Raw genomic sequence first — 51,313 nt, 5'->3', positions numbered from 1 at the left:
TTGTTGACTTATACTGCGATGATTTTTATTTTTTGATTTTTGTTGACTTATACTGCGATGATTTTTATTTTTTGATTTTTGTTGACTTATACTGCGATGATTTTTATAATAATGTTAAATATCTCTAAAAACAATATATTACCATGAATTTCATGAATGACGGTGCAAACATCAAACAGTTTGGGATGATTAACTATGTAAATGAAAAATCAAATGACGACCATGTGATATCAAAGATTTCAATCGTGCTTCGAAGTGACAAGATAGAGGCTCCATACTACATGGATACCAAGATAAGGATGTCCTCATGCATTGACATGCCGGAAAACGGAATAATTCATGCGATGGACATAGTCAACCACCACAGGATGTACAACCTCACAGAGGAAAAATACAATATAATCAAATCACTGATTTTAGATATCCGTGAAGATGAACAGGTTAAAATATTTAAAAAGGAAGACAGGATAAAGGCAGTTTTCACATCCAAAAATGCTGATGAGATGGAAAGCCTTTTTAAAAGTTACGGGGAACTTTTCGGTGCGATAGACGGTCTCGTCAGTTAGGATTTCGTTTTTTTTTTCATTTTGGATAAATTATGGATTTTGAGTAATTTATTCGTAATTTTCACCGATCCATCCCTGATTGTTCGGCCATCCGCAGAAGTAGCAGTAATCAGAATCTTCAAGCTCTTCTCCGCATTCGGGACAGTATTCCACCATTTTATCTTCAGGGGATGTTTCTTCAAATTCTCCGTTATGACAGGATTCACATTCCCACAGGTCTCCTGCATAATCAAATAGTGTTCCGCAGTTTTCACAGGTGTAGAAACCTTCGCCCATGTCACTTTCGCCGCAGTACGGGCAGTTAAATTCCACATCATCTTCGTCAACTTTTTCTCCACAGTCAGGACATTCATACATAACAATCACCCAAATAATTTTGCATATCCATATAAAAACTTTTTTAATTCATCCAATATAAATAAGTAACAATGGTAAAACGCTTTATTGACTGCCATGTAAAGAACTTTGAAGTGATATCATGATAAGCGATGATGAAAAGCAGAAAATCAAAGAGGAAATAGTGGAAAAGATCAACTCCGTTCTCGAGAAAAACGGCGAATCATTCAGGCTTGACCAGGTCAATGTTTTAAAGAAAAGCGATTCAATCAAGTTCATGGGAAACTACAGGGTTTATGACCGAAAAAACTACCATGCTGTTTCAGGTGAAATCAACACATTTCTGAAGCAGTACGGAAATGTTGAAATCAAATCCAAAAAAATCAGGGACAGCGGAATGAAATTCACAGCGGTAAGCTTCAATTTCGAACTCTAAACTATGACTAAAACATTAAAAACAGGTTAGTTGCTTAACGCAAAAGTATATTTAATATGTTAATAATATATACTTAACATGAAACCTAAAATGAATGATGAGGACTTGAAGAAGTTTTCATATGTTGAAGTAAGCGACTACAGAAAAAGGACAGTCAATGTCCTGAAAAACGGGGAGGTTGAAACACCGACAAGGATTGCAGAGGAATCCGGAATAAGAAGAAACCATATCTCCAAGGTATTGGGTGAGCTTAAAAAGGCAGGAATTGCAGAATGCATCAATGAGGAATACCGAAAAGGTCGTCTTTACAGGCTTACAAATCTGGGAGAGGAAATAGCTAAAAATCTGGAAGAATCCGACAGGTGATTTTCCAGGTATTTTCAGATACAACCATCACAAAACCTGTCCGGATTATTTTTAGATTAAAGAGTTTTGATTTAATCTGGTTGGGGTTATCTTACATTAACATTAACGTTTTAAAAATCATGCCCAATATTTAATTTGGCATATATATCAGCTGCTTTTTAAGAGGTGTTTAAACATGAAAATCAAAGACGGAATAGTGGGTTTGACAGTAGGAGATGCGCTGGGAGTGCCGGTTGAGTTCAAATCAAGGGAATACCTGATGGAAAATCCCGTAACTGAAATGATGGGACACGGAACATACAACCAGCCAAAGGGAACATGGTCCGATGACACATCAATGACCCTTGCAACAATGCAGAGCATAGTAAACAGAAATGACATTGACCTGACAGACATAATGATGGAGTTTGACCTATATGTCAGCGAGTCAAAATACTGCCAGTATGAGGTATTCGACTTTGGAAACACAACAATCCAGTCAATCATAAGATTTGACGACGGATTGAACGTTTTTGAATGTGGCGGAAGAGATGACAGGGACAACGGAAACGGATCACTAATGAGAATACTGCCAATGGCATTCATTCCAGACGCAACATATGCGGATGTGGAAAACGTATCCGCCCTGACACATGCACATCCGAAATCAAAAATAGCCTGCGTGCTGTACACTGAAATCGCCAGGTCAATGCTTGAATGCGACCTTGAAATCGCCGAACACATTCAAAGGTCATGTGAAAAAATCAAAAAATACTATGAGGGCAATGAGTATCTGGATGATTTTGAGGCCATATTTGAAATGGACTTTGACGTTAAGGAAGGCCGCAGCTATGTAATTAAAACCCTTGAAGCAGTTCTGTGGTGTCTTCTTGAGACATCAGACTATAAAAGCGCAGTTTTAAAGGCAGTCAATCTCGGCCGTGACACTGACACAGTTGCAGCTATTACAGGAGGTCTTGCAGGAATATACTACGGATATGAAGACATACCTGAAGAATGGATTCATGACATTCCCCAGATTGAATTTGTCCTTGACCTCTGTGATGATTTTGAAAAGTTCTGCTGTCAGGTTTAATTGTGCTGAATTGTTTTGTCTTAACGACTATGGTCAGTTAATGTAAAATACTCTAAAAGCACCAAATCATTATAATATGGATTCAATATAATATTTATATGGTGATAATATGGTAAAATATTGTAGAAATTGTGGTTCTGAAATTTCAGAAGGTTCTGTTTTTTGCGATGAATGCGGATCTAAAATCGGAGGGCGCTCATCTTTCGCTGAAAATCTGTTCAGGTCATACAATATCGACATGATGGATGAGGAATTTGTCATAAGACAGTCACAGATACATGAAGGATGTTTGATACTTCCGTCTATAATATTCGGTCTTGGGCTTTTAATAGGACTTATTATTTTCATTAATTCATTGAATATTTATAACGGTTTTATTTTAGGATTTTTTGGCTTTTTCAACATATTCACAATCGTCGGATTCATATGGCTTGTAATCAGATATATCGGATACAGGACCAACGATTTGATTTTGACAAACAAAAGGGTATTCGGTAAGATAGGACTGATTTCAACCACTCAAATGCAAAGTCCGCTGAACAAAATTGATTCTGTTTCATACAGCAACGGACTGATGGGCAAGCTTATAGGCTACGGCACAGTTAAAATAGCCACAACATCATCCAACTTCAAGTTCCGCTTCATCCGTGAAGGCGAAACATTCTACAATGACATTTTCAATCAGATTGAAGAAAGTGAAGTGGAAAGCAGAAATGAAAATGCAAAAGCTATTGTTGATGCGATGGCTGAAAAGTTAAGTTAAACAGTTATTTAAAGAGGATGTTTAAATGAAATGTCCGTTTTGCGGAAAAAATCTCATTGAAGGGTATCTGGTATGTCAAAGCTGCAGGAGCCTGGTCATAGATTTCGATTATATGAAAAATTTGGAAAAGATGGAGAAAAAGTATTCAAAATCTTCACTTGCGGATTTGTCAAAAGAAAAACTGACTTTTGAAGAAATCATAACAATATACACATTCATTGAAAGGGCAAACCATCACTACGGTGACGATGAGCTTTCAAGAAAGTGCGAAAAGGACGGTACATTCTCCAATCTCTCAAGGCAGTTAAAGGAAATGAAAAACAAAAAATAAATTCTTTGTGGTTATTATGAGGAGATATTGCACATGTTCCAGAGGAGTTGGGGGAAAAATCACCAATCGCACAGGTTTGGTCCATAACTATATATTGGGAGTTGATATCTGCAGTCACTGCGGGGGCATAGTACCCAAAGAGAGTGACGATGACAACAATATTCGCAGATACGATCAATTTAAAAGCCAGGCGATGATGTTGTCACAAAATGGCGATTATCTCTCCGCAATAGAATTTTTTAAGCGGGCTCATGATGCGGCATGGAATTACAATGAAAACTGTATAATGCTGTCAGCTATTGCAGGCGAATATGAAATGCTTGGAGACTACGCATCTGCAGAAAATTACTGGAACACATGCCGTGAAGTTGCTTTTGAAGGAGGTGTTGATTTTGTTTACAGATACATTGCAGATAAAGGCGATTTCCTATATAGGATAGGCCGCTACAGCGAAGCTATTGAAGAATATGAACGGGCTTTAAAGATGCTTGATGACCTGGAGGAAAACCTCAATATTTCATGTTATTCAAGAACAACCCATTTCCTCATAGATTCATATGAAAAGCTTGGAAATAATGAGGAGGGGGAAAAATATCACCGTGAACTGAAACATGCTATCAGCAGGTTTATTCGCTCTGGAAGAAATGATGATATGGAAGTTAAAGGGAATGTCTTATCATCAATTGCCTGGAAGATATATGAAAATGACAGGATGTTCGACGAGGCGCTGATTTTAATCGATTCAGCCATTGAAATCAAATCAAAAAATCTTGCATTTGACTACATGAGAAAGGCCAAAATACTTCAGGGAGGCTTTCGCTATGAAGAGGCCCTTAAAAATTATGACATTGCACTGACCAAAGGCAATTTTGAAAAAGAAATTTTAAAAAGCAGGGCTGAATGCGAAGCCGAATGCATCAAATCCAAACTGGAAATCAGGGTAATTATGCAGGACGTAACGCCCGAGCATCTGAAGCTTGTCAACAGGGCATTGAAAGTACTTCCCGATACCTGCGACAACGGGCCGTATCTAAACCTCAAAGCAGATATTTTATGCCAGCTTGGAGACCCTGTTAAAGGACGGATCTGCCGTGCCATTGCAGCCGGAAACTATGATAAGGTTAGCAAGGCGGAAAGTAAGCTTAAAAAATTAAAGCCCGGCAAAAGATACATCAACATCACCGGAATCTACAACTATCAGGGTTTAGCACCATTTAGTGAGGGAACAGTTGTTGATTTGATAAAGGAACCTGACAATCCATATGACAGGTATGCAATACGCATTGATATCAATGGCGAAACTGTAGGTTATGTTGCAAACAGCAAATATACATTAATCAAGGAAGTTGCCAGTGCAGAAGAAATTAAAAATACCTCATCAACGCAGGCGGAAGTTCAGTTCATCCTGTTTAATGAATGGGTTGTTGCAAAACTGATTTGATTGCGGGTTACATGGATTGTCTGTTGTGGGTAAAATCGATATAACATCACTTAACTAACATTTTTTTACCAACCTTTATATATAACTTCATATTAACATTATATTAACAATATTAATTCAACTATTACCTAACATATGTGGTTTTCAGATGAATTGTCGAAAAAAATCCATTTCGGTGATAATATGCAGCTTGGAGATTATAGAGTTTTTACGGAAAACAGACGTGATGAAAACAGGCTAATCGATTTTTTAAAGTTAAACAATTTCAAATACTGCAAATACTTCGAAAACAATCCCTTAAATAATGAGTTTGTCATTGTAGTCAATACCATTCATAGGACCTATTTTGAAATAGACAAATATTACCTGTTCGGTAACTGGCTTTCGGTGGGGGAGTTTCTGGAAAACATCAATTATTATGAAAACGGACATGTCATCCGCAAGAAGCTGTTTTCAGATAAAAAACTAATATATGATGGATACACTGTAGATGATAAGCCATATGGGCTTGGAACACTCTATTTTGATGACGGAAACAAGTACAAGGAAGGGGTCTTTGATGTAAAAGGTCTGGCAGAGGGAAAGGAATTCTATCCCAACGGTCAGGTGAAGTTTGAAGGTGTCTGGAGTGTCACTACAGGATACGGACCAAACGCTCCCCGCAGGGGCAGCCTTTTCAGTGAAAATGGGGATTTGATATTTTCAGGTGAATTTGAAATAGTCAGATGTGGTGTTGGGGCGCCGATGATCAGATATCCGAGATACGGCCGTGACCCGGAAAACCGTCCTAAAATAGAGAATATCCATATAAGCGATTTAAAGAAATACGGCATGAAAAGCAAATTTGAAAAAGTAAACGAGTGGCATTTGAAGTGAATTTTTGCTGTTTAAATTAAATAATACAACGGAGCAAAAATTATGGGAAAAAAATATCCAATGACCTATGAAGAATACGAAAAAAGAGTAACAGAATTATTCCTAAAATTATATCCGAAAGACAAACAAGAAGTTGGAAAAGAAAGACTAAACACTCTACTAAATGCCGAACCAGAATTTATAGAAGGGTTATATGCAGAAACCTGCTTCAGATATGACCATCCAGAAATATATAGTGAAACATGTAAAAAAGTATTCGAAGACTATCATCTAAACTCCACACCAGTGAACACATTAAACATGTTACTTGGAGGTAAAATAGATTAATAATGGTATATAAAGAAGATATAATTAAAATAATCGATTTAACACTGAAAAACTACAATTTAAAAAATCATCGCGATAGATTCACATCATATACTTGTGAAACTGTAAAGGTGAAAAAGTAAACATGTGGCATTTGAAGTGAATTTTTGCTGTTTAAATTAAAATGATTTTGACTAAAAAGAGGCGTAAACAATGTTTTGGATTAAAATAACATTAAATATAGTACTGCTTATAATTTTGATATATCTGACATATACAAATGATAATTTAAAACAGAATAAGCTTTTCTGGATTTTAATACTGATTCAGATTGTTCTTCTGATATTTAACATAACTACTGAGGTTTTTAAATGAATTGGCATTTGGATTAGAGGTTTTATTGTTGGTATTATTGTGAAATGTGTTGAAAATTTATAAGATTAAAAAAGAGCTGTGTTTTTGTGAATTAAAAAATTTAATAAAAATGTGGCATTAATGTTTATTTTGGATATAAAATAAATAAAAATAAGGAGGATTATAAAAGGTTACTTATATAGATATTAAACATAGGAACTCAACATGAAAAAATGAAAATAAATCACAATATGGCGTTTTAAACAATGGCAAAAGGGGTTTATGGAAAGACATCCTGAATATAAAATAGATTATTAAAGATTATGGTTAAAAAGGAAGACAAAATAGGATGATTTAAATGAAAATAGCTAATGATAATTCCAGGTTGGAAGAATTGATAAAAGAAAAAAACAATCCTCAAGTAAAACAGGAAATTCTGGAGATCTTGCATGATTCAAGACTGTTTTTGCCGGTTATATTTAGAAAAAACAGGAATTCAGATGACTTTGCCGGACAATTTGGCTTTGACATAGTTGATGTTCCTGACGGATTTGGAGGCAATACTGTGCCACTCTTTACAAGTTCGCAGATTGCAGAGTCAAATACTCTCAAATTCACATCAATTGCAGTAACCATGGGGGATTTGGCCGAAATGCTCAAGCAGACTGATAAATATGCCTCAGTTACAATTAATATATTCACCAAATCTTTCTTTGAGTTGCCTTTGGATGATTTTTTAGATATCTTCGGAATTGTTGCAAATCACAGAATCAAGGACATTAAAAATGAGAAATTAAGGCAGCTGCTTCAAAGTGATTTCACTGAAGATGAACTTTACACTGAACTTATGGATTTGCCTCTGATTACACCATGGGTTGATAAGGAGCTGGGTCCGGCTAATGAGTTTACATTTGATGAAAATGACAATATCTATGTTCCGCTCTTCAGTGATTTTGATGAGTTTAAAAAGGTATTCGGCAATGTTCATGAAGTATATTCTCAATCTTACACATTTTCAAGGTCATTGGAATTTTTTAAAGATGATCTGGTGATAAATCCTGCAACGGAATCAGTGTTTTTAATCCAGAAAATATAGATGTGTGTGCCGTATGAGTATTTAAGAAAATTTTTATATTCTGTATATCTAAAAATAATGTTATAGGTGAATAGTTTGAATATATTTGATATGAATGAAGGCAATCATGGAATCTTATGGATAGGACTACAGTTTCTCATAGTTCTGGATATTTTTCTGATATCCCTGATGCTTTTGTTAAATCTCCCTGCAGGCGTCGTATCATTCATTCAAACTTTTGATTTGATAATATGTATATTTCTTTTAACCGAATGGACTGTAAGCTTTTTATCAGCAGACTCCAAAAATGAGTTTTTATCAAAAAAGGGCAACTGGCTGGATTTGATTGCTTCAATTCCTTTTGATGCAATACTGCCTGTGATCATGCCTCATGTAAGTCTTTTGAGATATTTCAGACTGCTTAAGATTTTAAGAATAATCGTTCTTTTCAACAGTCTCATAACCAGCCTTGAGAATTTCATACGTAAAACCAATATCGATAAGGTGCTTTTGGGAGTATTTGTCACAATAGTGATATTTACACTGGTGCTGTGGAGCTGGGGAACCTTAAGTTTTACCGATTCACTTTATTTCGTCATAGAAACAATCACTTCAGTAGGTTACGGGGATATAACTCCGCAGACATTAAATGAAAAGGCAATAACCATTGTGCTGATTTTTGTGGGAGTGTTTGTATTTTCCACAATCACGGCGGTATTCTCATCATTTTTCACAGACAGACTGATAGATGATGAAAAAATTGAAGAGGACCTTCGTGACGTTAAGCAGGATTTGGCTTTGATGAAGACTCAAAATGATGAGTTAAAGCGTGATTTGAGTGTTTTAAAAACCCAGAATGATGATTTGATGTCTGAGATTAATGAACTGAAAGAACTGGTTAAAAAATGATTTTAACCAAATATTTATTTTTTTATCCTATTTTTTTTAATAAATTAATATATTTTGTGGAAGTAATTATCTCAATTTGTATAATATTCCCTATTTTCATATGAATTTTAATGTATTCATTGGCATTAAATACGTTTATTTACTGTAAACGTTATAATGGATGTTTTAATGACTACAATTTTTCAAAGTGGCTTCAACAAGCTTTAAATATGATTTAAACCATACATTTTTAGTAAAGACCTCAATTCGATTAGGAAGGAGGTGAATAAACATGAACTTAGTATTTTTAAGTATTGTTTATTTCTTATCAGTTCGGCCTTTTCCCATTTGCTGCATTGGTGTTCTTTCCGTGTCTCTAGGAGGTGAAAACGATGGAGTCAGTTATCTTCATAATTGGAACCTATTGGTTTAATATTATATCAATTATTAAATCATTGATTGGTGTCGCAAATAAAAGAAGATAATCGCTCATTTTTTTCACCTCATTAACTGGTAGTTAAATATTAACAAGTCAATGACGAGCTTGAAAACTAAGTTTTCGTGAGGTCTTTTCTCTGAGACGGCTACTGTTTAATTACCTTTTTAAGAAATAGTTAAGTTTATATAATGTCATGCAAATATGATTATACAAGAGTGTTTCTTTTAAAGTAAACCTCGTAGAGACACAAATCGAATTATTTTTAATGTCTAAATGGGATATTGTAGAGAGTTATTCTCTGCAATAAGACATTAATCTGACTTTTTTTATCAAATTTTTCAATGATTTCCTATTTTCTTATAAATAATATGTTAATACATTTTCTCCCCCTTTCGACAAAAAATAGGTAGTTTTTTAAATTACAGTTTATATGACGTTGAGTCATAATCATCAACGCTATTTTTCATATGCACTTCTAATCCCTGGAAAAACTATATGATTCATGTTTTGAGAATTTTGATTTGTTGGCATGTCCTAAAAGTCAGGAAAAATAGATAATGTTGTGAATCTTGGGATTTTCTAGTGATGCAGACAATTAAAAAAATAATTGTGATAAAAAAAAGAAGAATAACTCAATTGGAGAGTTATTCCACGCTGCTTATTTTATTGGTCATGTCTTCTGTGAAATTCATTTTTGCAAATGAGTCATCACTTGGAAGTATCATGTTGAATTCATGGATTTCATCAATCTGGCCTGATCCTTTGAAATCAGTGAAATTTAAAACATGTCCTCCTTTTGTCTTATCGTCGGACAGGAAATGAAGATGCCAGCCGTGCATGTTTAATTCATTCATGTATTCCGGGAAGTATACCGCTACAACTGTTCCGGTCTGGTCAGTGTGGTTGAATACTTTCTGGTCAACTGCAGCAACTTCTGTGAATTCATTGTATGGTTTTTCCTGTTTTTCAACACTTCTGACTGTAATGTTTGAAAAATCGCCCTTGAGTTTGATTACATACATGTTGTTTGTGCTGTTTTTGCCGATTTCCTTGTTTAACTGACCTGTTAAATCGTCAAAGTCCTTGGCGCTTATATCGTCTATTTTTCCGTCTTCATCAAAGTTGGTGATTGTGGCGAACGGTACGGTTTCGTTATCCTGCATGACATTAATGCTTCCGTCGGCGGCTGCCTGATAAACTACTCCGTCAAGAATTATCATCTCACCGTTTACTCCTTCGAATGTTCCAAGACCAGTGTCACCATGTGTTTTCAAATCTTCTACTGTAATTACTCCGTCAAATTCTCCATGCATGAAAGCCTGCATCAAAGAGACCTGATACATTGAATCATCATTATTTCCGTTCAGGAATAATGAATTCTGGGCGCTGACTGCTGAAACAGCAAGCAGGCCCACTATAATTAATGCAAATGCTATTTTCCTATTCATCAAATATTCCTCCCATTTTGGTTAATTAGGTATATGTTGGAATTTGATAATAAGTTTTGATGTTTGAATATGTAAAACCCTGTCTGGAAAAATTGGAGGGGATTTTACAAAATGGTGAAAACCATGTTTTCGAATCCGGGGTGATGTGCAATTCGAATTACAAAGGAGCAGTTTGACCATGTATGCCGCAGGGAAAACGACGGGCGCAAACCTCAGGAAGGCTACGGCTGGTATGAGGACATCATTGATTTAGGCGAGATGGACGGCTTTGAAATGAAAACCGTCACAAACAGGAACCTGCGCACTTCCAACGACCCGAGCATGGCATACTTGATACACTGTATAAGGGAATAAGACAGAACTGGCCTCACATGTCTGATGGGCAAATCGAGGATTATCTTGAAGGATGCATTAATAGGTAGTTACATTATTGGAAAATCCATTTTTCCAATCAATATTTTCTTTTTTAACAAATGTGTGACGGTTTTTAAAAAAAATAAAAAAAAGTTTAATCGGATTCAAGCTCGCTTCGATGGGCGTGCCTCAATCCAATCAGAACCATTATCAGAAGATAACACACCAGCAGATTCGCATACAGATACCGGTAGTCCTGAATAGGTGTTGAAACAAATATCATGATGATGTTCAGCAGATTCGGCACATACATCAGATAAATTTCTCTCGGGGCATTGAACATGACATGCATCACTATCAGAATTGCTATTGACAGGTACATGTACAGTGCGGGACTGTTGAATACGGTATCAAGCAGTGAGCCTTCGATTCCAAGTGCCATCAGATTCAGGGTGTCGAATGCAGGTGTTCCCCAGTTTGCATATGAAAGGTTTTCATAGGGTGTTGTCGGGGTATAGTTGTGCTTGCCGTAGTATGAATTGAAATCTGACTGCAGCCTGTCATGGTTTCCGTCAAGATAATATGGCCGTCCGACCCAGTGGTCCCTTACGATGTTCCACACCATAGGGGATGAACCTAAAAGGTATTCCATGCAGTGGAGAGGATCTTTAAGCGAGTACTTTATGGCCAGTCCGATATAAGTGCCCTTGTTGTCTTTATAATGGTGCAGATCGGCTATGACAAGTGTCGGATCCGTTCCTGTAGGCATGTAGTAGTCCTTGACCTTGTCGGCCTGTATCAGCTCATGAATCTTTGCCCTGTCGGCATCTTCCATTTCAAGATTCAAATCATAGTCGGCCAGCATGTGGATGACCTTGGCCATGACGGCATCCTTTTCATTGTCCTCAACTTCGTATGCAATGTTCAGTGATGAAATAAGAAGAATTGATGCAACGGTCAAAATCACCAGAAGCATGCTCATTTTCCTGTTCCTTTTCAAAAATAGATAAACTGCATACACGCAAAGCGCTATTGCTACAACATACATTCCGTTTCCTCTGATTTCAGCTATTATCGCCATGACGATTGAAATGACTATGATGAACTTATAGTCCACATCCCCATTCTTGTCTATCATTACCATGGCCAGGAAACACAGAAACATCATAAGGTAACTGAAAAGCACGTCCTTCCACAATGTGACGGAATACAGTGCATTTATAGGGATTAAACACATTATTGCGGTAAATGCAATCTGAATCCTGAAAAGTTCATTGCTTTCATTATCCTTTCGCACGTACCTGCAGATTACAGTCCACATTGTTGAGAAAACCAGAATCTGGAGGACGGCTATTGAAATGGTGCTTGGATATACCTTAAGGCACAGCATTTCAATGAAAGTGTGGAAAAACGGATGCCAGTTGGTGAAATGGCCTGATGCAATCTGGTGCAGCTGATTAAAGGAATCGATTGTTGCGATACCCGGATTGAAGATTGCAAGATAAACTGAAAATATGATGACAGGTATTAGAAATATAATAAGGTCATTGCGGTTCAGTTTCTTTATTTGTGAAAAATTCGCCTTGTCTACAAATTCCATATTTAAAATATGGGCAAACCTACAATATAACTATTTAGATGAAATCCCTGCCGTAAAACATAACCCTTCTTGCAAGGAAATTCCAGAAAAGAACAATCACTGCGGCTATGATTTTGGATATGAGATAATACATGCCCATGATGTCCGTAAAAAACCATAAGAGGATTTCTGTGAAAACCAGACCTATTGTGCTGATTAATAAAAACATGTTGAATTCCATGAACCTGTTGTTGGAGCCGTCCTGGTTGAATACCCATTGTGTGCTCATCCAGTAGTTCACCATGACTGAAATTATGAACGACAGGATTCCTGAAATCAGGTAGTGGATATGGCAGATGTCGCTGAAAAAATAGAGAAAGAAAAAGTCCACGACAAATGCGGTTCCCCCTACAAATATGTAGCGAAACATCTGGATGAATATGTTGTCTGTAGGCTGGCGGAAAAGTCTGTCTATCAATTTCATTCCTCTTTAAGTTCATTGAGCAAAATCAGGTGGCGCTCAAGCTCGTCCCTGTGCTGCCTGTTTAAAACGTGCAGGATAACGCCGGTAAAAAAGATGACTGATGCAATGATTACCACTGTTGAAATTACAATCAGCGTAGGGATTTTCAAAACGTAGCCTGTTGAGAAAAACCTGAATAGGATAGGGAAGAAATATGCTCCCGCAATGATAAGAAGTATCAGTGAAATCGCTGAGAAAAACAGCAATGGTCTTTCATCCCTTATAAGTGATGAAATCATTCTTAAAACCCTGTAGCCGTCCCTGTATGTGTTGAGCTTGGATTCGCTTCCGTCCATCCTGTCCCTGTAATCTATTGGGATTTCATGAATCTTGAAATTGTTTATAAGTGCAAACACGCTCATTTCAGTCTCTATTTCAAATCCCTTTGACTGGATAGGGAATGATTTTGCAAAATCATAGTTGAAACCCCTCATGCCGGTCATGATGTCCTTCAGGTCGCTTTTGAAAAAGATGTTTATGAATTTGCGCACAACCCGGTTTCCGGTATTGTGAAATGGCCTGTTGTTTTCCTCGAAATATGTTGAAGACAATCTGTCTCCGATTACCATGTCCGCCCTATTTTCAAGTATTATTCTTTCGATTTCGCAGGCGGCTTCGGCGGGATATGTGTCATCGCCGTCGACCATGATGTAGCAGTCGGCATTGATCTGGCGAAACATTGCCCTTACGACGTTTCCCTTTCCCTGTTTGTATTCGTATCTGACAATCGCCCCTGCATCTTCTGCGATTTTATCCGTGCCGTCGGTGGAGTTGTTGTCATAGACATATATTTCAGCATGGGGCATGACTCTTTTAAAGTCACTGACAACCTTTCTGATAGTTTTCGCTTCATTGTAGCATGGGATAAGAACAGCAGTTTTCATAACGGACACATTTAAAAAATAACTTGTATATAATATATATCTGATTTCTACTTTAATAATCTTTGCCGGTTCATTTTAATTAATGATATCATTTGTTTTTTATAAGCTCTTTAAGCTCCTTTATTTCCTCATGGAGTTTCTGGTTTTCTTTTTTGATGGCGTCAAGTTCGCTTTGAATATGTTCGGATTTCTCCTCCACACTTTTTTTAACCTCCTCAATTCCGTCATCCTCACTTTCAATCATGCTGTCGGTAAGATATGATGAAATCGATGCCGTAATTGTTGAAAATATGACAATACCGATAAGAATCAGAATCATGGTCAGTATCTTTTCGTTATAAGTCTGCGGAGTGATGTCCCCATATCCGACAGTGGTGAGAGTGACAATGACAAAATAAAAATAATCGAAAGGCTGATAGCTTGTTCCGAATACATAAAAGAGCGCAGTAAATGTCATTATGATAATTGCAATTGCAATGATGATTTTGTGAAACTCGGTTTTTTTGAAAAACTCGCCGAATGAACCCATCCTTGCAAAGCTTATAATCCTGACTAATCTTAAAAGCCTTAAATATCCGAAAACGGATCCCGGAAAATTGACAGGCACGAACAGGTCGATTATAAAGTCAAACGGTATTGATGCAATCAGAAGCAGAATGTTGTCCTTGTCAAGCAGGAACTTCCTTTTTGAGGGAGCCTCAAGAAAACTGACAAAGTATTCGCTTAGAAGAATCAGACACACAATCAAATCAAAGGATTCAATCTGGGCCATTGTAGATTGGGGAACATTCAAGACAAGTGAAACGGTAATCAGTATAAAATCAGCAATTATAATGAAAGGCAAAATCCGATTATACCATAATCCCCATTTTTCACTTTTGAATATCTTCACTTTACCTGCCTCAAAAATATGTTACAGATAATAGTCTGTTTAAACTGGTTTTTAAGTATTTTTGCAGAACTTTTATTGGGGAATATGGGAGTGGTGTAATTGATGAACATGGGATTCACATTAACGTTTGGGTTTTTCATTTGAAAAACTGTTTTTTGAAGCGTTTCATATATCTGCAGTCTTTTGAAGTGAATGAATTTTTTTAAAGGTTGACGTTAATGTAAAATTCGTATGATTAAAATGACAAAAATGTGTAGGCTTGCGGTTTAATCTGTTCTCCAATTAATTATTCAATGACCTTATACAATCCGTGCACGATGATACTTTCCCCTTTATTTTCAACAAATATTTTAACAACAAACTATATACAATTAATCATGAAATTCAAAAGGTTAATTGTATTGTGTTCGCTTTTGTGTGTATTGTTTGTAAGTTTTGGTGCAGCCGCTGCAAATGAAAATATCACAATGAGTGACTCAATTGATATGCAGGATAATTTAATGGACGGCAGTGACGATTATAATGCCGAGATACGTATTCACAATATTGATTTTAAGGATGAATGTGCGGATGTCTATGTAAATGTATATAATAATCGCCAAGAACCTGTAACTGATGCAAAATTGTATATGAACGGCAATCATACTGCAGACATTATCGATGATGAAAACAAAGATTATCACTTTTACATTTACACAAATGGTGGGTATAACTTAACTTTGGATGACGGTTTTTATAAAGCAAGTCCCCTGTTTTTTAAAATATCCACTTTACATGAGGTAACTCATAATGATGATGCCCCTTCCAAAATTAAGTTGGTTTCAAAAAATGTAACTATGTATTATGATGATGTAACTGCAGAGATAACTGTTTATGCATTGGATGAAAAGGGCAGACATATTTCCGGATTAAATGTTCTCATGAATGGTGATTATTATCCGGATTATGATGATAATGATGGCTATCAATTTTTAATCGATTATTTGCCTGTCGGAACACATAAATTCCAGATATCATTAGATGAGGAGGAATATGTCGCAGATCCTATTGATGTTCAGGTTAAAATATTAAAATCAACTCCAACTTTAACAGCTAAAAAATGGTATTCAACTAAGGGTCAATACGTAACTTTAAGAGCAGAGGTTGAAGATGAATACCAATCAGGATGGATAGATGAAGGCACTGTAACATTTAAGATTAATGGTAAATCATACACTGTTAAAGTTAACGGTGGGGATGCAGTTAAAAAAGTTAAAATCAGTAAGACAGGAACCTATACCTATACTGCCACTTTTAAAAGCAGTAATCATTATACAAAAACTGTAAAATCAAAAATATATGTTTACAGCACTTCAAAAAAAGCCAGAACTTTCAGCATAGGCAAATATAAAGTTACCTTGTCATTAAATCAATTTAAAAAACTTGTCAATGCTAAAAATACAAATAAGTTAGTTGCATTTGAGGTAAAAACCAATAAATATTTCACACAAAATGTGGGTAGCTATAAAACTATTATCAAATGGAAGTATATGGGTAAGATGACACCTGAATGGGCCCATCAAAAAGGATATAAAATTAAAAACTATGTTAAACATTGGATAAGTGACGGTGAATACTATTATACCTGTGATGGATATAAAAAAGTTTCAATTAATAAAATGGTATATAAAACAGTGTCTGGAAAAGTTTCAATAATATTCTCATATGGGGGAAAGGCAGGTGGACAATATGCTTTTCCTAATAAATATTGCATTACTTTAACCACTCCTTATCAAAATCCCGGATGGGACTATTGCAAACCTTGGCTTTGTGGAGCTAAAAAGAGTACTGAAATAAACAATTTGAACAGTGCTAAAACAACTAAATGGTAATTTTTAAATAGAAATGAAAACTCATTTCTAAATCTTTTTTTATATGAAATCACTTTTAGGTCTTGCTTCAATACCAAATTTACCGTACATTTCACGGGTCTTCTCGTTTGATTCAATTGCGAGGTATTTTTCAGGGTCATAACCATGGGTTGGAAGGACTGCATTTTCAAGCCAGTACTTTTTAAGTGCAGGGGGTCTTTTTCCAAAGTTCCAGTATGATTCATCAATTTTTAAATCAGTATTCTCTTCAATATGCTTTAAGGAGTCAAATGATGTATAGTAGGGGCTTGCTGTTATAAGAATAACATAATTGTCTTTGATTAGTTCAACTAGTTCGTGTTCGTATTGGCGCTTTTCAATCTTTCCGGGAAGTTTTTCATATCTGATTGCCCATGAATTGGAAATCAGTGTATAGTTTAAATCCAGAAGAATGATTTTATCCTTTGGGATTTCAAGTTTTGTTTCACGAATCTCTTCTTTGTATTCACTTTCAATCAGCCGTTGGCCACAATTGAGGCAATATTCCTCATTTGAATCGTTTTGGGTGTTGCATGCTGGACAAATCATTTAATCACCTTTTGATTATATACCTGTTTAATCAATTCGATTGCATAATCAATATTTTCACTGTTTAGGGTTAATTCATAGTTGGATAGGGGTCCTCCGGTTGTTATGTCTGATATGTCTCGGGTTCTGTTTTCGCTATCCTCAAGCTTTTCAGCATAATAATGTATTTTAATTGAACTTTTAACAGTGACAATGCAAAGATATTCATTTTGTGCCTTAATTGAAACTGCATCAATCAGGAATTTCATGTTTAAATCGTCAAATTCTTCAAACAGTCTGTTTTTAAAGTTTTTGTATAGCTCAATGGTTTCATCAGTTTTGTCATCGAGTAAATTTTCTTCTGTGATTTTCAAATCATCTGGATTGATTTTTATGGTTTTTATTTCATTGCTTTTCAGATTCAGATATTCAACATTGCAGTCGTCAAACAGGGAGACCTTCCAAAGTTCAACATTGTCTCGAGCATTTTTAATTTGATCGTCGCTGAATTTTGGGCTAATGATTAATATTTTAATGTTATCAAAATCAATTTTTTCATTTACCAGTTTTGAATATTCATCTTTATTTTCCAAAATCAGATTATGATATCCTTGAACCTGATTTAAAACATTTTTGTCAAATTTGTTCTTGTATTCAATGATTACTAATGATTTATTTTTTTTATCAAATGCAAGATTGTCTGGTCTTAATTGATATAATTGCTTTTCGGATGCAACAAGTTCCAGGTCAAACAGTTCTTCCAAACGGTTTTGAGTGATATGGTGCAATATATATTCGCTTTCAAAAGAGATTTGTCGATTCATATTAGTATATTTAATGATAATCATATTTATACACAAGTTATATTATTATCATTCAATAGATAGTTTACTGAAGGTGGTTAATTTGATTAATATAGATGAGATTCCGGAAAGTTGGTCAAAGGATCAGATAAAAATCTATGAAATTTACAGAATACTTTGCTGGTAGTAAAGATAATCCTGAAGGCATTGAAGAATTTGAAAAGCTGCTTACAAGATGGCTTGATGAAAGCCAGATTAAGATAGTCTCATGGAACTGCAACGGCAAGTTCCGCGAAAAGTTTAAGGAAATAATCTCTGAAGATGCAGATATCTATGTAATTCAGGAATATGAAAATCCTGCAGAATCAAAAAACGAAGATTACAGGGAATTTGCAGGAGACAACTACTTATGGACAGGAAACCTGCACTATAAGGGACTTGGAATATTTGCAAAAGAGGGCATCACTCTTGAGGAAATTCCAAACAGTAATGAAGATTTAAAACACTTCATTGCAGTTAGAGTGAATGATTCATTTAATATTTCAAAATAATCACCGACTTTTTACTTTTCATCGGCACAAAAAATAAAGGATTTGGGGGAAAAATAAGTCAGTATAAGGGTTAGAACAGGAACAGTTCGAAAACAAGGAATTATTTTGACTTATTTTCCCTAATTTTAATTAAAACTAAAAAAACAGAAGCGACCAAACCATGTTTTTTTGTTTTACAATACAATATTGTGTGTTAATATTATTTATAATTGAAATTAAGAATTAAATTACATAAAAATTAATTTTAATCATTTCAAAAATAGTATTAATTAACTAATGTTTCAAACATTAATATAATTAAAGATATAAAAGGATTGAATTATAATGAAAATTATCAGTTGGAACTGTAATGGTAGTTTTAGAGAAACAATTAAATCCATTATTGATGAGGATTCAGAAAATTATCTGGACGGAGATATTTATGTAATTGCTGAATGTGAAAACCCTGGTGATTCACGTCCAAAATATAATGAATATAGAAAAATAATAGCTGATTTAATGGAGAGTAACTATTTTTGGATTGGTGATTATCATTTCAAAGGTCTTGGAATATTTGCAAAACAAGATATTAAACTAGAACCAATCAAAGTACAAGATAATAAATTTAAAAACTTTATTGCTTTAAGAGTTAATGATTCATTCAATTTACTAGGAGTTTGGGCAATGAATAAGGATAAAGAAAAAGGATTGCCACCATACGTTCAAATGATTCATAGCTATTTTGATGCAAATACCGATTTATTTGATGAAAACCTCATTATGTGCGGTGACTTCAACAGCAATGCAATATGGGATAACTTACATAAAGCTAAAGACAATGAAGGAAATGCTAAAAATCAATCAAATTTAAATAAAAAACTCAATAATAAAGGATTATATAGTGCATATCATGAATTAACTGGTGAAAAACAGGGAAAAGAAACACAATTTACATTTTATCAATCAAAGAATTTAGACCAACCATATCACATTGATTATGTATATACCGCTAAAAACAAGATTATTGATTTTAAAATTGGTGATGCTGAAAAATGGATTAAATTAAGTGATCATATGCCAATTATTTTTGAAATTCATGAGTAAAATACAATGATGATTGATCCAGCAACTTTTAGAAAATCATTAGAAAATGCTACACTTGAAGAAATCATAAAAGAACGAGACGAACTTATACGAGACATTCGTAGATATGAAAAAGGCAAGATACCTGAAGAAGATTATATGATTGAACCAAGTCCTGAAGTTGTTTATAGAATGAACAATGCATATTTAGCAGAATTGTCTTATTTAATTATTGAAAAAGATAAAGAAAAAGACGAGTATTAATTGGTGTTATTTATGGAAAGATTATTGAATTTTATGAAGGAAGCGATTTAAAAAATTCACTTCCTAAAAATCCTTATGGAAAAGAAACTGAAGATTATACTCTTTTTAAAGAATTATTAAATAGTATTGAATCTAGATTTGAAGATATTGGTGATGAATTAGTTTTTGCAGATTTTATAGATGAAGAACATCAAGAATGGCACAATCATTTCGTTGATGAGGATTTTATTATAGATATGGAAAAAATAACTATTGAAAGTTAAAAATATATAGCAATATTTACTTAGATATTGTAAAAACTATTTTTTTTAAGATTAGAATTTTATTTTATTTTTACGAGCCTCAAAGTCATTATCGAAACCTGGAGAGTATTCTGCTAAATTCTTTTCTCCTTCTTTTTTTACAGCTACTGTAACCTTATCAAATATTGATGTCAGGTCATGTAATGCTCTAACTAGTTTTTTAACTTCTTTAACATTTTCTTTTCCATTATGTACAATATTATTTCTTAAAGTATAGTAATAATAAGCTGAACAAAGAGGGTCATTACGATTTAGTGTAACTTGTTTTAAATTTTGAGCTGAAGTAATTGTGTCTGTATAATCCACACATTCTTTTAAAGCTTCTTTAAAATATCTTTCTTTAGCTAAACTCTTAACATTATCACCTTGTCTTAATGTATATCTAAATGTTAAAAATCTATCAATTGCAGACCATAATACCATATACAGTGATTGGGCCTCCATAAATAATAGTGCTAGTTTATCAAAATCATTTTCTTGAGTATAATAAATTTCTGAACATAACTCATCTAAACGAGAATTTAAAAATTTAAATGTATATCTGTAAACATTGTCATTTAACCAGTTATAATCATATGAATTTCGTGCTGTTGGAGATAAATCAGGGTCTTTATACAAGTTTTCCATTTTTTTAGGATTTGCACTAACTAAAACATTCACTTGTTCTCCTTTGAATTTTATAGTTTCCCATGAATATATATGCATATCCTTTGTATTACTAATATAATTATAAGCAGTTTTTCCTTTCTTTTTTCTAAATTTCAGTACATACCCTTTAATAGGTTCATTCCATGTGTTAAATTCTTTAATTAATACAGGCATGCCATTTACGTGTTTTAATGTAGCTTCAATATAAACTGGAGTTACATTTTTTTTAGTAAGATGTTTTATTTGATTAAAAGCTAATTGATTCGGTTTAAAAAAACCATAAGTTAAAAATGGAAATTCTGTATGTTCCGGTGGTTTTAATGGTTTTGCGTTCTTTAAACATTCATCTTCTTGTTTTTTATCTTTTTTTGCCATAAATCTCACCAAATTAAATCATTTAAATTTGCAATGCATTAAATCAATTTAATCCAATATTCATCACATATTAATCTTTATACTATCACTTGAAACTTGAGGATTTAGATAATCACATATTTTTTGATGCATTTCCTCATATCCAGCTCTACCAACACTTTCTTGACCCATATCATAAAAATCATCATAGTCAGGATTTTCATCTTTATCATGTTCGCAAGCTTCAAAGATAATTTGGCCGGCTCTAACACATTCTTCATGATATCCTAACCAATCAAAATTCAATTCAAACCCATTATCATATAATGAGACATTAGTTAATTCTACTTCTTCATTATCCTTAAATTCTTGTTCCATTTTATATATTGCTTTTTTAATAGGTTCTGATAAGGTTTCAAAATTTTCAGTATCTCTGTGGTAGTTTAACCATTTATTGTAATCTGCTTCAATCATAATTATGAGTATGCTGTGTTAATATATAAAAGGTTTTTTAAAGAGAGATTATGTTGATTAAAAGTATAATCTCTGAATTTAAATATTTAATAATTCTTTTTATTGATTTTCTCTTTACATAATTCTATATCTTGTTGAAAATGATTTTCTAATGGAGATACTTCTTGAGCTTTTAAATAATATTCTAAAGCTTTTTCATACTCATAATTTCTAAAATATTTATTAGCTTCATTTTCAAATAATTCAAGATTATCTTTAGGTTCGCAAGCAACCTCCTTCATGTACACATCAAACTCTTCTTTGTAAAATCCAATGTCTCCACTCAAACAACCAGATATGATTTTTTCATAAAGGGGAATAATATACTCTGAGTCACTATAGAAAGATTCCATAAATTCCTGTTTACAATATCTATTAATTTCATCAATGTTCAATAATTTAATTGTAGAAAATCGATTTTCTCCCAATTGCAACCAATCCTGATAACATAAACAAAAAATGATATCTTTTGAAGAATATTGAGGATTTTTTTCACATAATAATAAATATTCTTCAAATGTAAAATTAAAAGGGACCATTTCAATATATTTAAACCTTTTAACGTAATCTATGCCAGATTCTGTTACTTTAAATTGATAATCCCATAATTCAGGTGGGAATTCATAGTTTATTTGTTCCTGTGTTAAATTTTCTGTAATCCTACTAATTAAAACAGATTTATTACCTGACCTTTTTAGTTTATATTTATATAATACATCTTTTAACTCTTCCATATTAAAAAAATAATTTAAATCTTGTTCTGTAACATCAAGACCCCAATTACCACCCATATCGATTAAATGACCACTATTAATAGCAATATTAATCACATGTTTTTGGAATCTTCTCCTTTCAATCTCATCAGCATTTACATTAATAAAAATATAACATTGAGAATTGATATCCCCTAAATAATGAGCATATAATATTGCATAATTTAAATCCGGAAAATCGTCAACAGTACTATTATCACTAATTGGTGAGGGTAAATCAAATGTACATTTATTTTTTTGTTTAGAAAGAATATTGTCTAAATCGCCAGATCGTAATCCATCACTATTAACATATTTTTTAGAAAAATCAATCCCATTTAACATACTTAAATCGTTTAACATAATAATCAATTATTAATTTTAAATATCATATTAGAAAAAACTTTTTCTCAGATTATAATTCTTTAATACCTACATTTAACAAAAAATGAAAAACAATTAGATGACAATTTTAAAGTGGATTTATATAAAATGAAAATTGATTCTAAATCTCTAGTTCACACTTAATAGATTATGTAGAATTTCAATTACAAATAATCAAGTTTTTGATTGTTTTATTTGCACTAAGTCATTAAAAAATATTTTAAGAAAAAATAAAGTTAAAATTAATTCAGAATTGTATGAAGAAGCAGTTTTAAAAAATAATTTGTAGAAAATTTGCATGCTAATTTTATTTTACAAATTAAAGCACAGAAATGTTAGGGTTTATTTTTTTCTTGATTCATAACCTTCCCTAAGCATTTCCAAAATTAAAGTCTGCATTGTAGTATTTTGCTTTTTTGCCAATAATTTCACCTGATTTTTTAACTCAACAGGCATTTTAAATGTAGTTTTTTTCATCTCAGTCATGATATCTATTCAGTTTTTCTATTTTTTAAATCTTCTTCAATCATTTTTAAAATTAAACCTGAAAGAGAAGTATCTTCATCAATAGCAATCTTTTTCAATTCTTTTTTCATATCTTTTGGTATATTTATTGTAGTTTTACTTGTCTCTGACATAATTTTAGTTATATATTCATTGGATAAATAAGTTTATAATATAAAAACTTATATTGCATTCACAACAATATTATAACTAGTTAACAATATTGTTAAGGTTGGTTAAATTGACTGTGAAAGCTCCTAAAATTTTAGATAACAAGTTTAATTTTGTTTATCAGGAACTAACTGAAAACATTAAAAAAGGTTCTAAGCTTTCAGTTATTTCAGCATTATTTTCAATGTATGCTTATGATAATCTTAAAAAAGATTTAAATAAAATTGACAATATGCGTTTTATTTACACAAAACCTAGTTTTTTAAAAGATAATACTAAAGAATCACGCCAATACTACATTGATAATAACTCTATTTTTGGAGGAGATTATGAAATTAAACTTAAAAATGAATTAACACAGGGATCTATTTCTAAAGAATGTTCTGAATGGATTCGTGAGAAAGTTGAAATAAAATCATTTAAAACTCCTAATGAAGCACAGCCACGTATGATTTGTGTTGATAATGGTGATGATACTGATATTGCCATTAATGGAACTGTTGATTTTACAATTGCGGGATTAGGATTAAAAAAATCAGACAGACAAGACATGAACCAGTGCGTTTATGGAAAAGATTTCACACAATCATCATTAATGCAATTTAACTTCTTATGGGAAAATGATGATTATTTAGAAGATGTTAAAGAGGAAGTTTTAAATCAGATGCAGACAATGCACAAGGAAAATCCTGCAGAGTTTATTTACTTTTTATCACTTTATAATATTTTTTCTAATGAATTGGATTCATTGGATGAAGATAATATTGTTCGTAAAGGAAACAACCTAAAAGAATCTCAAATTTGGAATAAATTATATAAATTCCAAAAAGACGCCGCTATTGGTGTAATTGATAAAATTGAGAAATACAATGGTTGTATTTTAGCGGATAGTGTTGGTTTAGGTAAGACTTTCACAGCACTAGCAGTAATCAAGTATTATGAGTCAAGAAATGACCGTGTTTTAGTATTAGTTCCTAAAAAACTCAGAGACAACTGGACAATATACACTAAAAATGATAAAAGAAACATTTTTGTTGATGACAGATTTAACTATGATGTGCTAAATCACACAGATTTAAGTCGTGAAAGAGGAATGTCTGGGGATATTGACCTTAAAACAATTAACTGGGGAAATTATGATTTAGTTGTTATTGATGAATCTCATAACTTTAGAAACAATCCAGCTGTTAAAGATCGCACAACACGTTATCAAAAATTAATGAATGAAATCATTAAAGGAGGACATAAAACACGTTTGTTAATGTTATCTGCTACACCTGTTAACAATAAAATGACTGATATTAAAAATCAGATTGCATTTATTACAGAAGACCAAGATGATGCATTAGTTGATGCAGGTATTAAAAGTATTGAAACAACACTTAAAAATGCACAGATGGCTTTTAATAAATGGTCTAAAAAGCCTGAATCAGAAAGAACTGGAGCTAGTTTTGTAGATACAATTGATTTAGATTATTTCCAATTATTAGATACATTAACTATTGCACGTTCAAGAAGACATATTGAAAAATATTATGATTTAGCTGAAATTGGAGATTTCCCAGAAAGGCTACGGCCTATTAATGTAAAATCAGAAATTGATACGGAAGAGATGTTTCCACCCCTGGAATCAATTAATAGAGATATTTCAAGTCTAGAAATGGCAATATATTCTCCAATGAGATATATTCGATTAGATAAAAAACACGAATATGAAGAAAAATATGATATGGTTGTAGGTAGGGGTTCAACATTTAAACAACTAGACCGTGATGTTAATGTAACCCATTTGATGAGAATCAATCTCCTGAAACGTATGGAAAGTTCTATTCATGCATTTAAACTTACAACACAAAGGATTCTTTATTTAATTGATGATACTTTAAAGAAATTAGATAAAGGGGTTGATTATAATCCTGATTTAGGTATCAATAACATTAACTTAGAAGATGATGATGAAGATTGGGATAATTTAATGATTGGTAAGAAAAGGAAGGTTTTGCTTCAGGATATTGATGAACTTAAATGGAGAGGAGATTTAGAGTTAGATAAAATCAAACTTGAAGAGTTACTTAAAAAGGCTAATGAAATTACTCCAGATAGAGATAAAAAATTATCTGATTTAAAAGAAAAGATTAAAAATAAAATTATCAATCCGATTAACCCTGGAAATAAAAAAATTATAATCTTCACAGCATTTGCTGATACTGCAAAATATTTATATAAAAATATTAACTCATGGGCTTTAGATGAATTTGGAGTTCACTCTGCATTAGTTACTGGTGGGGATTCAAATAAAACAACTTTATCTAATGTTACTCAAAGTGATTTAAATGAAATTTTAACAAATTTCTCACCAAAATCAAAAGAAAGAGCAAATATTGAACCTGATGCAACTGATGAAATTGATATTTTAATTTGTACTGATTGTATTTCTGAAGGTCAAAACCTACAAGATTGCGATTATTTAATTAATTATGATATTCACTGGAATCCAGTACGTATTATTCAAAGATTTGGAAGAATTGATAGGATTGGATCTGAAAATAAACAAATTCAACTTGTAAACTTTTGGCCAAACATGGAACTTGATGAATACATTGACCTTGAAGCACGTGTTAAAAATCGTATGGTAATGGTAGATGTGTCAGCAACAGGTGAAGAAAACATTATTTCTGATGATCAAAAAATGAACGATTTAACTTATCGTAAAAATCAATTGGAAGAATTACAAGATAGAGTTCTTGATTTAGAAGATATTGGAAATTCAATTTCAATTACAGATTTAACATTCAATGACTTTAAGATAGAATTAATGGATTATATGAAAGAAAATAAATCTGAACTTGAAAAAGCTCCAAGAGGAATATATTCAATTACTCAAATTCCATCAGATATTCTAGAAGAAGTTGAACCTGGAGTGATATTTTTACTAAAACAGGTTTCTGGTACAACTGAAAACTTAGAGAAAAATCCGTTAAGTCCATATTATCTTGTTTATATTGGTGAGGATTCAGAAGTTAAATTTTCATACATTAAATCTAAAAAAGTCTTAGATTACTATAAGAAATTATGTCTTGGTAAAAAAGAAGTATTAGTGAATCTTGTTAAAGAATTTAACTATGATACTAAAGATGGAAAAGATATGTCAATGTATTCTGAGTTATTAGTTGAAACAATTGAAGATATATTGGGTAAAAAACAAGAAACTGGTGTTAAAAGCCTGTTTAAAAAAGGTGGAACAGCAGTTGTTAAAAAAGACATTGATGGACTTGAAGAATTTGAGTTAATTACATTTTTAATTATCAGGTGATATGATGGTTTTAATTGAAGATATTCTTGAAGTTCCAATGGATTGTATTGTTGACAGTGTAATACCAAAAAAAGATATTTTTGAGGCTGCTGACTCTAAAACTAAAGATAAAAAAATTTTCACGGATTTAATAAAACAGATTAAATGGTGCTATAACTTTACTGAAGATAATATTAGAGTAAGTCCATATGAAGATAGTGAAAGGAGATATGATGAAGTTGAATTAATCAACATTAACCTAAAATATGATAACGTTCACAAGATTGGTGTTGGGAAATTCAAAGAAGATGATAAAATTGATAGGATTGCAGATATTGTCATGCGTTTTATCCCTTATCCATTAATTTTAACAATACAATATGAAAATGAATTGAAATTTTATGCATCACATATACGTGAAAGCAAACAAGATTATGATAAAATCGTACTTGACGGCAAAAAAAGATCAACAAACTGGATGGACATTGATAATTTAAGTGAAATTGAAGATGATTTTATAACAAAAATACAATTCGATAATTTAGAGCGTAGTGATTTCTATAAATTTTACAATAATTATCTTGAAGCAATAGTGCAACATGATGCTGCAATCATTGCTGGAGAGCCAGTTTATCTGCCAATTAAGAAAATTGAAAGAATATATGATGAAATTTCTGTTTTTGATGAAAAAATTAAAGAAATTGAAAAAAAGATTTCTGAAGAAGATAATTTTAATCGTAAAATGGATTTGAATATTGAAGCTCATAAGTTTAAGATTGAAAAAGAAAAATTAATTAATGAATTAAAAGGTGAGTAAATGATTGAAACTAAACTAAGTGGAGAAAGTAAGGATATTGTTCATGAAAATATTGAAATTTTAAAAGAACTTTTTCCAGATATTGTTAGTGAAGATAAAATTAATTTTGATAAATTTAAATCAAATTTTGGTGAATTTATAGATGGTTCTCATGAAAAATATAATTTTACTTGGCCTGGTAAAACACAAGCTATTCGCGAATCACAAAAACAATCAACAGGAACTTTAAGGCCTTTTAAGGAAGAGAGCAAAAACTGGGATTCAACTCAAAACTTATATATTGAAGGAGATAACTTAGAAGTTCTTAAATTACTTCAAAAAAGTTATTATAATAAAATTAAAGCTATTTATATTGATCCTCCTTATAATACCGGTAAAGATTTTGTTTATTCTGATGATTATAAAGATAATTTAGAAAATTATTTAAAAATTTCTGGACAAGTTTCAGATTTAGAAGACTACACACACACCATTTGGTGTTAAATTGACTACAAATACTGAAACACAAGGTCGTTATCATAGTAATTGGTTGAATATGATGTATCCAAGATTAAAATTAGCTAGAAACTTATTAACTAATGATGGAGTTATTTTCATTAGTATTGATGATAATGAAGAATTTAATCTAAAAAAATTATGTGATGAAATATTCGGTGAATCAAATTTTATTTGTAATTTTGTTAGAAAAAATAAATCTGGAAGTGGTCATGATAGTAAAAATATAGCAATTGAATTTGATTATATATTATGTTATGCAAAAAATATTGAAGAAGTTAAAATTAATCAAGAACCTGTCAATGTTGATGATGATCCGAAATATAAATTTTCTGATGAATTTGTTGAAAAAAGAGGAAAATATTATTTAAGAGATTTAAACTATAGTGGTTCTTATAGTGAAAAGATGGATTATCCAATAACAACACCTGATGGAAATATCATTTTTTCTGGAGGTAAAAAAGGAAAACCAAATACCTGGAGATGGAGTGAACCAAAATTTAAATGGGGTTTGGAAAATAATTTCATTGAATTTAAAAAGAGAGATTCTGAATGGAAAGTTTATATTAAACAATATCAATTCGTTGATAATAATAATGAACCATATATTCGAGAAAATCCATATAGGGCATTAATTGATTTTTCAAATGGAAAAGGAAGTAATGATTTTAATGAAATTATGGAGAAAAATGTTTTTTCATTTCCAAAGCCATTGGATTTAATTAAATTTATTCAGAAAGTTGGTTCTGATAAAAATTCAATTATCTTAGATTTCTTTGGAGGTTCTTCATCAACTGCACATGGTGTTTTAAAACTTAATGCTGAAGAAAATAGTAATAGACGATTTATTTTGGTTCAAATTCCTGAGGCTACTGATGAAAAATCAGAAGCTTATAATGAAGGTTATGCGAATATTTGTGAAATTGGGAAAGAAAGAATTCGTCGAGCTGGAGAAAATATTATTAAAGATTCAGAAAATAAAGAGTTGGATATTGGATTTAAAGTTTTTAAACTAGATTCTTCAAATCTAGAAAAATGGGATCCAGACTACAAAAATCTTCAACAATCTTTAACAATTGATAATATTAAAGAGGATAGAACTAATGAAGATTTGGTTTATGAAATTATGTTAAAATATGGTATTGATTTAACATTGCCTGTTGAAAAACATGATAATATTTATTCAATTGGTTTTGGTGCATTAATTATTTGTTTAGACAATAATATCACAAAAGATATCACTGATGAAATTTTAAAAATATCAAAAAATTCATCTATATCTCGTGTTCTTTTTAAAGACAGTGGATTTGCTTCTGATGCGGAAAAAACCAATATAAAAGAAATATTAAAAGTTAATAATATTTCAGAGTTTATAACGATATAAGTGATTAAAATGAATGAATCTGTATTAAATGGAGAAAGTAAAGATATAGTTTTAGATAATATTTCTAAATTAAAAGAAATATTTCCAGAGATAGTAACTGAAGATAAAATTGATTTTGATGAATTAAAATTAATTTTAGGGGAAGAGATTGATGATTCTCGTGAAAAGTACTCTTTCACTTGGCCCGGTAAAACTCAAGCTATTAAAGAATCTCAAAAACAATCTACTGGAACTTTAAGGCCTTGTAAGGAAGAAAGTAAGAACTGGGATACAACTCAAAATTTATATATTGAAGGTGATAATTTAGAAGTTCTTAAATTACTTCAAAAAGGTTATTATAATAAGATAAAAGCTATTTATATTGATCCGCCATATAATACAGGTAAAGATTTTATTTATCCAGATAATTATCAAGATAATTTAGAAAATTATTTAAAAATTTCTGGTCAAGTTTTAGATTCTGAAGGAGAGAGAGAGAGAGAGAGAGAGCATTGGAATTAAATTAACTAGTAATCCTGAAACATCTGGAAGATATCATTCAAATTGGTTAAATATGATGTATCCTAGGTTAAAATTAGCTAGAAATCTTCTAAGAGATGATGGTGTAATTTTTATAAGTATAGATGATAATGAAATTGAAAATTTAAAAAAATTGTGTAATGAAATATTTGGTGAGGAAAATTTCATTGGCCAATTTAATTGGTATAAAAGTGAAACTCCACCAAATTTATCTAAAAAAATAAAAAAGAATATTGAATATATTTTAGTTTATGAAAAAATTCTAAATAATTCTAAATATGAAGGTATAATGAAATTTAGTAAAAGTGATAATGGTTTATTAAATCAAACAAACTCTGAAAAAACATTAATATTCCCTAAAAATATTGTAAAGACTAAATTAAAAAATCAAGTATTAAAAAAAGGTTATTATGGAACTGATAATTATAAAATCATTCTTGAAGAAGATACAGAAATTAAAGATGGTATTTTTATTAAAGAGATTAAATTAACTAGTAAATTTAAATGGAGTCAAGAAAAGTTATTAAATGAAATTAGGAATAATACTATAATTTCTATCAAAACTCAGACTTTATCTCCTTCATATGAAAAAGATTCATACGATCCGGAAGTCCCAAAGAATTTCATTGATAAATCAGTTAATGTAGATACAACAGAAAATGCTGGAAAATATTTAAAGAAATTATTTGGTAATAAAAAGATTTTTGATTATCCTAAACCTGTTTCCTTGATGAGATATTTATTAAATTTTTCTAAATCTGAAAATGATGAAATATATCTTGATTTTTTTTCAGGTTCTGCTTCAACGGCTGAATCCATTTTTGAATTAAATATTGAAAATAAACAAAATAATAAGTTTATTTTAGTTCAGATTCCTGAAAATATTGATGATAATACTGATGCATTCAAAGAAGGTTATAGAAACATATGTGAAATTGGTAAAGAGCGTATTAGGCGTGCGGGAGATAAAATTGTTGAAGAATCTGAAAACTCAGATTTAGACATAGGATTTAAAGTATTCAAATTAGATTCTTCTAATTTAGAAAAATGGGATCCTGATTACAATAATCTTCAACAATCTTTAACAATTGATAATATTAAAGAAGATAGAACTAATGAAGATTTAGTTTATGAAATCATGCTAAAATATGGAATTGATTTAACTTTACCAATTGAAGAACACAATAATATTTATTCAATTGGATTTGGAGCATTAGTAATATGTCTTGACAATAATATCACAAAAGAAATAGCTAATGAAATAATAAAATTAACGAAAAACTCTTCATCTTCTAGAGTTGTATTCAAAGACAGTGGTTTTAAATCAGATGCAGATAAAACTAATATTAAAGAAATACTTAAAATTAATCATATTGATGAATTTATAACGATATAGTGGTTAAAATGAATGAAACAAAATTAGATGGGCAAAGTAAAGATATTATTTCAGATAATATTTCTAAATTAAAGGAAATATTTCCTGAAGTAATAACTGAAAATAAAATTGATTTTGAAAAATTACAATCAATTTTAGGAAAAGACATTGATGATTCACGTGAAAAATATTCTTTCACATGGCCTGGAAAAACTCAAGCTATAAAAGAATCTCAAAAACAATCAACCGGAACATTAAGGCCTTGTAAGGAAGAAAGTAAGAACTGGGATACAACTCAAAATTTGTATATTGAAGGGGATAATTTAGAAGTTCTTAAATTACTACAAAAAGGTTATTATAATAAAATCAAAATGATGTATATAGATCCTCCGTATAATACGGGTAGAGAGTTTATTTATCCTGATAATTATAAAGATAATTTAGAAAATTACTTAAAAATTTCAGGTCAAGTTAAGAGTTTAGATAATTCTACACACACACACACAATTGTATAAAGATTTCAACTAATTCAGAATCCAGTGGACGATATCATAGTAATTGGTTGAATATGATGTTTCCAAGATTAAAATTAGCTAGAAACTTATTAACTGATGATGGTGTTATCTTTTTAAGTATTGATGAAAATGAAATAGAAAATCTTAAAAAGTTATGTAATGAGATATTTGGTGAAGAAAATTTTATTGGTTGTGCTGGAAGGATAACTAAAAAAAGTAATAATAAAGGTGATTTTTGGTCTCCAAATTTTGATTATATTTTAACATATGCAAAAAATGTTAATTTAACTCCTCAATTTTCTGGAGGAGCTAATGTTGAAAATTATAAGTTAATAGAACAAGAAGGTCCTCGTAAAGGTGAAAAATACCAATTAGTTAGATTATATATGTCAACTATACGTAATAGAAATCCTGAACAAAGATTTTGGATTGATTGCCCGGATGGTAGTAAAATTATACCTCCTGGTTCCACATTTCCTCCTGAAAGACCAAATTTAGGAGATGGTATATGGAGATGGAGTAGAAAAACATTTGAAGAAAATAAAGATAAAATTGTGGTTAAAAGAGTCAAATCTTCAAATTTATTAGATGAAAATAAAAATCCTGCTAAATGGAATGTGTATACTAAAACATATTTAAATGATGTTTTAGAAAATTCTTCAGCTAAACCGAATAGCTTCATAGAAAATCACATTAATCAAATTGGGTCACATGAATTAAATAAATTAAATATACCATTTGATTATTCTAAACCAACTTCTTTAATAAAATATTTGATGGAAGTATCTAAATTTAAAGAAGGTATAATTTTAGATTTCTTTTCAGGTTCTGCTTCCACAGCAGATGCAGTTTTACAATATAATAATGAAGATAAAAATAATAGAAAATTTATCATGGTTCAAATTCCTGAGGAAATTGATGAAAAATCAAAAGCTTTTAAAGAAGGATTTTACAATATTTGTGAAATAGGAAAAGAAAGAATCAGAAGAGCAGGTGATAAAATCTTAGAAGAATCTAATAACAAAGATTTAGATATAGGATTTAAAGTATTCAAATTAGACTCTTCAAACCTTGAAAAATGGGATCCTGACTACAATAACCTCCAACAATCTTTAACAATAGATAATATTAAAGAAGGCAGAACCAATGAAGATTTAGTTTATGAAATCATGCTTAAATATGGAATTGATCTCACATATCCAATCGAACAAATAGATAACATTTATTCAATTGGTTTTGGAGCTTTAATTATTTGTCTTGACAATAACATCACAAAAGATATTACAAATCAAATATTAAAACTTACAAATAACTCTTCAACTTCAAGAGTTGTTTTCAAAGACAGCGGTTTTAAATCAGACGCTGATAAAACCAACATTAAAGAAATATTAAAAACAAATAATATAGATGAGTTTATAACAATATAGGAGATTTAAAAGATGAAACTTAAATTTGATTCAAATCTTGACTATCAAACTGAAGCTGTAAATGCAGTTACCGACCTTTTTAAAGGTCAAAATGCTATGCATCAGTATTTTACTGTAACTGGTCAGGCTACATTAGACTCAGGTCAAGGTATTGGAAATAAAATAGATATTTCACATGAAGATATTTTAGAAAACTTAAGAAAAATACAGTCTTACCATAAGCTTGCGCCTTCAGAGTCTTTACCAAGCTTAGATTTCAACATTGAAATGGAAACTGGAACTGGTAAAACTTATGTTTATCTAAAAACAATTTTTGAACTCAATAAAAAATACAACTTCACTAAATTTATTATTGTAGTTCCAAGTGTTGCAATCAAAGAAGGAGTTAACAAAACTATTGAAATTACAAAAGAACACTTTAAAAACCTTTATGATAATGTAATTTACGACCACTTTGTTTATGATTCATCAAAACTGGAACAAGTCAGAAACTTTGCTGTTAACTCTAACATCCAGATAATGATTATTAACATTGATGCTTTTAACAAAAGTTTTAAAGACCCATCTAAGGAAACTAAGGCAAATATCATCCACAGGGAACAGGATAAATTAAGTGGATATAAACCAATTGATTTGATTGCTGAAACTAATCCTGTTGTAATCATTGATGAACCTCAATCTGTAATGGGTGGTAAAGGTGAAGAAGCAGTATCATATTTAAACCCTTTATGTACTTTAAGATACTCTGCAACTCATAAGGAAATTCAAAATCTCATCTATAAACTTGATGCTGTTGATGCATCTGAAATGGAACTTGTAAAACAAATTGAAGTTGCAGGTTTTGTATCTGAGGGTTTTCATAATGACGCTTACTTAAAATTAATTTCAACTAATAATAAAAAATCTCCTATAACTGCTAAAATTGAAATTGATGCTAATGTAAAAGGTTCCATTAAAAGAAAAGCTGTTACAGTTAAACAAGGTTCAGACCTATCAGAAGCAAAACTTGGAAACCGTGATGTTTACAATGGTTATGTCGTTGATGAAATTTATTGTGAAGAAGGTAATGAATATGTCACATTCACACAAAAGGATGAAATTTTAAGGATTGGTAAAGTCTTTGGTGATGTTGATGATTTAAAACTTAAAAGAGCGCAAATTCACAAAACCATTGAAGAACACTTAGATAAAGAGCTAGCTTTTGCTAAAGCCGGAAAACAAATCAAGGTTTTAAGTCTCTTTTTCATTGATAAAGTAGCAAATTACAGACAATATGATGAAGAGGGAAATCCAATTAAAGGACCTTACGCTGAAATTTTTGAAGAGGAATATAAAAAAGTCATTAAAAAACCAAAATATTCAACATTATACAATTATGTTGACTTGGATTTAGAAGCATCAGAAGCTCATGACGGATATTTCTCAGTTGATAAAAAAGGAAAAGTTAAGGATACTAAAGAAACAAAAGCTGGAAAAGTCAGAGCAAACAAAGATGATGAATCAACATTTAACCTGATTATGAAAGATAAAGAAAGACTTTTAAGCTTTGATACTAAATTAAAATTCATTTTCTCACACTCTGCATTAAGAGAAGGTTGGGACAATCCTAATGTGTTCCAAATTTGTACTTTAAATGAAACTACTTCAACTATGAAAAAACGCCAAGAGATTGGTCGTGGTTTAAGATTATGTGTTAACCAAGATGGTGAAAGGATTCATGATAAAAACACTAACATTTTAACCATTATGGCAAATGAATCATATGAAGACTTTGCACGTAACTTACAACAAGAAATTGAAGATGAAACTGGGATTAAATTTGGCACAATTCAAAAAACAGCATTTGCTCATATTCCATGGATTAATAAAAAAGGTAATGAAGAACCATTGGGTAAACAGCATTCTCTAGCTATTTTCAATCATTTTAAACTTAAAAAATATATTGATTCAAAAGGAAAAATCCAAGAAGCACTTAAAGTCGCTGTACGTGATGGTACTATTGATATTCCAGAAGACTATGAATCAATAAGACCAGAAATTGTAGAAGTTGTTGAAAAACCAACAAAAGGTATTAAAATCAGACCTGCAAAACAACGTCGTCAGGTTAAAGTTAACAAACATGTTTATTTAAGTCCAGAATTTAAGCAATTCTGGGATTCAATTAAGCATAAAACAACTTATGCAGTTGAATTTGACACAGATGAATTAGTTGAAAAATGTATAACTGCAATGGAAGATTCACTAAATGTTAAAGCTCCAAAATTAATTTACACTAAAAGTGGTGTAACAATTAAAGCCGCTGGAGTTATACCTGATGAAAATGGATACATAACTACAGCTTATTCTGAAGAAGATGAAATTGCCCTACCTGATATTGTAACTTACTTGCAAAATGAAACAGACCTAACAAGAAGAACTATTGTTAGGATTTTAACTGAAAGTGATACATTAAATCAATTTAAAAAGAATCCTCAAGAATACATGCAACAAACTGCTAAATTAATCAATAAAGTAATGAGTATGATGATTGTTGATGGAATTAAATACACAAAAATCGATGATTCATACTCACAAGAGTTATTTAAAAACGATGAGTTATTTGGTTATTTAGAACGTAATATGATTGAAGCTCAACACTCTGTATATGATCACATTATTTATGATAGTGAAGTTGAAAAAGAATTTGCTAAAAGTTTAGATAATGATCCAGAAGTTAAATTGTACACTAAACTTCCAGGATGGTTTAAAGTTGATACTCCATTAGGTAGTTATAATCCTGATTGGGCAGTAATGTTAGATAAAGATGGTGAAACTAATCTTTACTTTGTCGTTGAAACAAAAGGATCAACTGATTATTTGGCACTTAGGCCAACAGAGCAAGCTAAAATTGACTGTGGAAGAAAGCATTTTGAAGCACTTGGAACAAATGTACACTTTGATGTAGCAGATACATATGAGAAATTTAAAACTGATGTAGTTGATTAAATTGGGTTGATTAAAATTATGAATATTCAATGGGATTCAAATATAGATTATCAAGTAGAAGCTGTAAATTCGGTAATAAATATTTTTATAGGTGTCCATTCAGTTAATAATTATTTTACTGTGCCGAGATATTTTTCTTTAGATGTAGGAAATGGTAATTTTATGGATATGCCCAAAGAATATATTTTAGAAAATCTAAAATTTGTTCAGGAGTATAATAAGTTAAATTATACTAATAATTTAGATAAATTAAATTTTGATATTCAAATTGATGGAGAAAAAGGTAAAATTTATGTTTATTTAAGAACTATTTTTGAATTAAATAAACATTATGGTTTAACAAAGTTTATCATTATTGTATTAAATAAATCTCAATTAAATTTTGTTTATAATATTATTGAGGATACTAAAGAACATTTTAAAGAACTTTATAATTCTATTTATTATGATTCATTTTGTTATGATTCTTCAAATTTAGAACTTATTAGAAACTTTGCTGTATCTGATAATATTCAAATCATGATTATGACTTTGGATAGTTTCAATTCTAAAAATAATATTATTAATAATGAAAATGACAAATTTGGAGGAAATAAACCCATTGATTTTATTTCTAAAACTAATCCCGTTGTGATTTTTGATAAATCTCAGAGTAATATTAGTAACATTGCAGAAAAATCAATTGAAATTTTAAATCCCTTATTTACTTTAAATTATTTTTCAAAATCAACTAATATTCATAATTTAATTTACAAATATCCTAATTCGAAAAATGTTAATAAAATGTATAATAGGACCTATTCTGAAAAACAACTTATTACTTATTCATCAGAACCTATTTTAATACAAATGGATTCTGTTTTAGATGAAATTCGTAAGGGAAAAACTAGAAAAGAAGCATCAGAGGTTACAGGAATTCCATTAACAAAAATTGTTAATTGGATTATAGAGGGTAGAAATCATTATGACAAAGATAAAACCTATTTTTATAATGAATTGATAAAAATAGAACAAAATAAAAATAACAAAAAACTTTATTGTGTCAATTGCAGAAAAACTTTTGAAAATAATGAGTATAAGTTTTGCCCATTATGTTCAAGGAAGTTATTTGATGTAACTCGATTAGTTGAAAATGAATTTTATTTATACTGTTCTAATTGTGGAAAAGAATTTAATAATAATTTTAAATTTTGCCCATATTGTGGCAAAACACTTAAAAAAGAATTTAAATTTAAAATAGATTTTGAAAAAGGGATTGTTAAAGCAAAATGGAATAATAGATATGTCTCTGAATATTTAATCAATATTTATGAAGAACAAATGATTATGGCTGATCATCCAATTGTAGGTTTCTTTGAGGTATTCAGAGTAAAAGATAAATGGGATTTGAAATTTAAGAAAGATTCGAAAAATCTTTCAAAAAAACACTCAAAATTAACATTTAACCAAGTTAAAAGTTTACAACAATTTCTCAATTTATATGTTTATATGGGTTATAAATTTAATGAAAAATGTATGTTTATGGATGATAATTTAATAATAACTACTTTTTCTAAGGAATGTGCTAAATTTTATAGTGATGGGATGATGAATTTAGAGGAACTATTAACAGTTTTTAAGAAAAATCAGGTTATAATGGATTTTATACAGGTAAAAAAAGGAAAAAACCAATTATTTTACATATTAGATAAATCAATTAAAAATAGATATGGGGATTAAAATGGATGAAATAACAAAATGCATAAATGAATGGAATGCAACAATTGAAGCATTAGGACAAGGAAAACAAACAGTTTTAATTAGAAAAATTAACACTACTCAAAAAGAATTTTTATTATATCCTACAATTAGCTAGCTAATAAAGAGGATATTCTAGACTCTTTTCAAGAGGAATACAAAGATTTCGTAAAAGATAATCTTTTGCCGAATGGTGAAAACAGAACTTATGAAGTTAAATACTATGCAAAAGTTGAAGAAGTCATAGAAAAATCTTCTTCAAGAATTGGTGCTTTTAATAAATTCCATATCTGGACAAGAGAACATGTTAAAAGTTACTTAAGTAGAAGCTCTGCTAAAATCTGGATTTTAAGAGTTTATAAATTAGATACTCCACAAAAACTTAAAAGATCTAATGGTATGGTTTATGCAAATGTTGAAAAACTAGTTAAACTTGAAGGAACTCCAGTTTTATCAGATGATGAATTTAACAAAATTAAAAATGATATTTTAAAAACTAAATAAGTGAGAATCTTTGATTTTCACTTAATTAAACTTTACAATTTTATACTACTTTTAACATAATTTAAACCATGCCTATTTACAATATCAATGAAAACAATTTATCATTAATTAAAAAAGAGGATTTTAAAAATGAAAGAGAACTTCAAAGATTAACTGAAAATAACTTGGAGGAACTCTTCAATTTAGAATTTGTTGCAACAGAGTTTCAAGTGGATAATTTAAGAATTGACACGCTAGCATATGATAGTGAAACCAATTCTTTTGTAATTATTGAATATAAAAATGTTAAAAATTATAGTGTAATAGATCAAGGTTATAGTTATCTTTCATTATTATTAAATAACAAAGCAGAGTTTGTTTTAAAATATAATCAAGTTTTCAGTAAAAATAATGGTAAAGAAGATTTTGATTTTACACAAACTCGTGTAATGTTTATATCTCCATCATATACTACTTATCAGCTTAAATCTGTTGAGTTTTCAGATATTGCATTTGAATTATGGAAAGTTTCTAAATATTCAAATGACACTGTTTTATTTGATAAGGTAAATAATACTGATACTTCTGCTTCTATTAAACAGGTCACTAATTCTGATAAAAATAAACAAAAAGTAAACAAAGAAATTAAAAAATACACTGAAGCAGATACTTTAAATGGTAAATCTGATGATATTATTTCATTGTATGAAAATTTAAAAGAATATATCTTATCTCAATATGATGATATTGAAATAGTGCATTTAAAATATTATTTGGTTTTTAAAGTTAACAATAAAATAATTGCTTCATTAAGTGTTTTAGCAAAATCTTTAAAAACTTGGATTAATTTAAAAGACAGTGATATTTCAGATCCAGACAATAGAATTAGGGATGTTTCAAATATTGGTCATCATGGTGTAGGTGATTATGAATTCAATATAACTTCTGATGATGATTTTTTTTACTTTAACAGATTGTTTAAACAATCTTATGATGAAAAATTATAATTTGGTGTTTTTATGGTAAATATGTGGATGGTTAGGGCAGGAGAGCAAGCTTTTTTAATAGATAAAATTTTAAAAAACAATATTGTTGCAATTGGTTGGAATTTAGGTGATTTAACAGATAAATCTGATGATGAAATCAGAGAGTTATTCATAAATAAATATAAAAGTACTCGTTCACTCAATCAGGTTTTAAGATTTAAAAATGAAATCAATGTTGGTGATTATGTTCTTTCAGCTAAAGGAGGCACTAAGACATATTTCATAGGAAAAGTCAAATCAGATTATTATAGGTCTCATATTATCACTCAAAAGGATTCTTCCGGAGATAATTATTGCGATGTAAGGGATGTTGAATGGTTAGGTGAAGTTCAAAGGGATTCACTTAAAAAGTCAACTCAAGGAACAGTTGGTACTAATAACACTGTTTTTAAGATTAATGATGATGCTAAAGAAGACATTTTAAAAGTTTATAGTAAAAATATGGATGCAATAGATAATGCTAGTTGCATAATTAGAAAGTTTTTAGATGAAAATAATATTGATGATTTCTCAGAAGATGAAGGTATTTTTGTTAAATTCAGGCAATTGTTCGGTCCTGATGTTTTAGAAAGTCTTGAAGATAGAGATATTATCAATAAAATCTTTTTACATGATAGTGATAAGTCTACTTTGTGTTATAATCTAGAGTTTGTAGATGAATTTAATCATGGAGGAATTGGTGGAGGTTCAGCATATAAATATTCTTTGTTTAAAAGCAATGAAACACATCAATGGACTTCAGGTTCTCCAAAACATCCAAAAATTTTAAATGAATCTGAAGCAATTGAAGTTGGATCTAAAATACGTGATGCTATAGTTAATGGTGCAAAACATATTGAAAATGCTAAATTAGAATCGGTTTCTGACTATGCTCAGCTTGAAAATGATTTAAATGATATTTTCAAAAGTTGTATTGTTAAACCAACAAGTAGTTGGGTACATAAGTATTATGTTTTGATTTTCCCTGAAAAGTTTCCAGCAGTTCATGGTGTGAATATTAAGGATTACACTCTCCGTAAATTTCGTATTGAACCTGAAAATGGTTATTATATTAAAGACGGCCAATATTATCAATTAGCTAAAAAATCAGGTATAAAACTGTATTCTTTGTTGAATAAGGAAATCATTGACTTATTTTTTGAAGGTGAAAATCCATGGGACCCAATAGAAGAAGGCAGATTAACTGATTTAAAAGATTGTAAAAAAATCTCGAAACATTTTGAATCTAGTAAAAAACGTAATTTAATTTACTTTGGAGCTCCTGGAACTGGAAAATCATACAGTTTAAACCAAGATAAAGAGAAATTACTTAAAAGTTTTCCAGATAATTATGAAAGAGTTACTTTTCATCCTGATTACTCCTATGCAAACTTTGTTGGAACATTTAAACCATATCCTGATGGTAAAGACATTATCTACAAATATGTCCCTGGGCCATTTATGAGAATTCTTAAAAAAGCTTTGGAAAACCCTGATAAACCTTATTTATTAATCATTGAAGAAATCAATCGTGCTAATGTTGCAGCGGTTTTTGGTGATGTCTTCCAACTTCTAGATAGAACTGAAAAACACGAATCTGTTTATCCAATTGACACTACCGAAGATATGAAATTATACTTAAACCAAGATAAAATCTTTTTACCGCAAAATCTTTTCATCTGGGCAACTATGAACTCAGCTGACCAGGGTGTTTTCCCAATGGATACTGCGTTCAAAAGAAGATGGGATTTCAAATATTTCGCTATCAACAATGATGAAAATTTAATCAAAGATACATATGTTAATCTAAACAATACAAAGGTCAACTGGAACGACCTCAGAAAAGCAATAAACGATGAATTATTATCATACAAAATCAATGAGGATAAATGTATTGGGCCGTTCTTTGCATTTAATGAATATCACAACAAAGAAATACCAACTGATATCTTCAAAGATACATTCAAGAGTAAAATTATCATGTATTTGTTTGAAGATGCTGCACGCTCTAAAAGAAATGACATGTTCAGCGGTGCAAAGACCAAAAATTATGTAACATACTCTGAAATCTGCGATAAGTTTGATGAAATCGGAATTGAAATCTTTGCAGATGATATTAAAAATCTCTTCATCACAGATGATGGTGAATAAATGAAGAATGTCTACATCAAAGAGTTAAAATACTATTCAAGAAGAAAAATCCTGGAAATTCTTCAAAACGATGAAAACGTCTTGGATAAGCTTTTAAAGTATGATATAGTTAAATTCACAAATGATGGATATCAGTTTGTCTATGTTGGTGTAATAATCATTGAAAATATTATCCTAAATATATATCCCAAATACATTACTTCGGAAAGTAATATAAAAGCAGATTTTAAGCAAGTTATCAACGTAGTTAAAAAATACAACAATGCCCATGATGATTTTCGCTACGAAAACGATGAGCTTGAAGACATTTCATACAATCGGCTGTCCATGATGCTGTTTTTTATAGAGGATTACTATGAAAATGGAGTTTATTCAAACATTCAAAATATCCTTCAAACAAATGGAAATGGTGAAATTGACTGGAACAGAACTGTTAATGAGAATGTTGCAATCCTAAAAGACGGCAAACCATATTACACTGATCTTCAAACAAAATATAAAATTAATGACCTTTTTAACTATTTCAGACTGTTGCATGAATATATCATTACAGAGTGTTCAATATATCTGGAAAAGGCAGGATTGTTGGAACTCTTTGACTTGACTCCTGTTGAGCTTTCAGATAAAGAGCAGGATGATTTTGGAGATATTGATTTAATTTTGCAGAGACTTCAAAAAGAGCTTAATGTTGAGTTTAACACTCAAAAACAGAAGTTACTGCAGTCAATGTATTCTTATATGTCAAATAAAAACGCTCACACCAATGAAAACTATCTGACGTTATATGGAACTCCAGCTTATCATGAAATCTGGGAAGCGGAATGTGCATACATATTTGGAGATAAATTGCATAAACGCTTAAAGGATTTAACTCTTCCAGTTAATCTAAATTCTAAATATCCTTCAAATAAGAAATTGATTGATTTAATTAAAAAACCGAAATGGATTTATAAAAATATCTATCCGAAAGAAGCTGAAGGTACATTTATTCCTGATACTGTAACATTTCATGATAGTGAATTTGTTATTTTGGATGCAAAATATTACAATTTGAAGTTTACACAAGATAATTTAGATGGTCAGCCTGGGCTGGAATCCATTACAAAACAATACTTGTATGAATTGGCATTTAAAGAGTTTATTGAAGATCATGAGTTTAAAGGAGTGAAAAATGCATTTTTATTCCCATCTTACGGCGATAAAATTGAAAATAAAGGTAAAGTTAAACTTGATATCCTCTCTGATTTAGGTTTAGAGGATATTCAGGTCATAATGCTTCCTGCAAGTAAAGTAAATGAAATGTATTTGGATAAAAATATAAAATATTTCACAATCAATGATTTGTTTGAAATCTCCGAAAATATGTTAAGTGAAATCAAAAACAATAAGATTAAAAGTTTAATTAAAAAATTAAATAAATATCGTCAATTTGATGATGCTCCAGATGATTTGCGTAATGATTTCTTAATGGAGTTGAGATTTGCAAAGTTTATCTTTGAAGATCCTAAGGGATTTAAGATTATAGATTACACTGATTCTGAGGTTTTTTTCAGTTTTCAAGTATTCACTGATTTGGATGAGTTTAAAGAAAGTGAAAGTAAATGTGAACCAAAAATTATTGAAATTCATGATTTTGAAAGTTTTTACAGTCCAAAGATTAAATATTTGGAAATAAATGATTATAAAAAAATTCCAATGGCTAAAGTAATGCAGGAAATTTGGAAGTAGTTTATTTCAAAGCAATTAAAATTGATTATTTACATTAATCCATAAAAATAAATCTCTTTTATTTTAGAATTGATTTAATTTAGAAAATTATTTAATTCGAATTTATTAATAAATAATTAATAAGTGGAGGTTAATTTATGGACTTTGTAGGAAATCAGAAGAAAGTTATTGAACACGGAAATGGAACACTTCTCGTAGAAGCAGGACCTGGTTCCGGTAAAACAACAGTTATTGTTGAGAGAATTAAGGAACTTGTTAAACAGGGTGTGGATCCTGAATCTTTTCTTGTAATAACATTTACAACAAAAGCTGCAGACAATCTTAAATTCAAATTAAGAAAGGAGCTTTCAAACAGTACTGTTTTAAAGATGCAGATTTCCACAATCCATTCATTCTGTCTTGAATATTTAAAATCCAAAAACATGTCATTAACACTTTTAGATGATGATACCTCTGAAAAAAAGACATTATTTATTCAGAAATTCAAAAAAGAGTTAGGTTTTGTTAATGAAGCAACAGTTTTTGATTATCAGATTCCTGCCGTATTAAACAAGTTTGGTGAATATACATGTTTTAATGTGGATTCCAATAAATTAATTCACGAAATTAATGATTCAAGAGTAATTACAAAAGATTATCTTGATTTTGTACGTTCAATGGATTATTTTTCCAAAAAGAGAATTGATGATTATGACAAACCCCTTAAAAAGAACAAGGCTGATGATGAAGAATTATTTTCCAAATCATGGTATAATGCTAGATTTCTCCAGATTGCAAAGGCTTATCCCAGATATCTGAAACTATTGGATGAATATAACTATGTTGATTATGACACCTTACAGCTTAAGGCCTTAAAAGAACTGGAAAAAGATCCGGAAACAAAATACACTACAATATTTGTTGATGAGTTTCAGGACACCGACCCTCTGCAGTTCAGGATTTTTGAAGTTTTAAGGAAAAACTGTGAGTATTTCACAGCTGTAGGAGATGTTGACCAGCACATTTATGCATTCAGAAGCTCTTTTAATGACTTTTTCGATGAGCTCATAAGACTGGATAATCCTGATGTTTTAAGTCTGGATGTCAATTTCAGATCCACTGAAAACATTGTAAATTTAACCGAAGCTTTTATCACACCTCAAAGAAAGGAAACTTCACAAAAGCATATGCGAAGTAACGGCAAAGCTTATAACAATCCGAATTTCCTTCTGGTAAATGAGAACAGTGATGATGAGGCTCAAAATGTTTACAATATCATTAAACGTCTAAAAGAAATGGGACTGAAGGATTCTGATATTGCTGTTCTGTACAGAAAACATTCAGACAAGACTATTGCAAATCTTATTGAAAAATTCAACAGTGACGATGATATCAACTATTCAGTAAGGGGTCAGGCCGACCTTGCTTCTCAAAATGAAGTCAAATCTATAATAACTTTGCTGTGGTATCTATCCAGAAATACTCGTTTAGGATATGTTCCGTCAAAAGATGAATTAAAAGAACTGAGTCTTAAAGCATTTTGTGGTGAATACTTTGAACCGGTATTTTGGTCACTTGAGGATTCAACTAAATCATATCTAGCTGACCTGCAGAAAACTTATGAGGATGAAATCTTAAGAATTGAAAATGAAATACGCCAGAACCGTGGTGACGGCAAAGTAAGGGCAGTCCATAATGTCAAAAAGAACGAAGACCAGGACACATTAAATGAAATCTTCAAAAATCTCCAGCTTCCTATAATAAACATTGACAATGTTCATGAAAATGATAAAGAATTCTTCATGAAACTGGATGAGCTTCGAGATAAAATAGAATCAGAAGAACCACCAACAATTCTTTCAGTATTCTATGAGCTTATTGCAATGGGAGATTTGTTCGCCGATACTGAAGCCAACTACAGAAAAATAGCAAACCTTGCAATACTCACACAGACCATAACAAACTATGAATCATTCATATCAGAAACAGACCTAAGAGGAGTAATGTTTTTCATAATGAATTCCATTGAAAACTATGAATCCTATCAAAAGGAAGTTGAAGGTGTTCAGCTGATGACGATCCATGCAGCTAAAGGTCTGGAGTTCCCAGTAACAATAATAACTTCCCTTGAAAAGGACAAGTTCCCAATGGTTTCAAGAGACCCTAATCGTGAAAAGGACTTCATTTTCCCGAATGATACATACTACACTCCAAATGAATGTTTAAAATATAAAACAATACTGAAAGAGGAAAACGGTGAACTTAAACATAAAAGCATTTCAATTGAAGAGGAAAATCATCTGAATGATGAAGAGGAAGACAGGATTTTATATGTTGCAATGACAAGAGCAGCAGATCTGCTTATTTTATCTACAATCGGTGAGATGCCGACTCAAATCGAAAATATCCGTGACTGCACAGTTCCATTCACAATGGAGGAATTAAACAATGTAACAATTGAGGAATCCTATGAAGCTCCAAAAGGAGAACAATTGGTGCTGAACTATTCAAAATACACTCAGTACAAATCATGTCCGTTCAAATATGATTTGGGATATAATCTGGGATTTGCAAGGCCAGGAATAAAGGCTGCAAACAGAGGAACTGTATTTCACGAAATCATGGAAACAGTTAATCTGAAACTTCTTGACGGTGTCAAAGTCAGTGCTGAAGAGCTTTCACAAATCACATATGATACATACAAGTCAATGTTTGATATTGGAGAAAATCCCGAAGAATTCGAAGAGTTCAGGACCAATGTAATAAACTATTATGAGACATATTCTCTTGAAAGAGACGTCATGGCAGCAGAACTTCCATTCGAAATCGACAAGGGAAATTATCTTCTTAACGGTGCAATCGATTTGATTTATAAAGTTTCAGAAGATGAAATTGTAATTCTGGACTATAAATATGCACAATATGATGAAGACCACATTGACGGATACACAAAACAGCTCTACATCTATGCAGCAGCCCTTAAAGAGCTGGATGAATATAAAAATTACACTATCCGAAAAGCAATAACCCACTTTGTTTTAGGAGATTACCAGCATGTCGTTGAAATCAATGATGAAGTAATGGAAAACGAACTCAACGGATTAAATGATGTTGCTGTTGAAATCGGTAACGGGTGCTTTTCAAAGGATTCTGGTGAATGTGACAGATGTTCATACAGGTTAATCTGTAAACCGCAGGAATTTGCAGGTGGGTTAAATGGATAATTTTACTTTAAAAATCAGTGATTTTGCTAAAATCGATTATGCAAATATTGATTTAAAAAAGATTAATGTTGTCGGGGGAGTCAACTCAAGCGGTAAAACAACGGTTGCAAAACTTTTATACTGCTATTTGAAATCCACAGATTTGTTTGAAAATGAAGGTTTATCTAATATCAGCAAAGAAAATATCCAATTCAGCTCAAATAAGGAATTTTCAGATATTTTCTATCTTGAAACAATTTCCGTTCTTGATTTGAAGGACTCTCAAATATTAAATTTAGACCACATAAAGCACATCAAGGAATGTCTGGAGCTTGAAAACAAGAATCATTCCTCAGAACTGGTCTCTAAAATTAAAAGCATCATCAAAGAGGACTGTTATTCTTCATCCGGAATCAAACAGATTGGTGTAATTCAAATTCTATTGGAGAATGGTTCACTTAAAAACAACTCATTTTTAATCATTGATGAACCTGAAAGTAACCTGCATCCAGAATGGCAAATCAAATTTGCTGAAATACTGATTCTTTTAACAAAAGAAATGGACATCACACTATACTTAAACTCATACAGTCCCATATTTATTGAAGCAATTTCACTTTATGCCCAATACTATGATTTAATAGATGACACCAATTTCTATTTAACCAGAAAACAATCCAATAACAAATTTAATTTCAAAAAAATCAACCCTAAAAACATGGGTGAGGTTTATGAGAATCTAACCAGACCCTATGATAGGCTGGATAAACTGAAAGCTCAAATTTTATTTAAGGAGTAGGAAAATGACATTAACGTCTGATGAAATTAAATTCGTTGAATTTCTCAAATCATTCAGTCAGTTCTACTGGCCGTCACACAAAATTGCCGAAAACTCAAAAGGAGTCTCCATTTTACCTCATGACGGCAATAAAAACGAGTTCAAGATGTATGCCTTGGATGAAATATGTCATTCATGTTCTATTTTCAAGGAAGGTGGGGTTTGGTTTACTCCAAAGACAACTGATGCAATCTGGTATAAAAAAGAGGGAGATAACTTTTTCATTTTTCTCATTGAATTCAAGGGAGATTTCCTGTGCAAAACCTCAAGTAAATGTTCATTGGTTGAAGTTGTCGACAGTTTAAAAGCCAAGAATTACTATGATGAACTTTCACCTGAAATAACTTCTCTTGACAAAATTGTTGATAAATATTCTGACAGGATGCTAAACGGACTTGCATCAAAGCCACTAGAAACAGTTACAATAGCTTTACCTCTGATTTATGAGGAATATTACACTAACAATAATGTAGAATATCTAGATATCAGAAAATTTTTAAGCAGTTCACGGATAATCTACCGTGTCGTTTCAATTTCCGAGGATTATGAACCAAACAGGCAGAGAACAAGAGGAAGATCCTACAGATGCTCCAATATGATTCCCTCAGCATGTAAAAAATTAGCTCGTGAAAGGCATGATAAAGAATTGGAAGCCTCTTATGAATCAAGTCTGCAGACCTATCACAGAAGATACGAGAAAGCAGGAATTGTATTCAGTGCAGGTTTTGTAGACAATATTGCATTTAACAATTTCATTGAAAACTATTTGAAATAGGTGATAGAATGAACGGAAGGGAGAAATGTGAACTGATTAATCAAATCAGGCAGAAAATTGCCGATAACAATAACATTGATTTTGTAATATATGACTGTACTTTTGATGGTGAATGCACTGGAAGATGTGCAAAATCAGATTCTGAGCTTAATTATCTTGAAAGAGAGCTTGAAAAAAGGCAAAACGAAGGTGTAAAATTAAACATTAATGGGGTTTTTGCTTTGGATATTGAAGATAAAACAATTGAAACTCAACAAGATAAATCTATAAAGAGGCAGGAAAAATTAGAAAAACTCATGGAAAATCCGGAGTTGAGTGATTTGCCTCCAAGATATATGGACATGTTGCTTTAATAAAAAAATCTATTGTAATTACTTCTCAAACGCTCTCGGATAAAATGCTTTATATATCACTAACTGAGTTAATGTATGATATCATTAACTAAACATAACTGTTTTGGTTATAATTTGTGAGTGGATAAAATGGCCTGGGAGTATTCTAATTATTCAAAAATCAATCCTGAAGTTGCTAAACATTTCCCGTTCAGCCATCCCAGACAGTTCCAGCTTGAAACAATCTCAGAAATCCTAGAAGCAATTAATAAGGGATATAAATATATTGTACTTGAGGCAGGAACAGGTACTGGAAAATCAGCAATTGCAGCAACTCTTTCACAGATGTTTGACTCATCATTTATTCTGACGATAACAAAACAGCTTCAGGACCAGTACTTAAATGATTTCAATGATTTAGGATTTAAATTAGTCAAAGGAAGGGGTAATTTTCAGTGCAGGAATTATCAAAAAGATGGTATTATCCAAAGCTGTGATTTAGGAAAATGTGTTGTTGAAGGCCATTCCTGTAAATTTTCACTAAATAATCATGAAAAACAAAAAATTACCAAAGAAAATACCTGTGAATACTATTATCAAAAATTTTTAGGATTAAACTCAAAAGTGACAATTGCCAATTACCATTACATGGTTATGGAGCTCAATTATGTAAGCGATTTTTCAAAAAGAACGATGATGATTTGCGATGAGGCTCACAACATCGAGTCAATGATGATGAACCAACTCACTCTTGAATTTGACAGACATGATTTAAAGCAATATCTCAAGTTCAACCTTTCCAAAGAGTTAATTAATCAGCTGAGTGATGGTAACTGCACGGATTGGATTAGTTTCGTTGAAAAAATCAAAACAAAATATGAAATAGAACTTTCTAAAATAGAAAATATTGACAATCCCCAGTTAAGAGAAAAGAAAATTTTTATCAAAAACATGATTGGAGACTGTGAGAGATTTTTAAACCATATATATTTAGATTCTGAAATGTGGATTTTTGACTATGACAAAGAATTTGGAATTGCTCAGTTCAAACCTCTTAAAATCGACAATTACGCCAGAGAAACTCTTTTCAATCATGCTGATGTATGCATTTTCATGAGTGCAACCATCTTGGATTACAGGCTTTTTGCAAACTGGCTTGGAATATCTCCTGATGATATATATGCAATAAGGAGAAAAAGCCCATTTAATATCAAAAGAAATCCTATTAAAACATATAACAGTTTTAACATGTCTTACAGTCTTCTTGAAAAGACAGCTCCACAAACTGTTCCAATTATCAAAGAAATATTAGATAAACACAAAAATGACAAGGGAATTATACATACAGTCAGTGCAAAATGCAGGGATTTTCTAATAGATAACATCAAATCAGACAGATTCATCACCCATGATACACAAAACAGATCTGAAATTATAAATGAATTTAAATGTTCCAATGAACCTAAAGTATTGGTTTCACCTTCTGTTAATGAGGGTATTGACCTTCCGGGCGATGAATGCAGATTTCAGATAATCTACAAGATTCCCTATCCTGATTTGGGTGACCGTCAGATATCCATGAGAAATGCTATTGACCCGAAATGGTATGACTACAAAACATCCCTTGCACTGGTTCAGACTCATGGAAGAGGCATGAGATTTGAAAAAGACTACTGCACAACATATTTCATTGACAGTAGACTTGACGGATATCTATCACATGACTTTTTCATGAACCATTTCATTCCGGATACATTTATTGATGCAATTGATAATTTATCAAATGATGATTTAGGTGAAAAAACTATTATAACTGAAGATTTGCCAGATATTAAAGAAAAAGCAGATTTAAAATATGATTTGATTCAAAATGGAATTGATCTTTTAAAGGATGGTAAAACTGAAAAAGCAATTGGTTTTTACAATGATTTACTTCATAATGAGCTTTTCAGCAATGATTATTATCCCTATCTTAAACTTTCAGAGATATATTCTGATACATATATGTATGAAGAAGAAATCCAAATCATTGTTAAGTTTTTTAAATCAGGAATATCTGCATCTAAAGACATTTTAAATGAGTTCAAAAAACGCCTGAAGAGATTGGATAATATGGGATATTTTGACTATAAATCCAATATGGAAAGTCTTGAATATGAATTTATTCAAAAGAATAGTGTTAATATTAAAAATACTGTTCCACTCGCTGATAAAATCATTAAAAGCCGATTGTTTAATAGTCGCATAAACAAATAATCTCTAGAAGAGGCATCAATTAATGCTGATGTTGATGTCAATGCAACAAAACGTTTCATCAGGACTGGTGAGAAGGGATCTGAAATTTACAAGCCGTTGTATGACTATTATGTATCTGAAATTATTCCTCAAAAACTGTCTAAATTCCTTGAGGCAAATGAAAACAAAACCATTAGAAAATCCTTTGAAATAGCTGATTTGAGAGAAGAAGACGCTGAAAAATACTATCAATTAGGTAAAGATGGTGATGAAAAATAAGGGAATTTTATCTTTAAAATTCGAGAATACCTCGACTTCTGCAAGTCGGGGATGAATCGAAAAGTTGGGTGTACTTTTGTTA

General features: G+C 31.0%; 47 protein-coding genes and 1 pseudogene. 35 read left to right on the top strand and 13 right to left on the bottom strand.

All coding sequences use genetic code 11. The annotated features are described in order from the left end of the window. Positions 1 to 143: 143 nt before the first annotated feature. Positions 144 to 566, top strand: coding sequence for a hypothetical protein (locus E7Z81_RS07590; protein ID WP_292745951.1), 423 nt, complete (start codon positions 144 to 146; stop codon positions 564 to 566). Between the two features lie 48 nt (positions 567 to 614). On the opposite strand, the gene E7Z81_RS07585 is transcribed toward E7Z81_RS07590, so the two are convergent. After that, positions 615 to 923, bottom strand: a complete 309-nt coding sequence (locus E7Z81_RS07585; protein WP_292745949.1) for a hypothetical protein — start codon at positions 921 to 923, stop codon at positions 615 to 617. Between the two features lie 121 nt (positions 924 to 1,044). Here E7Z81_RS07585 and E7Z81_RS07580 point away from each other — a divergent pair, with 121 nt between their 5' ends. The 10 genes from E7Z81_RS07580 (at position 1,045) to E7Z81_RS07535 (ending at position 8,834) form a co-directional block, all read left to right on the top strand. Continuing rightward, a complete protein-coding gene (locus tag E7Z81_RS07580; protein WP_292745947.1) occupies positions 1,045 to 1,338 on the top strand; it encodes a hypothetical protein in 294 nt (97 codons plus the stop codon). Between the two features lie 78 nt (positions 1,339 to 1,416). Next, complete coding sequence (locus tag E7Z81_RS07575; protein ID WP_292745945.1) at positions 1,417 to 1,704, top strand: helix-turn-helix domain-containing protein; 288 nt, start codon at positions 1,417 to 1,419, stop codon at positions 1,702 to 1,704. A gap of 175 nt (positions 1,705 to 1,879) precedes the next feature. Continuing rightward, positions 1,880 to 2,779, top strand: a complete 900-nt coding sequence (locus tag E7Z81_RS07570) for an ADP-ribosylglycohydrolase family protein (RefSeq protein ID WP_292745943.1) — start codon at positions 1,880 to 1,882, stop codon at positions 2,777 to 2,779. Between the two features lie 109 nt (positions 2,780 to 2,888). After that, positions 2,889 to 3,542: a PH domain-containing protein gene (locus E7Z81_RS07565; RefSeq protein WP_292745942.1), complete on the top strand. Its 654-nt coding sequence runs from the start codon at positions 2,889 to 2,891 to the stop codon at positions 3,540 to 3,542. 25 nt (positions 3,543 to 3,567) lie between these two features. After that, entirely contained in the window at positions 3,568 to 3,873 is a 306-nt protein-coding gene (locus tag E7Z81_RS07560; RefSeq protein WP_292745940.1) for a hypothetical protein, read from the top strand. 16 nt (positions 3,874 to 3,889) lie between these two features. Further along, positions 3,890 to 5,314: an HIRAN domain-containing protein gene (locus E7Z81_RS07555; RefSeq protein WP_292745938.1), complete on the top strand. Its 1,425-nt coding sequence runs from the start codon at positions 3,890 to 3,892 to the stop codon at positions 5,312 to 5,314. A 183-nt stretch (positions 5,315 to 5,497) separates the two neighbouring features. Further along, complete coding sequence (locus E7Z81_RS07550) at positions 5,498 to 6,190, top strand: hypothetical protein (protein ID WP_292745936.1); 693 nt, start codon at positions 5,498 to 5,500, stop codon at positions 6,188 to 6,190. 42 nt (positions 6,191 to 6,232) lie between these two features. Then, positions 6,233 to 6,517, top strand: coding sequence for a hypothetical protein (locus E7Z81_RS07545; RefSeq protein WP_292745934.1), 285 nt, complete (start codon positions 6,233 to 6,235; stop codon positions 6,515 to 6,517). 691 nt (positions 6,518 to 7,208) lie between these two features. Beyond that, positions 7,209 to 7,946, top strand: coding sequence for an SseB family protein (locus tag E7Z81_RS07540; protein ID WP_292745932.1), 738 nt, complete (start codon positions 7,209 to 7,211; stop codon positions 7,944 to 7,946). A gap of 75 nt (positions 7,947 to 8,021) precedes the next feature. Further along, on the top strand, positions 8,022 to 8,834 hold the full coding sequence (locus tag E7Z81_RS07535; protein WP_292745931.1) for a potassium channel family protein: 813 nt from the start codon (positions 8,022 to 8,024) through the stop codon (positions 8,832 to 8,834). A gap of 1,062 nt (positions 8,835 to 9,896) precedes the next feature. Here E7Z81_RS07535 and budA read toward each other — a convergent pair. The 5 genes from budA to E7Z81_RS07510 form a co-directional block, all read right to left on the bottom strand. Then, on the bottom strand, positions 9,897 to 10,700 hold the full coding sequence (gene budA, locus E7Z81_RS07530) for an acetolactate decarboxylase (RefSeq protein ID WP_292745930.1): 804 nt from the start codon (positions 10,698 to 10,700) through the stop codon (positions 9,897 to 9,899). Between the two features lie 508 nt (positions 10,701 to 11,208). Then, positions 11,209 to 12,654 (bottom strand): DUF6020 family protein, encoded by a 1,446-nt coding sequence (locus tag E7Z81_RS07525; RefSeq protein WP_292745928.1) that lies wholly within the window; start codon positions 12,652 to 12,654, stop codon positions 11,209 to 11,211. Positions 12,655 to 12,688: 34 nt separating this feature from the next. After that, a complete protein-coding gene (locus E7Z81_RS07520) occupies positions 12,689 to 13,117 on the bottom strand; it encodes a GtrA family protein (protein WP_292745925.1) in 429 nt (142 codons plus the stop codon). Next, positions 13,114 to 14,040, bottom strand: coding sequence for a glycosyltransferase family 2 protein (locus tag E7Z81_RS07515; protein WP_292745923.1), 927 nt, complete (start codon positions 14,038 to 14,040; stop codon positions 13,114 to 13,116). Before E7Z81_RS07515 ends, E7Z81_RS07520 begins: the two co-directional genes overlap by 4 nt. 88 nt (positions 14,041 to 14,128) lie before the next feature. Continuing rightward, the gene (locus E7Z81_RS07510) at positions 14,129 to 14,932 is read right to left on the bottom strand and encodes an ion channel (protein ID WP_292745921.1); all 804 of its coding nucleotides are present in this window, start codon (positions 14,930 to 14,932) and stop codon (positions 14,129 to 14,131) included. A gap of 377 nt (positions 14,933 to 15,309) precedes the next feature. Here E7Z81_RS07510 and E7Z81_RS07505 point away from each other — a divergent pair, with 377 nt between their 5' ends. Next, on the top strand, positions 15,310 to 16,803 hold the full coding sequence (locus tag E7Z81_RS07505) for an Ig-like domain-containing protein (protein WP_292745919.1): 1,494 nt from the start codon (positions 15,310 to 15,312) through the stop codon (positions 16,801 to 16,803). Between the two features lie 39 nt (positions 16,804 to 16,842). Here E7Z81_RS07505 and E7Z81_RS07500 read toward each other — a convergent pair whose 3' ends face one another. Further along, the gene (locus tag E7Z81_RS07500; protein ID WP_292745918.1) at positions 16,843 to 17,370 is read right to left on the bottom strand and encodes a zinc ribbon domain-containing protein; all 528 of its coding nucleotides are present in this window, start codon (positions 17,368 to 17,370) and stop codon (positions 16,843 to 16,845) included. Further along, positions 17,367 to 18,173 carry a DUF5655 domain-containing protein gene (locus E7Z81_RS07495; RefSeq protein WP_292745917.1) on the bottom strand — a complete coding sequence of 269 codons (807 nt, stop codon included), beginning with the start codon at positions 18,171 to 18,173 and terminating at the stop codon, positions 17,367 to 17,369. Before E7Z81_RS07495 ends, E7Z81_RS07500 begins: the two co-directional genes overlap by 4 nt. A 137-nt stretch (positions 18,174 to 18,310) precedes the next feature. On the opposite strand from E7Z81_RS07495, the gene E7Z81_RS07490 reads away from it, so the two are divergent. The 3 genes from E7Z81_RS07490 to E7Z81_RS07480 all read left to right on the top strand — a co-directional run bounded on the left by E7Z81_RS07490 (position 18,311) and on the right by E7Z81_RS07480 (position 20,029). Continuing rightward, positions 18,311 to 18,703, top strand: a complete 393-nt coding sequence (locus E7Z81_RS07490) for a hypothetical protein (protein WP_292745915.1) — start codon at positions 18,311 to 18,313, stop codon at positions 18,701 to 18,703. A gap of 324 nt (positions 18,704 to 19,027) precedes the next feature. Continuing rightward, the gene (locus tag E7Z81_RS07485; RefSeq protein ID WP_292745914.1) at positions 19,028 to 19,786 is read left to right on the top strand and encodes an endonuclease/exonuclease/phosphatase family protein; all 759 of its coding nucleotides are present in this window, start codon (positions 19,028 to 19,030) and stop codon (positions 19,784 to 19,786) included. A gap of 6 nt (positions 19,787 to 19,792) precedes the next feature. Continuing rightward, entirely contained in the window at positions 19,793 to 20,029 is a 237-nt protein-coding gene (locus E7Z81_RS07480) for a hypothetical protein (RefSeq protein ID WP_292745912.1), read from the top strand. A gap of 314 nt (positions 20,030 to 20,343) precedes the next feature. Here the strand turns inward: E7Z81_RS07480 and E7Z81_RS07475 are convergent, their stop codons facing one another. The 5 genes from E7Z81_RS07475 to E7Z81_RS07455 form a co-directional block, all read right to left on the bottom strand. After that, on the bottom strand, positions 20,344 to 21,354 hold the full coding sequence (locus E7Z81_RS07475) for a hypothetical protein (RefSeq protein ID WP_292745910.1): 1,011 nt from the start codon (positions 21,352 to 21,354) through the stop codon (positions 20,344 to 20,346). A 63-nt stretch (positions 21,355 to 21,417) separates the two neighbouring features. After that, positions 21,418 to 21,807 (bottom strand): hypothetical protein, encoded by a 390-nt coding sequence (locus E7Z81_RS07470; RefSeq protein ID WP_292745908.1) that lies wholly within the window; start codon positions 21,805 to 21,807, stop codon positions 21,418 to 21,420. A gap of 86 nt (positions 21,808 to 21,893) precedes the next feature. Beyond that, complete coding sequence (locus E7Z81_RS07465; protein ID WP_292745906.1) at positions 21,894 to 22,961, bottom strand: SAP domain-containing protein; 1,068 nt, start codon at positions 22,959 to 22,961, stop codon at positions 21,894 to 21,896. A gap of 363 nt (positions 22,962 to 23,324) precedes the next feature. Beyond that, complete coding sequence (locus E7Z81_RS07460) at positions 23,325 to 23,468, bottom strand: hypothetical protein (RefSeq protein ID WP_292745904.1); 144 nt, start codon at positions 23,466 to 23,468, stop codon at positions 23,325 to 23,327. A 5-nt stretch (positions 23,469 to 23,473) separates the two neighbouring features. Then, entirely contained in the window at positions 23,474 to 23,620 is a 147-nt protein-coding gene (locus tag E7Z81_RS07455; protein ID WP_292745902.1) for a Met repressor, read from the bottom strand. Positions 23,621 to 23,733: 113 nt separating this feature from the next. Here E7Z81_RS07455 and E7Z81_RS07450 point away from each other — a divergent pair, with 113 nt between their 5' ends. The 20 genes and pseudogenes from E7Z81_RS07450 to E7Z81_RS07355 all read left to right on the top strand — a co-directional run bounded on the left by E7Z81_RS07450 (position 23,734) and on the right by E7Z81_RS07355 (position 51,231). Then, on the top strand, positions 23,734 to 26,970 hold the full coding sequence (locus tag E7Z81_RS07450) for a helicase-related protein (RefSeq protein ID WP_292745986.1): 3,237 nt from the start codon (positions 23,734 to 23,736) through the stop codon (positions 26,968 to 26,970). A gap of 4 nt (positions 26,971 to 26,974) precedes the next feature. Next, positions 26,975 to 27,766, top strand: coding sequence for a DUF4391 domain-containing protein (locus tag E7Z81_RS07445; protein ID WP_292745900.1), 792 nt, complete (start codon positions 26,975 to 26,977; stop codon positions 27,764 to 27,766). Continuing rightward, positions 27,767 to 28,249: a DNA methyltransferase gene (locus tag E7Z81_RS07440; protein ID WP_292745898.1), complete on the top strand. Its 483-nt coding sequence runs from the start codon at positions 27,767 to 27,769 to the stop codon at positions 28,247 to 28,249. A gap of 1 nt (position 28,250) precedes the next feature. Continuing rightward, on the top strand, positions 28,251 to 29,645 hold the full coding sequence (locus E7Z81_RS07435; protein WP_292745896.1) for a site-specific DNA-methyltransferase: 1,395 nt from the start codon (positions 28,251 to 28,253) through the stop codon (positions 29,643 to 29,645). Between the two features lie 9 nt (positions 29,646 to 29,654). Further along, a complete protein-coding gene (locus tag E7Z81_RS07430) occupies positions 29,655 to 30,146 on the top strand; it encodes a DNA methyltransferase (protein WP_292745894.1) in 492 nt (163 codons plus the stop codon). A gap of 52 nt (positions 30,147 to 30,198) precedes the next feature. Then, positions 30,199 to 31,560: a site-specific DNA-methyltransferase gene (locus E7Z81_RS07425; RefSeq protein WP_367263097.1), complete on the top strand. Its 1,362-nt coding sequence runs from the start codon at positions 30,199 to 30,201 to the stop codon at positions 31,558 to 31,560. Between the two features lie 8 nt (positions 31,561 to 31,568). Continuing rightward, on the top strand, positions 31,569 to 32,054 hold the full coding sequence (locus E7Z81_RS07420) for a DNA methyltransferase (protein WP_292745892.1): 486 nt from the start codon (positions 31,569 to 31,571) through the stop codon (positions 32,052 to 32,054). Then, on the top strand, positions 32,051 to 33,481 hold the full coding sequence (locus E7Z81_RS07415; RefSeq protein ID WP_367263107.1) for a site-specific DNA-methyltransferase: 1,431 nt from the start codon (positions 32,051 to 32,053) through the stop codon (positions 33,479 to 33,481). The genes E7Z81_RS07420 and E7Z81_RS07415 overlap by 4 nt, the downstream gene beginning before the upstream one ends. Positions 33,482 to 33,493: 12 nt before the next feature. Beyond that, positions 33,494 to 36,466 (top strand): DEAD/DEAH box helicase family protein, encoded by a 2,973-nt coding sequence (locus tag E7Z81_RS07410; RefSeq protein WP_292745890.1) that lies wholly within the window; start codon positions 33,494 to 33,496, stop codon positions 36,464 to 36,466. 18 nt (positions 36,467 to 36,484) lie between these two features. Beyond that, positions 36,485 to 38,185 carry a zinc ribbon domain-containing protein gene (locus E7Z81_RS07405; RefSeq protein ID WP_292745888.1) on the top strand — a complete coding sequence of 567 codons (1,701 nt, stop codon included), beginning with the start codon at positions 36,485 to 36,487 and terminating at the stop codon, positions 38,183 to 38,185. Position 38,186: 1 nt separating this feature from the next. Next, positions 38,187 to 38,707, top strand: a pseudogene (locus E7Z81_RS07400) (DUF1802 family protein). A 68-nt stretch (positions 38,708 to 38,775) separates the two neighbouring features. Beyond that, entirely contained in the window at positions 38,776 to 39,693 is a 918-nt protein-coding gene (locus E7Z81_RS07395) for a DUF5655 domain-containing protein (protein ID WP_292745886.1), read from the top strand. A 12-nt stretch (positions 39,694 to 39,705) separates the two neighbouring features. Next, positions 39,706 to 41,862 (top strand): AAA family ATPase, encoded by a 2,157-nt coding sequence (locus E7Z81_RS07390; protein WP_292745884.1) that lies wholly within the window; start codon positions 39,706 to 39,708, stop codon positions 41,860 to 41,862. Beyond that, on the top strand, positions 41,863 to 43,590 hold the full coding sequence (locus E7Z81_RS07385; protein ID WP_292745882.1) for an LlaJI family restriction endonuclease: 1,728 nt from the start codon (positions 41,863 to 41,865) through the stop codon (positions 43,588 to 43,590). 137 nt (positions 43,591 to 43,727) lie between these two features. Then, positions 43,728 to 46,793, top strand: coding sequence for an ATP-dependent DNA helicase (locus tag E7Z81_RS07380; RefSeq protein ID WP_292745880.1), 3,066 nt, complete (start codon positions 43,728 to 43,730; stop codon positions 46,791 to 46,793). Then, the gene (locus E7Z81_RS07375; protein ID WP_292745878.1) at positions 46,786 to 47,571 is read left to right on the top strand and encodes an AAA family ATPase; all 786 of its coding nucleotides are present in this window, start codon (positions 46,786 to 46,788) and stop codon (positions 47,569 to 47,571) included. The genes E7Z81_RS07380 and E7Z81_RS07375 overlap by 8 nt, the downstream gene beginning before the upstream one ends. Positions 47,572 to 47,575: 4 nt before the next feature. Beyond that, positions 47,576 to 48,385, top strand: a complete 810-nt coding sequence (locus E7Z81_RS07370; RefSeq protein WP_292745876.1) for a hypothetical protein — start codon at positions 47,576 to 47,578, stop codon at positions 48,383 to 48,385. An 8-nt stretch (positions 48,386 to 48,393) separates the two neighbouring features. Then, a complete protein-coding gene (locus tag E7Z81_RS07365; protein WP_292745874.1) occupies positions 48,394 to 48,738 on the top strand; it encodes a hypothetical protein in 345 nt (114 codons plus the stop codon). Between the two features lie 129 nt (positions 48,739 to 48,867). Then, entirely contained in the window at positions 48,868 to 50,973 is a 2,106-nt protein-coding gene (locus E7Z81_RS07360; protein ID WP_292745872.1) for an ATP-dependent DNA helicase, read from the top strand. 96 nt (positions 50,974 to 51,069) lie between these two features. After that, the gene (locus tag E7Z81_RS07355; protein WP_292745870.1) at positions 51,070 to 51,231 is read left to right on the top strand and encodes a hypothetical protein; all 162 of its coding nucleotides are present in this window, start codon (positions 51,070 to 51,072) and stop codon (positions 51,229 to 51,231) included. Positions 51,232 to 51,313 lie beyond the last annotated feature (82 nt).

Source organism: Methanobrevibacter sp. (assembly GCF_015062935.1).
Lineage (GTDB): Archaea > Methanobacteriota > Methanobacteria > Methanobacteriales > Methanobacteriaceae > Methanocatella.
The sequence above is the reverse complement of the archived record's forward strand: the minus strand, read 5'-3'. Positions and strand labels throughout refer to the sequence as shown.

Excerpts from the sequence above, each read along its gene's own strand:
- E7Z81_RS07590 (WP_292745951.1), top strand. The coding sequence starts at position 144 with ATGAATTTCATGAATGACGGTGCAAACATCAAACAGTTTGGGATGATT.
- E7Z81_RS07585 (WP_292745949.1), bottom strand. The coding sequence starts at position 923 with ATGTATGAATGTCCTGACTGTGGAGAAAAAGTTGACGAAGATGATGTG.
- E7Z81_RS07580 (WP_292745947.1), top strand. The coding sequence starts at position 1,045 with ATGATAAGCGATGATGAAAAGCAGAAAATCAAAGAGGAAATAGTGGAA.
- E7Z81_RS07575 (WP_292745945.1), top strand. The coding sequence starts at position 1,417 with ATGAAACCTAAAATGAATGATGAGGACTTGAAGAAGTTTTCATATGTT.
- E7Z81_RS07570 (WP_292745943.1), top strand. The coding sequence starts at position 1,880 with ATGAAAATCAAAGACGGAATAGTGGGTTTGACAGTAGGAGATGCGCTG.
- E7Z81_RS07565 (WP_292745942.1), top strand. The coding sequence starts at position 2,889 with ATGGTAAAATATTGTAGAAATTGTGGTTCTGAAATTTCAGAAGGTTCT.
- E7Z81_RS07560 (WP_292745940.1), top strand. The coding sequence starts at position 3,568 with ATGAAATGTCCGTTTTGCGGAAAAAATCTCATTGAAGGGTATCTGGTA.
- E7Z81_RS07555 (WP_292745938.1), top strand. The coding sequence starts at position 3,890 with ATGAGGAGATATTGCACATGTTCCAGAGGAGTTGGGGGAAAAATCACC.
- E7Z81_RS07550 (WP_292745936.1), top strand. The coding sequence starts at position 5,498 with ATGCAGCTTGGAGATTATAGAGTTTTTACGGAAAACAGACGTGATGAA.
- E7Z81_RS07545 (WP_292745934.1), top strand. The coding sequence starts at position 6,233 with ATGGGAAAAAAATATCCAATGACCTATGAAGAATACGAAAAAAGAGTA.
- E7Z81_RS07540 (WP_292745932.1), top strand. The coding sequence starts at position 7,209 with ATGAAAATAGCTAATGATAATTCCAGGTTGGAAGAATTGATAAAAGAA.
- budA (WP_292745930.1), bottom strand. The coding sequence starts at position 10,700 with ATGAATAGGAAAATAGCATTTGCATTAATTATAGTGGGCCTGCTTGCT.
- E7Z81_RS07525 (WP_292745928.1), bottom strand. The coding sequence starts at position 12,654 with ATGGAATTTGTAGACAAGGCGAATTTTTCACAAATAAAGAAACTGAAC.
- E7Z81_RS07520 (WP_292745925.1), bottom strand. The coding sequence starts at position 13,117 with ATGAAATTGATAGACAGACTTTTCCGCCAGCCTACAGACAACATATTC.
- E7Z81_RS07515 (WP_292745923.1), bottom strand. The coding sequence starts at position 14,040 with ATGAAAACTGCTGTTCTTATCCCATGCTACAATGAAGCGAAAACTATC.
- E7Z81_RS07505 (WP_292745919.1), top strand. The coding sequence starts at position 15,310 with ATGAAATTCAAAAGGTTAATTGTATTGTGTTCGCTTTTGTGTGTATTG.
- E7Z81_RS07500 (WP_292745918.1), bottom strand. The coding sequence starts at position 17,370 with ATGATTTGTCCAGCATGCAACACCCAAAACGATTCAAATGAGGAATAT.
- E7Z81_RS07495 (WP_292745917.1), bottom strand. The coding sequence starts at position 18,173 with ATGAATCGACAAATCTCTTTTGAAAGCGAATATATATTGCACCATATC.
- E7Z81_RS07490 (WP_292745915.1), top strand. The coding sequence starts at position 18,311 with ATGAAATTTACAGAATACTTTGCTGGTAGTAAAGATAATCCTGAAGGC.
- E7Z81_RS07485 (WP_292745914.1), top strand. The coding sequence starts at position 19,028 with ATGAAAATTATCAGTTGGAACTGTAATGGTAGTTTTAGAGAAACAATT.
- E7Z81_RS07480 (WP_292745912.1), top strand. The coding sequence starts at position 19,793 with ATGATGATTGATCCAGCAACTTTTAGAAAATCATTAGAAAATGCTACA.
- E7Z81_RS07475 (WP_292745910.1), bottom strand. The coding sequence starts at position 21,354 with ATGGCAAAAAAAGATAAAAAACAAGAAGATGAATGTTTAAAGAACGCA.
- E7Z81_RS07470 (WP_292745908.1), bottom strand. The coding sequence starts at position 21,807 with ATGATTGAAGCAGATTACAATAAATGGTTAAACTACCACAGAGATACT.
- E7Z81_RS07465 (WP_292745906.1), bottom strand. The coding sequence starts at position 22,961 with ATGTTAAACGATTTAAGTATGTTAAATGGGATTGATTTTTCTAAAAAA.
- E7Z81_RS07460 (WP_292745904.1), bottom strand. The coding sequence starts at position 23,468 with ATGACTGAGATGAAAAAAACTACATTTAAAATGCCTGTTGAGTTAAAA.
- E7Z81_RS07455 (WP_292745902.1), bottom strand. The coding sequence starts at position 23,620 with ATGTCAGAGACAAGTAAAACTACAATAAATATACCAAAAGATATGAAA.
- E7Z81_RS07445 (WP_292745900.1), top strand. The coding sequence starts at position 26,975 with ATGGTTTTAATTGAAGATATTCTTGAAGTTCCAATGGATTGTATTGTT.
- E7Z81_RS07440 (WP_292745898.1), top strand. The coding sequence starts at position 27,767 with ATGATTGAAACTAAACTAAGTGGAGAAAGTAAGGATATTGTTCATGAA.
- E7Z81_RS07430 (WP_292745894.1), top strand. The coding sequence starts at position 29,655 with ATGAATGAATCTGTATTAAATGGAGAAAGTAAAGATATAGTTTTAGAT.
- E7Z81_RS07425 (WP_367263097.1), top strand. The coding sequence starts at position 30,199 with ATGATGTATCCTAGGTTAAAATTAGCTAGAAATCTTCTAAGAGATGAT.
- E7Z81_RS07420 (WP_292745892.1), top strand. The coding sequence starts at position 31,569 with ATGAATGAAACAAAATTAGATGGGCAAAGTAAAGATATTATTTCAGAT.
- E7Z81_RS07410 (WP_292745890.1), top strand. The coding sequence starts at position 33,494 with ATGAAACTTAAATTTGATTCAAATCTTGACTATCAAACTGAAGCTGTA.
- E7Z81_RS07405 (WP_292745888.1), top strand. The coding sequence starts at position 36,485 with ATGAATATTCAATGGGATTCAAATATAGATTATCAAGTAGAAGCTGTA.
- E7Z81_RS07395 (WP_292745886.1), top strand. The coding sequence starts at position 38,776 with ATGCCTATTTACAATATCAATGAAAACAATTTATCATTAATTAAAAAA.
- E7Z81_RS07390 (WP_292745884.1), top strand. The coding sequence starts at position 39,706 with ATGGTAAATATGTGGATGGTTAGGGCAGGAGAGCAAGCTTTTTTAATA.
- E7Z81_RS07385 (WP_292745882.1), top strand. The coding sequence starts at position 41,863 with ATGAAGAATGTCTACATCAAAGAGTTAAAATACTATTCAAGAAGAAAA.
- E7Z81_RS07380 (WP_292745880.1), top strand. The coding sequence starts at position 43,728 with ATGGACTTTGTAGGAAATCAGAAGAAAGTTATTGAACACGGAAATGGA.
- E7Z81_RS07375 (WP_292745878.1), top strand. The coding sequence starts at position 46,786 with ATGGATAATTTTACTTTAAAAATCAGTGATTTTGCTAAAATCGATTAT.
- E7Z81_RS07370 (WP_292745876.1), top strand. The coding sequence starts at position 47,576 with ATGACATTAACGTCTGATGAAATTAAATTCGTTGAATTTCTCAAATCA.
- E7Z81_RS07365 (WP_292745874.1), top strand. The coding sequence starts at position 48,394 with ATGAACGGAAGGGAGAAATGTGAACTGATTAATCAAATCAGGCAGAAA.
- E7Z81_RS07360 (WP_292745872.1), top strand. The coding sequence starts at position 48,868 with ATGGCCTGGGAGTATTCTAATTATTCAAAAATCAATCCTGAAGTTGCT.